This is a genomic window from Phormidesmis priestleyi ULC007, assembly GCF_003003695.1.
Lineage (GTDB): Bacteria > Cyanobacteriota > Cyanobacteriia > Leptolyngbyales > Leptolyngbyaceae > Phormidesmis_A > Phormidesmis_A priestleyi_A.
Window position 1 is genome coordinate 1 of the sequence record NZ_PVWG01000028.1, and the last position, 54,277, is coordinate 54,277.

The 54,277-nt window shown below is 48.3% G+C and carries 49 protein-coding genes; 27 read left to right on the forward strand and 22 right to left on the reverse strand.

The genetic code is table 11. The annotated features are described in order from the left end of the window. The first annotated feature begins 436 nt into the window (after positions 1-436). The 10 genes from C7B65_RS18550 to C7B65_RS18595 all read left to right on the forward strand — a co-directional run bounded on the left by C7B65_RS18550 (position 437) and on the right by C7B65_RS18595 (position 8,323). Positions 437-1,420, forward strand: a complete 984-nt coding sequence (locus tag C7B65_RS18550; protein ID WP_073074253.1) for an ABC transporter ATP-binding protein — start codon at positions 437-439, stop codon at positions 1,418-1,420. A 172-nt stretch (positions 1,421-1,592) separates the two neighbouring features. Beyond that, positions 1,593-4,418, forward strand: a complete 2,826-nt coding sequence (locus tag C7B65_RS18555) for a HEAT repeat domain-containing protein (RefSeq protein ID WP_223257447.1) — start codon at positions 1,593-1,595, stop codon at positions 4,416-4,418. Positions 4,419-4,443: 25 nt separating this feature from the next. Next, on the forward strand, positions 4,444-4,713 hold the full coding sequence (locus C7B65_RS18560) for a hypothetical protein (protein ID WP_073074251.1): 270 nt from the start codon (positions 4,444-4,446) through the stop codon (positions 4,711-4,713). Further along, entirely contained in the window at positions 4,706-4,969 is a 264-nt protein-coding gene (locus C7B65_RS18565) for a type II toxin-antitoxin system RelE family toxin (protein ID WP_073074250.1), read from the forward strand. Before C7B65_RS18560 ends, C7B65_RS18565 begins: the two co-directional genes overlap by 8 nt. Continuing rightward, positions 4,966-5,364, forward strand: coding sequence for a hypothetical protein (locus C7B65_RS18570; RefSeq protein WP_073074249.1), 399 nt, complete (start codon positions 4,966-4,968; stop codon positions 5,362-5,364). The genes C7B65_RS18565 and C7B65_RS18570 overlap by 4 nt, the downstream gene beginning before the upstream one ends. A gap of 40 nt (positions 5,365-5,404) precedes the next feature. Continuing rightward, positions 5,405-5,647 carry a hypothetical protein gene (locus C7B65_RS18575; RefSeq protein WP_073074248.1) on the forward strand — a complete coding sequence of 81 codons (243 nt, stop codon included), beginning with the start codon at positions 5,405-5,407 and terminating at the stop codon, positions 5,645-5,647. 159 nt (positions 5,648-5,806) lie between these two features. Beyond that, on the forward strand, positions 5,807-5,947 hold the full coding sequence (locus C7B65_RS28440; RefSeq protein ID WP_219898644.1) for a type II toxin-antitoxin system RelE family toxin: 141 nt from the start codon (positions 5,807-5,809) through the stop codon (positions 5,945-5,947). Positions 5,948-5,985: 38 nt separating this feature from the next. Beyond that, positions 5,986-6,774 carry an ABC transporter permease gene (locus tag C7B65_RS18585; RefSeq protein WP_073074247.1) on the forward strand — a complete coding sequence of 263 codons (789 nt, stop codon included), beginning with the start codon at positions 5,986-5,988 and terminating at the stop codon, positions 6,772-6,774. Between the two features lies 1 nt (position 6,775). Further along, a complete protein-coding gene (locus C7B65_RS18590; RefSeq protein ID WP_073074246.1) occupies positions 6,776-7,558 on the forward strand; it encodes an ABC transporter permease in 783 nt (260 codons plus the stop codon). A 57-nt stretch (positions 7,559-7,615) separates the two neighbouring features. Then, positions 7,616-8,323 carry a gamma-glutamyl-gamma-aminobutyrate hydrolase family protein gene (locus C7B65_RS18595; protein WP_073074245.1) on the forward strand — a complete coding sequence of 236 codons (708 nt, stop codon included), beginning with the start codon at positions 7,616-7,618 and terminating at the stop codon, positions 8,321-8,323. Positions 8,324-8,539: 216 nt separating this feature from the next. Here C7B65_RS18595 and C7B65_RS18600 read toward each other — a convergent pair whose 3' ends face one another. The 5 genes from C7B65_RS18600 to C7B65_RS18620 all read right to left on the reverse strand — a co-directional run bounded on the left by C7B65_RS18600 (position 8,540) and on the right by C7B65_RS18620 (position 12,055). Then, positions 8,540-9,349 (reverse strand): TPM domain-containing protein, encoded by an 810-nt coding sequence (locus C7B65_RS18600; RefSeq protein WP_073074244.1) that lies wholly within the window; start codon positions 9,347-9,349, stop codon positions 8,540-8,542. 207 nt (positions 9,350-9,556) lie between these two features. Continuing rightward, a complete protein-coding gene (locus tag C7B65_RS28445) occupies positions 9,557-10,195 on the reverse strand; it encodes a DUF948 domain-containing protein (RefSeq protein ID WP_219898645.1) in 639 nt (212 codons plus the stop codon). A 10-nt stretch (positions 10,196-10,205) separates the two neighbouring features. Next, entirely contained in the window at positions 10,206-10,556 is a 351-nt protein-coding gene (locus C7B65_RS18610) for a YtxH domain-containing protein (RefSeq protein WP_073074243.1), read from the reverse strand. A 217-nt stretch (positions 10,557-10,773) separates the two neighbouring features. Further along, positions 10,774-11,133, reverse strand: coding sequence for a hypothetical protein (locus C7B65_RS18615; RefSeq protein WP_073074261.1), 360 nt, complete (start codon positions 11,131-11,133; stop codon positions 10,774-10,776). 103 nt (positions 11,134-11,236) lie between these two features. After that, positions 11,237-12,055: a PEP-CTERM sorting domain-containing protein gene (locus tag C7B65_RS18620; RefSeq protein ID WP_106254093.1), complete on the reverse strand. Its 819-nt coding sequence runs from the start codon at positions 12,053-12,055 to the stop codon at positions 11,237-11,239. A 488-nt stretch (positions 12,056-12,543) separates the two neighbouring features. On the opposite strand from C7B65_RS18620, the gene C7B65_RS18625 reads away from it, so the two are divergent. Beyond that, positions 12,544-13,875: an ATP-binding protein gene (locus C7B65_RS18625; RefSeq protein ID WP_073074260.1), complete on the forward strand. Its 1,332-nt coding sequence runs from the start codon at positions 12,544-12,546 to the stop codon at positions 13,873-13,875. 335 nt (positions 13,876-14,210) lie between these two features. On the opposite strand, the gene C7B65_RS18630 is transcribed toward C7B65_RS18625, so the two are convergent. Next, positions 14,211-14,900: a hypothetical protein gene (locus C7B65_RS18630; RefSeq protein WP_143162089.1), complete on the reverse strand. Its 690-nt coding sequence runs from the start codon at positions 14,898-14,900 to the stop codon at positions 14,211-14,213. 328 nt (positions 14,901-15,228) lie between these two features. Between C7B65_RS18630 and C7B65_RS18635 the strand changes: the two genes are divergently transcribed. Next, complete coding sequence (locus C7B65_RS18635; protein ID WP_073074240.1) at positions 15,229-17,421, forward strand: DEAD/DEAH box helicase; 2,193 nt, start codon at positions 15,229-15,231, stop codon at positions 17,419-17,421. A 36-nt stretch (positions 17,422-17,457) separates the two neighbouring features. Here C7B65_RS18635 and C7B65_RS28450 read toward each other — a convergent pair whose 3' ends face one another. Continuing rightward, positions 17,458-17,697: an excalibur calcium-binding domain-containing protein gene (locus C7B65_RS28450; protein WP_073074239.1), complete on the reverse strand. Its 240-nt coding sequence runs from the start codon at positions 17,695-17,697 to the stop codon at positions 17,458-17,460. Positions 17,698-17,942: 245 nt separating this feature from the next. Between C7B65_RS28450 and C7B65_RS18645 the strand changes: the two genes are divergently transcribed. Then, positions 17,943-18,173: an AbrB/MazE/SpoVT family DNA-binding domain-containing protein gene (locus C7B65_RS18645; RefSeq protein WP_073074238.1), complete on the forward strand. Its 231-nt coding sequence runs from the start codon at positions 17,943-17,945 to the stop codon at positions 18,171-18,173. Further along, positions 18,170-18,574 carry a type II toxin-antitoxin system VapC family toxin gene (locus C7B65_RS18650; RefSeq protein WP_073074237.1) on the forward strand — a complete coding sequence of 135 codons (405 nt, stop codon included), beginning with the start codon at positions 18,170-18,172 and terminating at the stop codon, positions 18,572-18,574. The genes C7B65_RS18645 and C7B65_RS18650 overlap by 4 nt, the downstream gene beginning before the upstream one ends. 7 nt (positions 18,575-18,581) lie before the next feature. Here the strand turns inward: C7B65_RS18650 and larE are convergent, their stop codons facing one another. Continuing rightward, positions 18,582-19,412: an ATP-dependent sacrificial sulfur transferase LarE gene (larE, locus tag C7B65_RS18655; protein WP_280523190.1), complete on the reverse strand. Its 831-nt coding sequence runs from the start codon at positions 19,410-19,412 to the stop codon at positions 18,582-18,584. A 29-nt stretch (positions 19,413-19,441) separates the two neighbouring features. Next, on the reverse strand, positions 19,442-21,301 hold the full coding sequence (locus C7B65_RS18660) for an ATP-binding protein (RefSeq protein WP_083583107.1): 1,860 nt from the start codon (positions 21,299-21,301) through the stop codon (positions 19,442-19,444). A 527-nt stretch (positions 21,302-21,828) separates the two neighbouring features. Here C7B65_RS18660 and C7B65_RS18665 point away from each other — a divergent pair. Further along, positions 21,829-23,349 (forward strand): family 10 glycosylhydrolase, encoded by a 1,521-nt coding sequence (locus C7B65_RS18665; protein ID WP_073074258.1) that lies wholly within the window; start codon positions 21,829-21,831, stop codon positions 23,347-23,349. A 375-nt stretch (positions 23,350-23,724) separates the two neighbouring features. Then, entirely contained in the window at positions 23,725-25,272 is a 1,548-nt protein-coding gene (locus C7B65_RS18670) for a TAXI family TRAP transporter solute-binding subunit (protein WP_073074257.1), read from the forward strand. A gap of 258 nt (positions 25,273-25,530) precedes the next feature. Here the strand turns inward: C7B65_RS18670 and C7B65_RS18675 are convergent, their stop codons facing one another. From C7B65_RS18675 to C7B65_RS18685, 3 genes are all read right to left on the reverse strand, one after another. Continuing rightward, complete coding sequence (locus C7B65_RS18675) at positions 25,531-27,756, reverse strand: family 1 glycosylhydrolase (RefSeq protein ID WP_106254094.1); 2,226 nt, start codon at positions 27,754-27,756, stop codon at positions 25,531-25,533. Positions 27,757-27,847: 91 nt separating this feature from the next. After that, positions 27,848-28,993, reverse strand: coding sequence for a UDP-galactopyranose mutase (gene glf, locus C7B65_RS18680; RefSeq protein ID WP_073074235.1), 1,146 nt, complete (start codon positions 28,991-28,993; stop codon positions 27,848-27,850). 38 nt (positions 28,994-29,031) lie between these two features. Further along, positions 29,032-30,297: a glycosyltransferase family 1 protein gene (locus tag C7B65_RS18685; RefSeq protein WP_083583104.1), complete on the reverse strand. Its 1,266-nt coding sequence runs from the start codon at positions 30,295-30,297 to the stop codon at positions 29,032-29,034. A 601-nt stretch (positions 30,298-30,898) separates the two neighbouring features. Between C7B65_RS18685 and C7B65_RS18690 the strand changes: the two genes are divergently transcribed. The 3 genes from C7B65_RS18690 to C7B65_RS18700 all read left to right on the forward strand — a co-directional run bounded on the left by C7B65_RS18690 (position 30,899) and on the right by C7B65_RS18700 (position 34,225). Next, complete coding sequence (locus tag C7B65_RS18690) at positions 30,899-31,969, forward strand: ParA family protein (protein WP_073074234.1); 1,071 nt, start codon at positions 30,899-30,901, stop codon at positions 31,967-31,969. Beyond that, positions 31,953-32,684, forward strand: a complete 732-nt coding sequence (locus tag C7B65_RS18695; protein ID WP_073074233.1) for a HEPN domain-containing protein — start codon at positions 31,953-31,955, stop codon at positions 32,682-32,684. The genes C7B65_RS18690 and C7B65_RS18695 overlap by 17 nt, the downstream gene beginning before the upstream one ends. A gap of 116 nt (positions 32,685-32,800) precedes the next feature. Continuing rightward, the gene (locus C7B65_RS18700; RefSeq protein ID WP_073074232.1) at positions 32,801-34,225 is read left to right on the forward strand and encodes an aromatic ring-hydroxylating dioxygenase subunit alpha; all 1,425 of its coding nucleotides are present in this window, start codon (positions 32,801-32,803) and stop codon (positions 34,223-34,225) included. Positions 34,226-34,290: 65 nt separating this feature from the next. Here the strand turns inward: C7B65_RS18700 and C7B65_RS18705 are convergent, their stop codons facing one another. From C7B65_RS18705 to C7B65_RS18730, 6 genes are all read right to left on the reverse strand, one after another. Next, positions 34,291-35,025, reverse strand: coding sequence for a glutathione peroxidase (locus C7B65_RS18705; RefSeq protein ID WP_073074231.1), 735 nt, complete (start codon positions 35,023-35,025; stop codon positions 34,291-34,293). A 105-nt stretch (positions 35,026-35,130) separates the two neighbouring features. Continuing rightward, positions 35,131-35,574 (reverse strand): ferritin-like domain-containing protein, encoded by a 444-nt coding sequence (locus C7B65_RS18710; protein ID WP_073074230.1) that lies wholly within the window; start codon positions 35,572-35,574, stop codon positions 35,131-35,133. 29 nt (positions 35,575-35,603) lie between these two features. Next, positions 35,604-36,560 (reverse strand): FTR1 family iron permease, encoded by a 957-nt coding sequence (locus tag C7B65_RS18715; protein ID WP_073074229.1) that lies wholly within the window; start codon positions 36,558-36,560, stop codon positions 35,604-35,606. Positions 36,561-36,638: 78 nt separating this feature from the next. Continuing rightward, positions 36,639-37,649, reverse strand: a complete 1,011-nt coding sequence (locus tag C7B65_RS18720) for a ComEA family DNA-binding protein (RefSeq protein WP_073074228.1) — start codon at positions 37,647-37,649, stop codon at positions 36,639-36,641. Positions 37,650-37,816: 167 nt separating this feature from the next. Continuing rightward, positions 37,817-38,818, reverse strand: coding sequence for a multicopper oxidase domain-containing protein (locus C7B65_RS18725; protein WP_073074227.1), 1,002 nt, complete (start codon positions 38,816-38,818; stop codon positions 37,817-37,819). 114 nt (positions 38,819-38,932) lie between these two features. Beyond that, complete coding sequence (locus C7B65_RS18730; protein WP_073074226.1) at positions 38,933-41,608, reverse strand: PAS domain S-box protein; 2,676 nt, start codon at positions 41,606-41,608, stop codon at positions 38,933-38,935. Between the two features lie 302 nt (positions 41,609-41,910). On the opposite strand from C7B65_RS18730, the gene C7B65_RS27945 reads away from it, so the two are divergent. The 4 genes from C7B65_RS27945 (at position 41,911) to C7B65_RS27950 (ending at position 48,129) form a co-directional block, all read left to right on the forward strand. Next, complete coding sequence (locus tag C7B65_RS27945) at positions 41,911-42,063, forward strand: hypothetical protein (protein ID WP_181314439.1); 153 nt, start codon at positions 41,911-41,913, stop codon at positions 42,061-42,063. A 305-nt stretch (positions 42,064-42,368) separates the two neighbouring features. After that, a complete protein-coding gene (locus tag C7B65_RS18735; RefSeq protein ID WP_073074225.1) occupies positions 42,369-45,488 on the forward strand; it encodes an ABC transporter transmembrane domain-containing protein in 3,120 nt (1,039 codons plus the stop codon). Positions 45,489-45,865: 377 nt separating this feature from the next. Continuing rightward, a complete protein-coding gene (locus tag C7B65_RS18740) occupies positions 45,866-47,449 on the forward strand; it encodes a beta-barrel domain-containing protein (RefSeq protein ID WP_073074224.1) in 1,584 nt (527 codons plus the stop codon). A 251-nt stretch (positions 47,450-47,700) separates the two neighbouring features. Then, a complete protein-coding gene (locus tag C7B65_RS27950) occupies positions 47,701-48,129 on the forward strand; it encodes a HetP family heterocyst commitment protein (RefSeq protein WP_073074223.1) in 429 nt (142 codons plus the stop codon). A 2-nt stretch (positions 48,130-48,131) separates the two neighbouring features. Here the strand turns inward: C7B65_RS27950 and C7B65_RS18750 are convergent, their stop codons facing one another. Then, positions 48,132-49,529 (reverse strand): SGNH/GDSL hydrolase family protein, encoded by a 1,398-nt coding sequence (locus tag C7B65_RS18750; protein WP_073074222.1) that lies wholly within the window; start codon positions 49,527-49,529, stop codon positions 48,132-48,134. A 239-nt stretch (positions 49,530-49,768) separates the two neighbouring features. Beyond that, positions 49,769-50,581 carry a hypothetical protein gene (locus C7B65_RS18755; RefSeq protein WP_073074255.1) on the reverse strand — a complete coding sequence of 271 codons (813 nt, stop codon included), beginning with the start codon at positions 50,579-50,581 and terminating at the stop codon, positions 49,769-49,771. Between the two features lie 127 nt (positions 50,582-50,708). On the opposite strand from C7B65_RS18755, the gene C7B65_RS18760 reads away from it, so the two are divergent. Continuing rightward, the gene (locus C7B65_RS18760) at positions 50,709-50,915 is read left to right on the forward strand and encodes a DUF2949 domain-containing protein (protein WP_073074221.1); all 207 of its coding nucleotides are present in this window, start codon (positions 50,709-50,711) and stop codon (positions 50,913-50,915) included. A 62-nt stretch (positions 50,916-50,977) separates the two neighbouring features. Beyond that, a complete protein-coding gene (locus C7B65_RS18765) occupies positions 50,978-51,478 on the forward strand; it encodes a hypothetical protein (protein ID WP_073074254.1) in 501 nt (166 codons plus the stop codon). 60 nt (positions 51,479-51,538) lie between these two features. Here C7B65_RS18765 and C7B65_RS18770 read toward each other — a convergent pair whose 3' ends face one another. Then, on the reverse strand, positions 51,539-51,928 hold the full coding sequence (locus C7B65_RS18770; protein WP_073074220.1) for a VOC family protein: 390 nt from the start codon (positions 51,926-51,928) through the stop codon (positions 51,539-51,541). 184 nt (positions 51,929-52,112) lie between these two features. Between C7B65_RS18770 and C7B65_RS18780 the strand changes: the two genes are divergently transcribed. Both C7B65_RS18780 and C7B65_RS18785 read left to right on the forward strand, forming a co-directional pair. Further along, positions 52,113-52,367: a DUF4160 domain-containing protein gene (locus C7B65_RS18780; protein WP_073074219.1), complete on the forward strand. Its 255-nt coding sequence runs from the start codon at positions 52,113-52,115 to the stop codon at positions 52,365-52,367. Beyond that, positions 52,330-52,599: a DUF2442 domain-containing protein gene (locus C7B65_RS18785; protein WP_073074218.1), complete on the forward strand. Its 270-nt coding sequence runs from the start codon at positions 52,330-52,332 to the stop codon at positions 52,597-52,599. Before C7B65_RS18780 ends, C7B65_RS18785 begins: the two co-directional genes overlap by 38 nt. 160 nt (positions 52,600-52,759) lie before the next feature. Here C7B65_RS18785 and C7B65_RS18790 read toward each other — a convergent pair whose 3' ends face one another. Then, positions 52,760-54,115 carry an ABC-three component system protein gene (locus C7B65_RS18790; RefSeq protein ID WP_073074217.1) on the reverse strand — a complete coding sequence of 452 codons (1,356 nt, stop codon included), beginning with the start codon at positions 54,113-54,115 and terminating at the stop codon, positions 52,760-52,762. Positions 54,116-54,277 lie beyond the last annotated feature (162 nt).

The following is a 54,277-nucleotide window of genomic DNA, read 5'->3' on the forward strand; positions in this document are numbered from 1 at the left end:
ACTTCTATTAGATTGTCCAATTGAATGGCGAGGTTGGCACTGAGTATGAATACTCATCGCAAAGGTGGGATGCTCCCATCCTGTTTACGACTTGCATACTGAAGTTCTCGCTGCAACTTCTGATAGCTCAGCAGCCGTGCTGCATCGAGTCGCCCTTCTGCTACTGCCTGCTGAATCGCACAACCCGGGTCTTGCTCATGCTGACAATTGCGGAAATGACACTGTTGCGTCAGATCTTCAAGATAGAAAATTCCTTCAGGTAGATCTCTAAGAGCGGTCTTTTCAGTATACCTAAAGCAGGAACGCGCTGAGATCGTCGGAGGAGCAGGGAAAACAAGTTTTCTTTGCTCCTTCTAAATCATTTAGGCTTGAAACAGTCCTGCGAAAAATTTCAGGCGATCGCTCCTTACTCGCATCTACTAGAAATCAAGAACCTATGTCTACGATCGTGGTCGAACATCTCAGCAAGATGTACCCTGTTGCCGTTAAAGAATCTGGATTGAAAGGGACGTTGACCCATTTCTTTAAGCGCAACTACCGTCAGGTGAAAGCGGTTCAAGATGTCTCATTTAAGATTGAACCGGGAGAAGTGGTGGGCTTTTTGGGCGCAAATGGAGCCGGAAAAACTACGACGCTGAAAATGCTTACAGGCTTGATTCACCCGTCAGAAGGGCGCGTTACGGTTGCGGGCCATCTTCCGTTCGATCGTCGTGCGGCGTTTCTCAGACAAGTGACGCTGGTGATGGGGCAAAAGCAGCAATTGATCTGGGATTTGCCTGCGGTTGATTCTTTTCGGATTAATGCGGCAGTGTATGGAATTTCGGATAATGCGCTCGATCGACGGGTCGGCGAACTCAGCGAGATGCTATCTCTGGAAGGCAAACTGACGCAACCTGTTCGCAAACTCTCTTTAGGCGAACGGATGAAAGCCGAACTGCTCGCCGCCCTTTTGCACCAGCCACAAGTCTTATTTTTAGACGAGCCGACGCTGGGATTAGATGTCAACGCCCAAGTCGCCGTGCGAGAGTTTTTGCGCGAATATAATCAGCGCTATCAGGCGACGGTGTTGTTGACGAGCCACTATATGGCAGACATTACAGCGCTGTGTAAGCGAGTGTTGATGATCCACTTGGGGCAACTGATTTATGACGGCAGCTTAGAAGGGTTGGTCGATCGCTTCTCTCCGTGTCGCGAAATCAGCATCGAGTTTACTCAGACTTATTCTAAAGATCAACTCAGGCTCTATGGAGATTTGCAAGAATCAGACAAACACTCAGCGCGGTTTCTGGTGCCACAAGAAGCGCTGACTCGCACGGTTGCCAAGCTTTTAGGAGATTTAGAGATTTTAGATTTGACGGTGATTGACCCTCCGATCGAGGAAGTCATCGGGCGAGTCTTTCAAGCAGGAACCGTATCATAAGTAATAAAGCCTCTCATCTGCTACCCGTATGTCTGACTTGCCCGATGTCCAGCCATATCTAAAGTCAATTTGCGATCGCTATCAGCAGTGGTCGGAAAATTACACGCCGACGGATGCATCAGGAAAGCAGCAGCCAAAGAATAAGTTGCAGTCGCCGTTTAACTTTGGGCTAATGGTTCAGACTGTAAAAAAAGAGAGCCGAAAACCAGGGGAAGAAGAGAAAGTTGAACGATTTCCCGTTCTTGAAGGCGTTCGTAAATATGCAAAAAACCATGTTTTATTGGTTGGACGACCGGGATCGGGAAAATCAACAGCGTTGGCACGATTGTTACTCGACGAGGCAACTCAGCAAACGAGCATTCCGGTTCTGGTGGAATTGCGCTATTGGCAAGGCTCGATCGTTGACCTGATTTGCGAGGCGTTTGCCCGACATGAGCTTCCGTTAACGGCTCAAGAACTTGAACCTGTGTTGTCTCGATTAGCGCAGGGCGCAACTCCGAAGGAAATGCTCTTCTTATTCGATGGTGTGAATGAGTTGCCATCTGAAGAGGCTCGATCTCAGCTTTCTGCTTTTCGGCGCAATCATCCCAAGCTGCCGATGATCTTTACTACGCGAGATTTGAGCCTTGGGGGAGATCTAGGGATTGAAAAGAAATTAGAAATGCAGCCGCTCACAGAAGTGCAGATGCAAGCGTTTATTCGATCGTGTGTGCCAGAGCAAGCAGAGCAAATGCTGCGGCAGTTAAACGATCGATTGCGAGAGTTTGGGCAAACACCACTGCTGCTGTGGATGCTGTGTGAAGTGATCCAACAAACTCCTGATAATCGATTGCCTTCTAATTTGGCAGAAGTATTTCAGGCTTTTACAGCTATGTATGAAATCAGCAGTGTTCGTAAGCATGAAGTCGCCCTGTTAAAAGGAGATGTGAGACCGCTTAGCGATCGTAGATTGTGGAAAAAGGCGTTGAAAGCTCTGGCGTTTCTCATGATGCAGGGAGAGACACCTGTTGATTTTCGAGTGGTCATCGATCGAAATGAAGCAGAAAGCGAATTAAGCAGAGTTTTCCCGAAAGAGCAGTTTCCAGGTCGAGATATTTTGGATGACTTGCTCAAATACCATCTGCTGCAAAATCGAAGCGTAGACCAAATCGAGTTTCGCCATCAACTGATTCAGGAATATTATGCGGCAGAGGCGTTATTGGAGCAGTTGCCGCAGTTGGATGATGAGCAACTGAAACAGAAGTATCTCAATTATCTGAAGTGGACGGAGCCTGTCGCAACGGTATTAGCTCTAGTGGAGAGCGAAGATCAGGCGCTGAAATTGACGCAATTAGCGATTGAGGTTGATAAGATGCTGGGCGCACGTATGGCAGGGGAAGTCAAATGGGAATACCAAGTCAAAACACTGAACTTGGTAACTACCCTGAAAGTCTCCAAAGTCTTGAAAATTAAACTACTGGATGAAATGCACTCTGAAGCTGCTATTCCAGAGTTATGTCTAGCACTGGAGGACAAAGAAGATCTACGCATTACGCTTAAGGCATTAGGAAGAATTGGCAGTGATCAAGCTATCTGTAAGATTCCTCAAGCAATTAATAGCAATCCCTCTTCTGTTCAGTTTTTAGCAATCCGAATTCTAGAACAAATTGGAAGCAGAGTAGCGATCGCCGGATTACGCCAAATCGCCTTGAATACGGATTCTTCCGATATTAAACACAGAATAAATCAAGCTTTAAAGAAGCTAGAAGGCAGATCTACAGTTAAATCTCTTGCTCAAAATGCAACAGTTCATAAACTGCGTGTGGGCAATTCAGCCACAGTTGAGAAAGTATTACCTATACCAATTCAACAAGACATCTATCCTTCAATCCATAGACTAATTCAAAATCTTCTAGAACCTGAAGAGGCTTGCGTATGGGAGGAATTTGCAAAGATGTTAGAGAAACTGGAGGATAAAACAGCTATTCCTGTCTTACTTGCCACATTAGATGATGATACTCACATAACCTATATCCTTGCGCTTGGTCTCTTAGGATGTGAAAGAGTCATACCACGATTACTCAATGCTCTGAAAGATGAAGAAGAATTAGTACGTGGATTAGCTGTTTTAGCCTTGTCAAAAATAGGCACTCCTCCTGCGATCGCTGGTGTAATCCAAGCGTTAGAAGATAAAGAGCCAGAAGTTTGTGAAGTAGCAGCCGAGTCGCTCATACAACTTTCTCATGAAACAGCAGTACCTGGACTTTTACAGATTTTAGAGAATGAATGGTTAGACTCTGATTTGCGTATACGCGCTGCTAAAGCACTTATGACAATAGGAGTTGAAGATGCAATCGAAGGATTATTTCAGGCGCTTCAAGATACAAACTTTGAAATATCTTGGGCAGTGGCTGATATATTTAAAGCGGCGGGGAAAGACGAAATAGCTTTCCGTGAACTCTTTGAAAAAATTCAAGACGAAGACTATCATACTCGCTACCGATCAGCTATTTCACTAGGCTATCTCGGCGAGACTAGTGCTATTCCGATGCTAATCACAGCGATTGATCATGAAGATCAGGATATCTGCTGGAAGGCTATATATGTACTGGGAAGGTTTTCAGAGCATCCTATCCCAGCATCAACCCTACAAGCACTATATGAATTGGCTACACCGAGACTGATTCAACTTATTCTAAAAAGTAAGTTTAACGATGCCAAGGCAGAAGCAATAGAAGCACTTGGCAAGCTAGGAAATCCTCAACTACTATCTGAATTCTGGCATTACTCGTCTTCATCTCTAGAATTCTTGAAAGTGATCAAAGTAATCCAAAAGCGCTGGAATTTCTACAACTACGAAGTCTTTCAAGCCTATCTGGAAGCACAGAAGCCCGATCGACAAACCAGCCAAAACAGCGATCGCTCTCCCATCACTCAAAACTTCTACGCCCCAGTTAGTGCTGTTGCAGGTAACGTCGAAGGCAATCTAATCACGCCTCCACCCGATTCAGTAGAATAAACCCAGCCAACCCCAAAACCATTCTATGAACTTAGCCAACCACCCTGACACAACTGATCTCGCGATCGCACAATCTCAAGCCCTCCAAGCCCAACTCATTGAGATCTCACCCCAACTCTCGATCGAGCATCTCCAAACCCTCACCGACTTCGCCGCCTATCTCCTCGACAAAGCCTCCCACGAAGCCACACAAGAACTCAGCACCGACCCCAATCTCCTGACCAAACTCAAGCAAGCCCAATCCACCCCCACCAGTCAATTCAAAAACTGGAGAGAACTTCGTTCTGATGTATGAAGTCGTCTTACATCCAGATGCCGAAGCACTCTACATCAAGCTCGATCGCGCTACTGCCAAAAAAGTCGCTCGATGCTTCATCCATCTCGAACAAAATCCTCGCATACATCCCAACATCAAGCCACTTAAAGGCGACTTTGCAAGCATCTACCGTTTTCGCACAGGCGACTATCGCGTTCTTTATACGATCGACGATGACATCCAGATCGTTTCCATTCTCACTATCAAACATCGCAGCGAGGCATACGACTCATGAACAACACTCCTAAAGTACAGCAAAATTTTCACGGTTCTGTTTCAGGTGGAGTTGCAGGCAATGTAGAAGGAGACATGATCATTACGCAAGATCAGTCAACGACAGAGCAAAATTTTGAAATCTTACTAACAGACTACAAGCAGTTCGTTGATCAACTCCAGCAGAAATATCCCAATCTTGCAGACCCGATCGCTGTTCCTCAAATCATTGAAGTAGAAGCGAAACTGATCGAAGCGCAAGACCCGCAGCGCTGGCAAAACTTCCTCAGCCTCAAGCGGCTTTGGAAGGGCGGCAAAAAAGCAGGTGTCAAAGTCGGCGAACACTTTGCAGAAAATAATGTTTGGGCAAAAGGCGCGATCGCATTTCTTGAAGGCGTGAGCGAAGATGTGAAATAAACAATCCCTACAAACGCTCAAATTACCAAAGAGGTTCGCAATGGAATCCGCGCAAGAAACGATCAATCTTTTACAGGAAGCAGAGAAGCGTCTCAGACAGCTTTCTCCTGAACGGCTGCGAGTCGCCAGTGACTTTTTAGCCTACTTGGAAGATCGTGAGGTCAATGAAGCTACTCAGGAATTATTGAACATTTCGGGTCTCGAAGCCGCATTTCTTGAGGCAGTACAAGAGGCTGATGTGGGAGAAGTGGTGTCTTTCGACAGCATCCGCAGAGATGATTGAATTAAATTTCACACGCAAAGCACAGAAGTTTTATGAACAGGCAGACCCTTCTTTAGTTCGTCGGTTAAATCGCTGTTTTGAACAGTTACGTCAAGACCCATACAGCCGTGCAAACATCAAAAACTTAAAGGTGTATATGCTGGTTATTTTCGCTATCGAGTGGGTGACTGGCGGGTCATTTATACAGTTAAAGAAAGCAGCCAAACGAATGCAGAAAATACGAGTGAGTTTAGTCAAACCAGTTCGATCATTACCATTGTGATCATGGCTCATCGTCAAGATGTTTATCGAGACAATTAACTTCAATACATTTAATGCACATCAATTAATCAAAAGCGATGAAGCGACTTTTTAGAGTGATTAAAACAATGCTGCTCGTTTACTACGCCTATATGGTGGAGTATCGCGCAGAACTCATTTTGTGGGTGCTGTCTGGCTCGTTGCCGATCATTCTCATGGGCGTATGGACTCAGGCAGCCCAGCAAGGCAACTTTGGGTTGTCTCCAACCGACTTTGCCCGCTATTTTTTGGCGGTGTTTCTCGTCAGACAGTTAACCGTTGTTTGGGTGATTTGGGAGTTTGAGCGAGAGGTCGTTGAAGGCAAATTGTCATTTCGATTAATGCAGCCGATCGACCCTGTTTTCTATCACGTCATCTCTCACATTTCAGAAAAATTTGCGCGATTGCCGTTTGCGTTTTTATTAATTGGGCTATTCTTCTGGCTATATCCTGCCGCGTTCTGGCTACCGAGTTCTACTAACTTATTACTATTTCTAATTGCGACTGTGTTAGCGTTCGCACTGCAATTCATCATTCAATACACGTTTGCGATGCTGTCGTTTTGGACGGAGCGTGCAAGTTCGCTGCAAGAATTTTGGTTTTTGTTTTATTTATTTTTATCGGGCGTGATTGCACCGTTAGAAGTGTTTCCGCCAGTGGTGAGAACGATCGCACTGTTTACGCCGTTTCCCTATCTGGTTAATTTTCCGGCCAGCATCTTAGTAGGTTTGCCGACAAATATTGGGCAAGGGTTTCTCGTGATGCTGATTTGGGGCGTGGTGTTCTTTGTCTTAAATCGGTGGCTTTGGCGCAAAGGACTTAAGCAATATTCGGGAATGGGAGCTTAGTATGCAGCGATACTGGGATTTGTTGATGCTGTTTTGGAGTACGTCGATCGCGACAGAACTTGAGTATCGTACAAACTTTTTGGTAGCAGCATTCACCAGTCTGGGCGGACTTGCTGGGAGTCTATTCGGATTGTTTTTGTTCTACCGAACGGGCTACACCTTTGCGGGTTGGCGATGGGAAGAAGCCCTGATTGTGGTCGGAGTGTTCACGCTGCTAGAAGGCTTTTCGGCGACGTTTTTGGCTCCAAATCTCAATCGCATCGTGCGCCATGTGCAGCAAGGAACGCTGGATTTTGTCTTGCTCAAGCCGATTAGCTCACAGTTTTGGCTGTCAACTCATACGCTGTCTCCGTGGGGCTTACCTGATTTGATATTCGGGCTGATTGTTGTCATCTATGCGGGCAGTCGTCTGGGAGTTGGGCTGCAAAACTATCTGTCGAGTTTAATTCCGCTCACTTTTGGGTTGGCGATTCTCTATAGCCTCTGGTTTATGTTAGGGGCGACGAGCATCTGGTTTGTAAAAATCTATAACGTCACTGAGGTGCTGCGAGGATTGCTCGAAGCGGGTCGATTTCCGATGGCGGCATATCCGGCTACCTATCGATTCTTTTTCACGTTTGTGGTTCCCGTGGCCTTTCTGACAACCATTCCTTCAGAAGCGATGTTGGGTCGAACGAATTTAGGGTGGACGATCGCAGCGGCTTTGCTGGCGATCGCGCTTCTCTTTGCGTCTCGATTTTTCTGGCGCTTTGCGTTGCGTTTTTATACAAGCGCATCTAGCTAAGGGCAGAATAGTAAGTAGAGGAGGCACAATAGAAGTCGGACTCTTCACCTTGCAATCATGGCTTCGCCAATCATCGGAATCCCAAATCATAGCCGCAACGAAGCAGGTGAACTCTGCTTACCCGGAACTTATGTCGATGCGGTGCAAGCGGCTGGCGGAACTCCAATTTTGTTGCCGCCTAATCAACCCGATCTCAGACAGATTCTTGCCATATTAGATGGACTGATTTTGCCCGGAGGTGGTGATATCAGTCCGACGCTCTATAGCGGAATGGCTCACCCGACGATTTATTCGGTTGACCCCGATCGAGACGAATTTGAATTTTCCTTAGCGAAACTAGCGCTAACCGCCTCGATTCCCGTGCTAGGAATTTGTCGGGGAATGCAAATGCTTAATGTTGCGAGTGGTGGCGATTTGGTGACGCATGTGCCAGATATTTATGGAACCGCGATCGCGCATCGGCTCGATCATCCCCGTCGCCCGACTCAGCATGAGGTTGATATTCTGCCCGAAAGCCGACTAGCGACCATTTTGGGGACTACCCAAGCGACGATCGTCACCTGGCATCACCAAGCCGTACGGAATCTGCCCATTGAATGGAAAGTGGTAGCGAAAGCCTCTGATGGAGTGATAGAAGCGATCGAGCATCAACATCATCCGTGGATGTTTGCTCTTCAGTGGCACCCAGAAATGTCGGCTCAAGATCCTGCTCATCAGCGATTATTTCAGGCATTTGTTGAGGCGGCAAGGAGCAGAAAGCGCTAGAGCGTGGCAACAACCCGGTTTCGCTCAACGTCGTGATCAGGGTGTTAATTTTACGTGAATTCGATGAAGCTTTTCGCTGCGGTTGCCAGTCCGGGCTGCCCGCTAAATCCCCCCAAATTAGGGGACTTTGAACCGGGGGATTTAGGTAGCTCTCCCGAATTCATCACCGAAGCGAACGACTACTGTCGAACTGACGTTAACCTGAGAACCGAATTCTCACAGTTCAGGGGCAGACGATTTTCTAAGCATTGGAGCTAAAAATGCCACCAGTGCACCCAATGCAAACCCTGACACATTGCGAAACAGAGGCAGCCAGTCAGACGTGCGAGTCACCACCGGGCCGACCCCAAACGCGAGAAACAAAATGCCCCAAAGCGGCGAGAAGATCAGCGCCCACTGCCACGAAAAGCCCTGACCTTCTTGACCTTTGCGAGGCTGCCCGGCAAATCCAAAAATCACGCCTCCGATCGTCGAAGTTACGAGTGTCAGAATCCACTGTTCTCTCGGCAACCCCGGAACGACGCTACAGCCGTTTTGACGTAGGCACAGTTTGACAGCATCTAAGGCTTGAATGATTGACTGATCTTCCCCGTTTTCACGAACAAAAAATTGATTGCCAAATCGGGTTTGCAGCTCGATCCAAAAAGTCCGTGAGAGCAGGGGGAAGAAGTCATCTCCCACACTAAAGTTGAGAATGTTGCCCCCTCGCTGATCGGCGACCAGCATCACACTTTTACGATCGAGTCCCCAAAATTGTTTAACGGCAGTGCCAGGAGTGCGATCAAACTGAGTTAGCACCCGCAGTTTCCAACCCGTCTCGGCCTCAAATTCACCCAGATTCTTAGAGAGCGTCTCTTCCTGGACTGCGGTTAAGATCTTTGCCAAGTCAATCACATTTGTGGGCTGATCGGGCAATAAATCTGGGTTGTTATAAGCCTGGGCTGCGGGAGCGATCGTCCAGATCGAGAGCGTTAGACAAAAGACGGTGACTGCCTTCCAAAAAGGGCGACTCAAAAAATAGTGCATTGACGTTTGAGATAGGGGTCATTAAACGAGATGAACGGATGTCTGAGGGGATCACAGCGGCAAGCGTAGTCAGGCTTACCTTTCTTTACATTTGTTCACTCTAATCTAATATTAGGAGGCTAAGGGGAACCGAGTCAATTTGCTTGATAAATTTTGCCTAAAAAAGGCACCCATTGCAGGTGCCTGTGATCATCACGCCGAGAAAGACTAAAAATTGTTGTCACTCCGAGTCGGTTGTTGATCACTGCGATCGTGGGTGTCTCTCAGAGGATCGCGAAGTCCGTTTCTAGCCACCTCTGACGAATGGGAGTCTAACTCCAAGATTTCATTGCCTAAGTCATCGACTTCAGGATAAGCGAGATAGCCTGGAGAGGCATAGGGTCGATCGAGGGGTTCACTATTAGGCTCAGGGCGACGAGATTCGTTCAAATCGATCGAGTTACGTGTGGATGAAGAAAGGCGGTCACGTCTCGTTTTGGGAGCAGGCTGAGTTAGGGTTTTCCAAGCAGCTTTGGCTCCGGCAAACACGCTTCGACTTGTAGTTTGAGCCTTCTGGACTTGTTGTTTAACCCCGCTAATGCTCTGATCAACCTGCTTAACGACCTGACTCGAACTCTGAACGCCCTGACTAATATCGTCTGTCAGTTCAGTAATCTCTAGCCCCGTCAGCCGAATCGCCTCTAGCGTGGGAGGAAGCTCACGATTGAGCGTATCAAACAGCTTGTGGGCACTGCGAGCGGCTCTGCTCAACTCTTGAATGGCAGGCACCATGACAATCAAGACGGCAGCAATGCTCACCGCCACCAATAAGATCGAGAGTCCTAACCAGAAGATGGGATCAATCACCAGATTTCGCCTATAGCAAACGATCGCGTAAAGGAGGCTGAGAGTCAGTGGGTGGTTCCACCTCGGTGCGGTTGAGCAGTTGGTGTTCGCGCTGGGTCGCATCTAGCCCCGCAGAAACAGCTTCGCGTAGCCGCCCCAAAGTGCCATCCCAGTTTCGTAAAGCGGTTTCTGAGAGTCTATCTGCTTGAAGTTGCACAGTCGTTGATAAATCTTCTGCCAACTCTGGGAGAGCATCAGCAGATTTTTTGATTAGCTGCCGAGTTTCACGTCCGGTACGAGGTGCGACCAACAGACCTGCGATCGCTCCAAAGGTAGCTCCGATGATTATTCCTCCCAAAAATCCAGAACGATTGTTTGACATAATTCTCGCACTAATCCTTTGTTAACACCTACTCAGACCTTGCGTTTGGGTAAGTTAACCCTATTCTGCCAGAGTCTTGCTGAATCCTTCCAAGCCATAGGACAGATCTCAAAGATTTCAGTAGAGCCACTGACTCGTCTGTCTTCTATAAAGTATCTCAAGATTGGGAGCTAAGACCCTTGCAAAAGGAAATTTATGGGTAAAGGGGCACCGTTGATTATTTTCTCGGTTTGTTTTTCGACGTTCTAAAGGTTCGCTGAGACATTTTTGGAAGAGGCAAAAATTGGGCGCGCCGTCTCCAAACTGTTTGCCCTAAACTCAAGAGTGCCAGTGCTCGTCTGACTTGCTGATATTGAGGTTCTAATTTCTGATAGCTCTGTCGAAGCTGGTGAGTCCCAATCTGCCCTCTGAGAATCGCGTCGGGGGCACCGTGTAGCACAGCGTGGGTGTGTTGCTCGGCGATCAGCAGGGCATCGGCTGCGGTGGCGATCGCTCGTCTAAACTGCCACACTTTCCACGCTATATAAAAGCAGCCTAGCGCTAAGAGCAGATTGATCGTCACAACCGTTGTCACCATTGTCAGCATTTTTGTGTTTCTACGGAAGAGGTTCGCAGTTGCAACTAATGCTCAATATCATAGCGCCACCGCTTAAGAGAGCGAGTCCGCAATCAGGGAGATATCAAGATTTTGGTTTCCGTCTGAGCAGCGTTCCGGCGCTCAAAGTGGCGATCGCCACCAAACCAATCACTGACGTTGACTCTGGAACCGATTTTAAGGGGGCTGCACTGCCGTTGGCGCGCAATAGCCAATAACCCGCAGTGTAGACGTTATCATTGGTCAGCTTTAAAAGCGGATCGACGCTAGGAGCAAAATACGGGCTGGTAGAGGTGCCAGAAGAGGTGCTAAAAGCTAGCCAAGACTTCCCGGCTCTAGGAGGTGTGCCAGCGGGTGGAATATCGAGAGCCGCCGGAAATTGTCCTTCTAGCTGGTTAGGAAACAGAGCCGCTACATAGAAAGTTCCACTGACTTGCTGGCGTTGGTCAAGCACAATTCTAGAAAAAATGTCAGGACGCTTTGGATCAGGAGGGCGAACGATCGTATCTTTTTCAGCTAAAAGCTCTAGCTGTCCGTCTCCGTTAGCGTCGGTGTATAAAAAAACTTTTGCGGGTTCATTTGAGAGTCCGCTGTCAAGCAATTCGGTTTTGGTGCAGGGATCAGTGACCCGTGCGCCCCAAACGACATCGATCGAGTCAATAAATTCGCCCCCGGCTCTGGTGTTGAAAGAATTGAGCCATAGCAAATCGCCAAAAACGGGGGGCGGATTGGTTCTAGGGATCGGAGGGGAAGTCGCAGTACAAGAACTGGGAGTCAGCCCCACGGCAGCCTCACTCTTTCCATCGTCAATCTGGTAGACTGTGACGGCGTTCACCGCAGACGAAAAAGAGAGGGTTGCGATCGTGCTTAGGGTGACGAGTCTTGCTGTAAATTGCTGAAACATGAGACTACTCCGCCGGCGGGATAATGAGCGATACATTCAGGAACGAGTGAAATGACATGGGGGATGGTTCCAGACAACTCATCCGTATTTTGCTAGTAATTACTTAATCATTCCTACTGTGCTATTACTACTGAGCATTTAACGGATTTCCGGGAAAAATCGCTCTAACTTACGAGTTTTGGCGGAGGATCTTCGATAAATTTGCTGAAGTGAGTGATATATCGCACGTCGGTTGAAAGTCCTTTAGGAGTCCTGATTATTCAAAGAGTTAGCAGATAAAAGATCCCCGATTTTCAAGTTTTCATTTCATTAGATAAATCTAATCTAAGAATTAGTATAGGCACTGAGTTAAAAACTGCATAAAGTAAAGCGAGACTTCACAGATCTTTTTTAAATGTGTGCTTTCGGGCAAGCTCCCAACGTTGATAAAGCGATCGTTCGCTATCAGCAGTGATACGCTGGTTGCGATTCACTTCACGCGCAACTCTATGGCACCGTCTCAACTCTCTAAGCGAGTCTCCACTGCTTTACTCAACGCATTAGGGGCAGGAGTTGTTCCCCGCTTGGGGCTAGATCACATTGCTGTGGGGCGAGAAAAAGAAGTCGCGACGCTGCTGCAAGACTTAAGTAATATTGCGGCGGGCGGTGCGACGTTTCGCCTAGTGATCGGGCGTTATGGAGCCGGGAAAAGCTTTATGCTGCAATTGCTCCGCAGTCATGCCGTGGAGCAAGGGTTTGTGGTTGCAGATGCCGATATCACGCCCGATCGTCGCCTCGCCGGAACGAATGGTTCTAGCCTCGCGACCTATCGAGAACTGATGCATAATCTCACGACTAAGAGCCGACCTGATGGCGGTGCGTTGACCATGATTTTAGAGCGCTGGATTGCCGGAATTCAAACTCAAGTGGCACAGGAGACAGGTTTGAAGTCTAGTGATCGGGGGTTTGATGCTCACATAGAAGCCAAAATTCGAGCCGTCACTCAAGATGTTGCAGACTTGGTAAATGGATTTGAGTTTGCAAACGTAATCATTGCTTATTGGTCCGGCTACCGCAGTGATGATGATCTCAAGAAAGAGTCAGCATTGCGCTGGCTGCGAGGAGAATTTTCGACCAAAACAGAGGCAAAAGCTGCGTTAGGGGTGCGGGTAATTATTGACGATGATACCTGGTATGACTACATCAAGCTTTTGGCTCGATTTGTTGCAGACATTGGCTATAAAGGTCTGATCATTGTGTTAGATGAAGTGATTCACCTGCTAAAAATTTCAACTACGGTGTCTCGTCAAAATAACTACGACAAACTGCTGGCGATGTTTAACGATGTGATGCAAGGTAGAGTGTCACATTTGGGGATCGTGATTGGAGGCACTCCCCAATTTTTAGAAGATCCGCGACGGGGGCTTTATAGTGACCCGGCGTGGCAACGGCGCACGGCTCAAAGTGCGTTAGTTAGTCAGAGTGGCATGGTCGATACGATCGCGCCCGTGATTCGCTTAGAGCCGTTGAGCCAATCTGAAGTTTTGCAATTGCTGCAACGATTAGCAGAAATGCACAAGCACCACTACGACTACAGCAAGACGCTCTCGTCGCAGGAATTAAAGGAATTTTTGAGCGTGATTAGCGATCGAGTCGGGGCTGATAAATTGTTGACTCCCGGTGAGATTGTGCGCGATTTTATGAGCGTGTTAAATATCTTGCATCAAAACCCTCACCTATCTCTAAGTCAACTTTTGCAGCGTTCAGATTTTCAACCGAGTCGAGTCAGCAAAGTTGCCCAAGCAAAACCCAACGGCGAGTTTGCAGAATTCACTCTTTAACGTGAATTCGATGAGATTTATCGATTCGTCAAGAGCGGCTTCTGCCCCCTAAATCCCCCAGAATGGGGGACTTTGAACCGGAAATTTTGACTTGAAGTCCCCAAAGTTGGGGGATTTAGGGGGCGCGATGGACTGATAACGAAGTCGTCGAATTCACGTCTTTAGATCTTGATTAATTTGACATGGGTCATTTGGCACATGAGATATATGACAAATGACCCATTCACAAAAGCATTGCTAAAGCGATCGCACCCCAAAAAATCAGGGAGCCGATCGCGATCGACTCCCTGATCATTAGAAATTTCTAAGTAGCCAATGGAATGACTTAGAAAAAATTAACCACTACAAACGGGCTTGTCGTTTGCATTCAGTCTGACTTTCCCTTCGGTGCCATTGACCATGAAGGGCACTTGCTGATCACCGACCATGCGGACAAACGCAGGTCTATCCATCGCACAAGCTCTGATCGCACTTGACCAGGCTGAAAGGTCAGTAGCATTCTTATCGGTGATCGGCGTATTGCTGGTGATTGCCGGATCTTTCACAACCCGAAGCTCGATCGGCAATGTAAAAAAGGCAGGCGTGACGGGCGGGGTCGGAAATGAAACTTCTTTGATGCCCGTGATCGTTTCTTCTGAGAGCACCGTTGTTGTAGCCGTTGCGTCGCCGGGCTTTACCTCAGCAGACGGAGTAGTAGATGGGGTCGTGGTCGTGGGTTCTGGGGTGACTGGCTGAGTAGATGGCAAAGGAGTCGTCGGTTGCGTCTCGGTAGGAGTCATCGGTTGCGTCTCGGTAGGAGCCGTCGGCTGCGTCTCGGTAGAAGGGGTTTTAATCGGGTCTGTAGTTGTGGTTGAAGGCGTTATAGGAGTCGTCTCTGTAGAGGGTGTTGTTGGCTGAGTTTCTGTAGGTGTCGTTGGCTGAGTTTCTGTAGGTGTTGTTGGGGTTTGAGCGAGATTGGTATCGATCGATTGGGCCGCTCCCGGTAAGGCATAGCCTGTCAAAACTGCAATAACACTAGCAGCCACGATTTTTCTCAGCATAGTAAATTTTGTCTCCGTGAGTATCTGACTATATTTAGGACTCATCGCTTTAAAATTGTGAGCCTTGTGCAGGTTATCTAACAATGGAGCGGTCTCTCAATCCATCGGAAGATAGATTTTATTTATCATAAAAGGATTTTGACCAAAACGATATCTTGAGCGTAGAATGTGACGATCCTTGCCCTGCCTTAACTTGAGCCGCAAAAAAAGCTGAATGAAGTATTAGTGATTGAAAACTCTGAACTGATTTAGTTTTAGGTTTTTAATTTCTCAAGGTTTACCAGTGATTTTACTTTACTGAGAATTAGTGTTCATGCAGAATTCTTACCAGCGTCTTGCTCCTTTTATTCAAGATTATATTTATAGCAATGGCTGGACTGATCTGAGACAGGCTCAAATCGAAGCTTGTCGTGTTGTATTCGATACAGACAATCATTTGCTGATTGCAGCAGGAACGGCATCTGGAAAGACAGAGGCAGCATTCCTACCCGTGTTGACGTTGTTGTGTGAAAATCCTCCTCAGTCGGTGGGTGCGATGTATATCGGCCCGATTAAGGCACTGATTAATGATCAGTTCGATCGCTTAACTGATCTCTTAAAATACGCCGATATTCCCGTATGGGCGTGGCACGGAGACGTGACTCAAAGCCGCAAAAAAAAGCTGTTCACCGATCCGCGCGGCATTTTGCAAATCACCCCAGAGTCATTAGAAAGTCTGCTGATTAATAAAAGCGCTGATCTCGATCGCGTCTTTGGCGATTTGCGATTTATCGTGATTGATGAGATTCATGCTTTTATTGGCAGCGATCGTGGGGCACAGATTCTCTGTCAGCTTTCGCGTCTCGCCCAACTCACTCACAATCAACCGCGCCGAATCGGACTTTCTGCAACGCTGGGAGATTATCAACTGGCAGAAAACTGGCTGCGATCGGGCACCACTCGATCGGTGAGTACGCCACAAATCGAAGACGGGCAGCGCAACATTCAGCTTTCGCTAGAGCATTTCTATGATCCTGGAATGGTTGTGAGAGCGATCGGGGAAACCAAAGATTCAGCGTTTAACCCTTATCATTTGCATCTGTTTAATCAAAGTCAAGGGCGCAAATGTCTGATTTTTGCCAATGGGCGCACCGCAACTGAAGAGGCGATCGCAGCACTGCGAGAAATCGCCCACGCTAAAGGATTTCCCGATATTTATCACGTTCATCACGGCAGCATTTCAGCCGCTTTGAGAGAAACCGCAGAAACGGCGATGCGAAAACCTGATACGCCAGCCGTAACTGCCGCGACGGTGACGTTTGAAATGGGCATTGATTTGGGGCAACTCGATCGCGTCATTCAGCTTGAAGCGCCTGCTTCGGTTGCCAGCTTTTTGCAGCGATTAGGGCGATCGGGCAGACGAGGTGGCGCGGCTGAGATGCGGTTTGTCTGTGCAGAAGAGCGACCCACGGGTGAAGAATTATTGCCCGAACAGTTGCCCTGGCAGCTTTTGCAGTGCATTGCGGTCATTCAGCTTTATCTCGAAGAGCAGTGGATTGAGCCAGCTCGATCGATGCAATATCCGTTTAGTTTGCTCTATCACCAAACGATCAGCGTGTTGGCTTCGCGAGGAGAGCTTTCACCCTCGGCGCTGGCTGAACAGGTGCTAACACTGCCGCCGTTTCGTGCCATTTCACAAAATGATTTTCGGCAGTTATTGAGGCATTTAATCGACATTGATCACATCCAGAAAACGGCTGAAGGTGGGCTGATTATCGGATTGCGAGGCGAAAAGATCGCCCGAAATTTTAAGTTTTACGCCATTTTCCCTGATGTTGAAGATTACGTGGTTAAACGCGACGGAAAAGCCATCGGCAGCATTGTCGTGCCGCCCGGAGAGGGCGATCGCATCTCTCTAGCAGGACGAGTTTGGGAAGTGCTAGAAGTCGATGCCAAGAAAAAAGTGATTGCGGTGCAAGTGAGTCAAAAAACTGCAACCTCTAGTTCTTGGCGAGGCAGTGCAGGCGAGATTCACGATCGGGTGCTGCAACGCATGCGGCAAGTTCTGCAAGAGTCTACTGACTATTCATATTTGCAAGCAGGCGCAAAGCAGCGATTGCAGTTAGCTCGCGGGTTGGCACACAAAACGGGATTATTCAATCACTCGATCGTGCTTCTAGATGAAGCGCTTTGCTGCATTTTTCCCTGGGCAGGCACGATGGCTTTTCGCACACTGGAGCGCTTTTTGCGGGTCTACTGCAAAGAGACATTAGGGCTAAAAAGCATCAAGGCACGATCGCCCTATTTCCTAATCGTCAGACTCGGTAAGTGCAAGCTAGAAAGTCTGGACTATGAGATCCGATCGCTGACAGAAAGACGACTGAACGCGGATGAGTTGCTCAACTCAGACGAAGTTCCTCAACTGCAAAAATATGACGAATTCATTCCGCTTGAGCTACTTCAAAAAAGCTTTGTTGTGGACTACCTAAACCTGCAAGATTTAGCAAAAACAATTCAACGCTGGTAGAAATTGTTCGCACACTTGATTGTGTAAGCGCTTTGCTTATGATTTTTTCTCACAGCCGATGCCGTCTTTGTCGCGATCGAACCGATGCGGATCGGGAGACAACACTTTAAAGTTGCGATAAGAAATGTCTTTACAATCCAGGTCAGGCGGCGGGGAAGGAATGCAAACACTCGGATAGGCGGGATCGCAGTTTTTTGCCGTAGAAGATAGAGCAGCCAGCAGAAAAGGTGACGATACCAGTGCAGTTAAAGCACAGGTTAGAGCAAACGATTTCATTTAGCAACCAAAGCTATGATTTGATCATTAATATAACCTTTGAACTGAGTCGCGATACTATCATGGTCGATCAGTGGTGATGCAGCGATCGCGCCTCTCGGTTATTTCTGATTAACCGCAGCAAAGTTCTAGCACCTGATTGAGCTTGCCGCTGCGGTAGCTCTCTAGAGCTAATGTGAGATAGAGAAACCCGTAGGATTGAAGGGCTAAAATCAAATCACGCCCCATCTTGTAACCTGCTCACCATGCACCTCACTCCAGACGGACAGATCACGATTCCTCCCGAAATCCGCGATCAATTTGGAATTCTACCCGAAACCGAACTCGAACTTGAAATAGAAGGCAACCGCCTCTATATCAAGAAAAAACAACCCGCCGATCCGATCTCAACTTGGGTTGCCACCATGCGTGGAACGCTTCAGCACGTTACCACCGATCAAATCATTAGCCTCACACGCGATGGCGAAACCCCATGACCGTCCTCGTCGATAGCAACATCATTCTCGATATCCTCACCAACGATCCAAATTGGTTTAGCTGGTCAACCCATCAACTTACGACCTACGCTCGCCAAGATAAACTTGCTATCAACCCGATCATCTACGCCGAAATCGCCGTTGGATTTCCCCAAGAAGCCGCACTCCTAGCTGCACTCCCCGAAACTCTCTTTCAACGCTTCGCTTTACCCTGGGAAGCCGCCTTTCTTGCAGGGCAAAGCTTCCTCATCTATCGTCGTCGCGGTGGCACCAAAACTGCGCCAATGCCTGACTTTTACATTGGCGCTCATGCCACGGTTTCACAGTTGCCACTCATTACCCGTGATGCCAATCGCTACCGCACCTACTTTCCCAATCTCACTCTCATTTCTCCGTCCTAAAATACTATTATTTCTGATTGGCCGCAGCAAGTTCTAGTACCTGATTGAGCTTGCCGCTGCGGTAGCCTTCTAGATCCAACGTTACATAGAGAAACCCATAGGACTGAAGGGCTGAGACAAGTTGAGGCAAATCGGTTTGGATCACAAACTCTTTAACCTGATCGGGCAATACCTCAATGCGAGCGGTGTCACCCTCTGAACGAACGCGCAAATTTTGCCAACCCAACTTTCGTAAATAGACCTCCGATCGTCCGACTCGCTGAAGTTTAGCGATCGTAATCTCTTCGCCATAGGGAAACCGCGAACTCAGACACGGTTGAGACGGTTTATCCCACCAGGGCAGACCGAGATGTTTTGAGAGTTCGCGCACTTCGGCTTTGGTGACTCCGACTTCGGCAAGGGGCGATCGTGCCCCGCGTTCTTTTGCCGCCTGAATGCCAGGACGATAGTCGTGCAAATCATCCGCATTCACGCCATCTACCACATAGGGATAACCCCACTGCATTGCCATCGGTTTCAGCGTGTCGTGCAACTCACTTTTGCAAAAATAGCAGCGATTGACTGGGTTGCTGCTGTAATTGGGGTTGTCCATCTCGTGAGTTTGCACAACTTTATGAGCAATCCCCATCTCAGCCGCCTGAACTCGCGCATCTTCTAGATCTTCGGGCAATAGAGAAGGAGACTCGGCGGTAATGGCGATCGCACGATCGCCCAAAGCATCGACAGCAATCTTGGCAACCAATGTGCTATCAATGCCACCAGAGTAAGCAATCATTGCTGTCTCCATTTCGGCGAATAGAGTGGTCAGTTGCTCTAGTTTTTGTAGCAGCATAGTCATGAAAGAAAACCTCTCTTCTACCCTACACTCTAGATCTCATTTCCTGCGTCGCTATACTTCGCTACCATTTGCGCTAGAGTTGCCAGATCAATTGGCTTTGAGAGATAGTCGATCGCGCCTGCTTCTAAACAGCGTTCTCGATCGCCTTTCATGGCCATTGCCGTCTGCACAATAATCGGAATCCTCCGATAGGCATCGCTGGCTTGCAGTTGTTTGGTCAACGTTAGCCCGTCTGCACCCGGCAGGTGAATGTCCATCAAAATCAGTGCCGGAAACGGTGGCTTGAGGGATTGCCACATCTCGGTGCTGTCTTTTGCCCAGGTAACTTCATAGCCCAACTTGCACAGACAGGTGATCATCAGCCGAGCGTTGTGCAAGTTGTCTTCGACCAAAAGAATGTTGTAGGGACGACTCGCTTTAGGCAAATGTCTCTTTTCAACTGGCGGAGTGGGAAGAGAAAACGTCCGTTTTGCTGGGTCGGCGGCAGTCGCGATTTGAGCAGCGGGGGCGATCGTAGAACTCAGATCAGGGTTTGTCTGGGTTTCTGGGAGCTGAATCACAGAAGCCTCTTTAATGAGCGGCAGTCCGATCGTAAATCGTGACCCTTGATTCGACTCAGATTGCATAGTTACCCAACCGCCATGAAGTTCAGCGAGTTTTTGAGTCAGGGCAAGCCCCAACCCAGTGCCTTCTCCTGGCACGGCGTTTGCCAGTTGAGCATAAGGTTTGAACAGAAGATCTTGTTCTGCGGGCGAAATTCCTTTACCAGTATCCCAAACCACGAAGTGTAGCGTGTCATCCGCCACTCGCACGGTTAAGCCCACCGCTCCCCGTGAGGTAAACTTGAGGGCATTTGACAGCAGATTGAACAGCATCTGCTTGAGCCGAAGCGGGTCAGCGATCAGCGTCGGCAATTGAGGTTGAATCTCTAGCTGAAGCGACAACCCTTTATTGTTGGCTGCTTCTTTGACCAGCTTTAAGGCGGTTTGGCACAGGTGAGACACCTCGATCGGTTCGAGTTGCAGGTCTAGCTGATTCGCCTCGATTTTAGACAGATCCAAAATATCGTTGATCAGGGCTAATAAATGCTGACCGCTACTGAGAATAATCTTGAGATATTCGTGATGGCGCACATTGTCAAAGTCATATCCCTGCTCTCGCAGCAAGTGAGTAAAGCCCAAAATAGAGGTGAGCGGCGTGCGAATCTCGTGACTAGTGTTGGCTAAAAACTCACTTTTTAGCTGATTGGTATGAGCGAGTTCACGGTTGCGATCGCTCAATTGCTGACACTGATGCTGGAGCCGCTGCACCGATCGCGCCTGTTGCACTGCTTGAGTGGCTTGAAGGATGGCTCGTTGCACCAGAGTTGAGCGCATTTGCGCGAGCAGGACATCTGCAAATTGCCCCTCGATCGCCAGCGACAACGGAGCCACAATCAGCCAGCCGATCGGGTCTGATGGGTCGCCAATTTTCCAGGCACTTTGCCAGCTTTGACTCTGAAGGTGATCTAACTGAGCCTGGGTGATCAGGTTGCCAGACTTTAAATTCAACGATGTTCTAGCCCCACAGCTTGACGGAGTTGACTCAACAAAAGCAGTGTGTTGAATCTCAAACTGATCGCGATCTGAAGCGGGAAGGGCGATCGCGATCACTTCTCCTGCTAGTGCCTGGCTCAAGTCATCGGCTAACCTCTGCCAAAGTGACGCTTCAAGATTTGGGACGGTTTGACTTAAGCAGTGATTGAAACCCGTGGCGAGATGATTGAGGAAGCGTTCGACCCAGAGTTCTGCGGCTAGATTCGATGAATTAGCCCCTGCTTGGATCAAAACTTGGCGAAGAGACCGGCCTGCCTCGCGACAGTCTAAATCGTTTGCTTCACAAACATCCATAAAGTTGCCCCAAGCTTCTGGAGAGCGTTGTCAATGAGGTCGCGTGGTCACAAATGTTGGGTGATTTGAAGCACAAAGCGATCAACGTTTCGCATGACTGACTTCTCTTTATCCTACCTGGAAATTCAGCAGAAGTTTTCCGTCTGCCGACTTAACAGAAACCTGATGAAGCCATCGTTTTTTGAATGATCCGTAAATTGAGTGTGAAGATGGGAAAAATAGGAGAACTGACACTTACGTAACCCTTCTAGAATTGACAGGACTACTTTTCTCAAAGAAGCAGAAGCACTAAACACTCGATCGGAAATATAGCGAATGCCAGCGCACCTCAGACAATAGAACTTGAGAACCGAAGTTATATGGGTGCCTCATCCTGTACCCTATACACTTAGGACTCGATTTTATAGACGGCAGCGTCTGGCAAAATCACGATCGGGGTGCCTGACTTTAGGGGGCCTGTGCAGTCTAATCGAGCAAGATCACGAAGAGATTCTAAGCATTATATGGGATTTGGGCAATCGGTAAGCATGAAGAGACATCGGTATCTGCGCCAGCGAGTTATGAGTGCGATCGTCGCCACCACGTTGATAGGTCAAGGGTTTTGGAGCCATCCAGCCCAGGCAGAATTTCCCCCCTATTGTCAACAAACCACGGAGGGGATCGCCCGCAAAGAGACGGCTCGTAAAGCTGCACAAAAAGACGACAAAAATGCCCAAAAGCATTACAAAACTCTGGTTGCTGAACGGGCAGACCAACTTCGTAAATGTCGCAATCAGAATTGGCTCAAAACTCAAGCGATCTGGATTCGGCTCTACCCGTGCGATATTCAGCCAGGGGCGCTAGAAGAAGTGCTCGATCGCATTGTCGATCGAGGCTATAACCAGATCAATGTTGAGGTCTTTTATAATGGGCAAGTCTTGCTTCCGCAAGCCGATAACCCGACTGCCTGGAATTCGGTGGTGAAACTGCCAGGTTCAGAAAACGTCGATCTTCTAGCACAAGCCATTCAAAAAGGGCGAGAACGAGGATTATCGGTTTACGCGTGGATGTTTAGCATGAATTTTGGCTATACCTACGCGATTCGACCAGATCGAGAAGCGGCGCTGGCCAAAAATGGTCAGGGGCAAACTAGCTTAACGATGAATACGATCGCGGGGTTAAGCACTGAGCTAGGAGCGTTCAACCCCGATGAAGCGTTTATTGATCCTTATAATCCGCAGGCGCGGCAAGATTATGCCCAACTGGTGGCAGCGATCGCTAAACGCCGCCCCGATGGGATGCTGTTTGACTATATTCGCTATCCGCGCGGCACGGGTGGTGCCTCTATTGCCAACAAAGTCAAAGATCTGTGGATTTATGGAGACGCAGCCCAGCAAGCCATTCTGCAACGGGCCTTAAATGACAAAGGACGCGAGTTAATCAAGCGGTTTATTCAGCGCGGCTCGATCAGCGCGGCGGATGTGGTGGCGGTCGATAAGCTCTATGCCAATCAACCCGGCCCGCCGATGTGGCAAGGGCGCATTCCGGCTGTTAACGAAAGCAGAATTCCGATCGCGAACCGAGCCGCAATTTTGCGATTGGACTTGTGGCGATTTAGTGTGGCACATGCCATGCAGGGCGTTGTGGACTTTTTGGCGGCTGGGGCTGCCCCGGCTCAACGGTTAGGCATTCCTACCGGAGCGGTTTTCTTTCCTGAGGCCAATCAAAATGTGGGTCAAGGCTTCGACTCGCGCTTGCAGCCGTGGGATCGGTTTCCTGCGTCGCTAGAGTGGCATCCCATGTCTTATGGCGTGTGTGGCAACACGACCTGCATTGTCAATCAGGTGCGCCGGGTGTTAGGTCAAGCGTCATCCCAAAAGCAAGTGAAGCCAGTTTTGGCAGGAATTTGGCAGCAATCGATTAGCAATCGTCCGCCTTTAGAGATGCAGATGGAGGCGATTCGGCAGGCAGGCCCGCAGGTGAATTCAATCAGTCATTTTGCTTACTCGTGGCAAGAGCCGCTGTCCGATCGTCAGCGCAAATATTGCCAAGTTCGCGGACGATTGTGACGCATGCTGATTTAACGTCAGTTCGACGAGTTTTTTCGATTCGTTGTCAGCGGCTTCTGCCCCCTAAATCCCCCATTCTGGGGGACTTTAAGACCAAACCTCTGATTCAAAGTCCCCCAATTTTGGGGGATTTAGGGGGCTTCCCGAATTCACAACCAGAGCAAACCACTTCTGTCGAACTGACATTGATTTGGCGTTGCAGAATGAGAGGATGCAATAACGTAGGGGTAGCGCCCCCGTGCCTACTCCCAACCTAGGAAGGGCAACCACGGAGAGATTGTCCATACCCCAAATCATCCTGATGTATGGAGGGCAACCACGGGGGGATTGCCCCTACCCAAATCATCCTTCTATTCAGCAATGCCGCTAATTTTTATGCTGAAACGTTCATGGTTGCAGACACAGTTCTCGATCGGTGCTACCCATTGGCGACGCATTCCACTTCATTCGCTGGTTTGCACGATCGTCTTGATGGGGGTGAGTAGCTGTAGCCGCCAGCCCGATCGCATCACGATTTCTAGTGGCACCACGAGCGGTTACTATAACCGTCTAGCTCAACAGATTGGCGTGTCTACCCAAAACACCGTGGGCGTAGATGTGCAAAACCTTAGCTCTGAAGGATCGCGGCAAAACTTGCAGCGCCTGCTCGATCGTCAAGCCGATTTTGCCCTTGTGCAGCTTGATGTCGTCACTGACGTGATGCGCCAAGGTAAGGTGCAAGCGGTCGCAATTTTGGCAAACGAGCCGATTCATGTGATCGCTCGGTCTAATTCTAAGGTGCGATCGCTGACTGATTTAACGGGCAAACGGGTGGGTATGGGGTCTCAGGGCAGCGGTATTCGCTTTACGGCAGACCAGTTGATGGACTCGATCGGACTAAAGGTGCGCGCCGATAGCTCTAGTTTTGATCAGGTTTTTGAACGATTGGCAACCCGTCAAATCGATGCGGCAATCTACGTCGGCAGTGTCGGAGCCAGTGAAAAGCTTCGCCAACGGTTAGCCAGCAATCCGGCTTTGCGACTGTTGCCGATACCGCCAGAGGTGATTAATTATCTGGTGATTCGTGATCCGGGTGCCTATCAAACTGCCACGATTCCGACAGGAACTTACGCAGCGCGTCCTGCCATCCCGGCGCAAGATATTCCTACTTTGTCAACGGCAACGGTTTTAGTAACCCGTCCTGATGTGGACGAGAAAGCAGTCGGACTTCTGACCTGGGCAATTTTGTCTACGTCACGCAAATTTTCGCCCTTCTATCCAGATCTGCAAACTGGAGAGCCGCGATCGCTCTTGCAAAAAGGCTTATTTTACATTCACCCTGCGGCTCAGGCAGTTTATGAGCAGGGCGACCCCCGCGATGCTTGGATTCGCTATTGGGAAAACAACAGTGACTTGCAAGCTGGATTAGTCATTTTGTTGGGCACTAGCAGTATTGGCTTGCTCTTGCAAAAATGGCGGCGCGATCGGTCTAAAAAACTGATCACCGCAACTTCAAAGCGCATGGGTGAATTGAAACAACTGCTTCCCCAGGATGCTCAACTGGCGATCGATGGCATTGAAGAACTCAGTCAAGAGCATCGCTTAATGTTTATCGAAGGTTCAATTCCCTCTGAGGTGTATGAGGAAGTGCGACAAAAAACTCAGACGTTTGCTGACCAGTGCCGCAATCTGCTAGACCAGCGTCGCAAACGATTTGTTCTAGATACACTACTACTGCTTGACGACTGGCAAGCCTCACTGCAACTCGACTCACAGGCAGCACTGCAAAAATTAACCCAGATCAAGCAGCAATATCGAGAGATGCTGTTGGCTGATCAGATCGACATCAAGGCATATATCGAATTTATGGAGTTAATCTCGGTGATGACACTGGTTCCTCAAACGGGTGCAGTTGCGCCACAGTCTTCTGTTCCTCACGCTTGAGAAATTTTAGGACTTACGCAAACCTCGGAGGTTTTAACCAAGAATCAAGCATCATGACCGACAGAGTGGCTTAAACCTCCGAGGTTTTGGAAAATGAGGTTCAATATTCTCTCAAGTTCATGCACTAAAAACGCGTACCTTCCCTCTAAGCACGAAGATCACTGGAATGAGTGATAGCCAAGGTCGTTGAGATTTGCTTTTATAAAGACAGACTTGCTTCGGAGCGTTTTTTGACAGCCTTTTATAGGCTGTTTTTTTTTAGCCACACGCTTGTAGATATTGCTCGATCGCGCCTTCCAGGGAGGGTAACAAGATGCCCCGTTCACTAGTCAGCGCGGTATAAGTCGGGCGCGGCGCGGTTAACCCTAGCGACTCGGTAGAACAGGCTTCAACCTGAGACGGTTCAAACCCGGTGAGACGGGCGATCGCTCTAGCAAACTCTGCCCAGCTAATGGCTCCTAAATTCGCCAGGTGCCAGAGTCCACATTCTTGATCGATCAGCAGATCGAGCGTCGCATTCACCAGATCAGGCACATAGGTGGGAGAAATCACCGCGTCTTCGGCAGCAAAAAAAGGTTGCCCATCGGCAAGGGTGCGACGGGCGATCGTCAGAAAGTTATAGTCGTCCCACGGCCCAAAAAAGGCGCTGGTGCGTATCACAAGGGCACGAGCATTGAGGTTTAAAACCCATCGTTCAGCGATCGCTTTACTCTGTCCATAGACGTTTAGAGGGGCAACTCGATCGCTCTCAACATAGGGCGCAGTGTGGGTGCCATCAAAAACTAGATCGGATGAAAACGTCACAAATGCGATGTCTTGCTCGGCGCAGGCTTTTGCTAACAGTGCGGCTCCGTTGGTGTTGATTTGCCGACACAAATGAGAGTGATGTTCAGCATCGTCAACTCTGACATATCCAGCCGTGTTGATCACTGCCCAGGGTTTAAGGTCTGCTAAGACTTGAGTGACCGATTCTGATTGGGTGATATCCAGATCTTGCCGCGTCAGCAACCGATAGGGGATACCCCGCATCTCACAGAGCCGGGCAAAGGCACGACCCAAGGTGCCAGTGGCTCCAGTAATTGCGATCGGGTTCTCCGAAGCGTGCATTTTATCTACCCTCTGAGTGCGTGGGTAGGTCAGTCGTTGAGCGCGTCTCCACCAGCCCAATTCTTGCAAGACTGGGTGGGTATAGTCTTGGTAGTTGCCCAGGTGACGCAGCATCTCGGCAAGGGCAGTAGGGCGGGGCGTAGGCGATCGCAAATCAAAAACGCCCGGTTCATAAGAGCCTTCGCTTTGCGTTAAGAGCGTGTTCCAATCATAGGCACCGAGCAGCGACCAGGCAGTGACGGCTCGAATGTCGGCTCCTGCTTTGCGGAGTTGGTCTGCGGCATCCCACGCTTCTTTAAACCAGCGCAACTGTTCTTCACGAGTGCAGCCTAAATGCACTTCGGTGAGCGCGATCGATCGTCCATATCGCTCCCAAACTTCTTTGAGAAGATTGTGGTGTCCAAAAATGCCTTCAGGACAGACGCGCACGGCTTCAACATCGGCATAGTGATGTCTGCCGTTGCCGCCATGAAGTTGAGATGGATAGCGATCGAGCCGTTCGTCTAAAAAGCGATCGCTGGTCAAATAGTGGTTGATGCCAAATATGTCTGGCGGGCAAGAATTTTCTAGAAACCACTCTAAATCGGATTCTAAAATCCCCATTCCACACAGCTCATTCCAAAAAGAATGCGTGCGATCGACTCGCCCACACAGCAGGTCAAAGCTTAACCAGCGGCGCTCGTTTTCAAAGTCGGCTTGATAAGTGAGTAGGGGAGTGCTAAACACTTTTCCCAAGTCTTCGGTTTGAATCAGCCGCGCTTCAGGATTGATCTGCCGAATGGTCTGCATCGAAAGCACGATCGCTTGGCATTGATTGAGCAGTGCGCGAACAAACGTGAGTGGGTCTTGCCCGTGAGGATACCAATGACCATATAAGCCGCTAAACCGGGCAGTCGTCAACGGCTCGTTGATGGGCGTATAGTGACGCACCCAAGGATAACGAGTGGCAACCGCTTGGGCAAACTCAGCAAGTTTTTGAGCGAAGGCAGGGTCGATCAAGCTCGTGTGATCGGGCCCGCTGCCGTGGTGAACTAAGCCGACGATCGGTTCAATGTCCAATTCTCGCAATCGCTGCAATCGCTGATCTGCCCATGACCAATCGGCTTGATTGAGATCTCCTGGTGCGATGCGTTCCCATAACACCGGGTAGCGAATTGCTGTGACTCCTAGCGATGCAAATAGATCTAAATCTGTGATGCGATCGGCGTGTCCGTTGCGTTTTAGTTGATCAAAATATTGATCGCCGACGCGATTCACCGTGCATTCTACGCCTGCCCACAGTTCGACTTCAGATTTTTGTACCAGAGCATTGGCAATTTGTGTGCGGCCGTGGGGGTGCCAGCGTTCTAATGGCTGACTAATTATCGATGTTCTCATCCCTGTGTTTCAATCCAAATTTGCCGGGGTAGGGCACGATATATTGTGCCCCTACATGCGGATCTGTCGTGTAGATAAACTTCGTGTGAAACTATCGAACTGTTCCTGCGAGGGCGTGACCGTTTTTTTCTTCGGGTTGCCAGCGAGAGCGATCGCTCAATTTTGCATAGACTGCAAGGGCTTGGGCGACGACTTGATCCATGTTGTAATATTTGTAGGTGGCGAGTCGTCCTACAAATTCTACATTGGGTGTTGCGTCAGCTAAGGCTTTATATTTTTTGTAGAGTTCGGCATTCTCAGGGCGCGGCACCGGATAGTAAGGATCGCCTTCTGCTTTCGGAAATTCGTAGACGATGCTGGTTTTAGAATGCTCTTGACCCGTGAGGTATTTAAACTCGGTGATGCGCGTATAGAGATGCTCGTTGGGGTAGTTGACGACAGGGGCAGTTTGATGAACGGACTCGTTTAAGGTTTCGTGCTTAAAGTCGAGCGATCGATAGGGCAATTTGCCAAACCGACAGTCAAAAAATTCGTCTACCGGCCCGGTATAAATCATCTCTTTATAGGGAATCATCCCTCGAATTTCTCGATAATCAGTGTTGAGCATCACCTTGATATTGGGGTGATTCAACAGATTTTCAAACATGCGCGTAAAGCCATAGAGCGGCATCGCTTGATAGGTATCAGTAAAGTAGCGATCGTCGCGATTAGTACGAGTAGGCACACGCGCCGTTACCGATTTGTCCAGTTCAGAGGGATCAATGCCCCACTGTTTGCGGGTATAGTTGCGAAAGAATTTTTCGTAGAGTTCTCGCCCAACTTTGTTCACCACCACATCTTCAGAGGTGCGAATTGAATCTTTAGGTTCTGCAACTGACTCAAAAAATTTCTCAAGCTCAAAGGAATTAAGTTTTAGCCCATAAAGTTTGTTGATCGTATTCAGGTTAATCGGAATCGGCACTAACTGACCGTCAACACTTGCTAAAACTCGATGCTCATAGCGTCGCCATTCGGTGAAGTGAGACAGATATTCAAACACGTCGCGAGAATTGGTGTGAAAGATGTGCGGGCCGTATTTGTGTACCAAAATCCCGGCTTCGTTGTAGTGATCATAAGCGTTGCCACCAATGTGATTTCGACGATCGACGATCAGCACTTTTTTGCCTGATTGATTGGCAAGTCGCTCTGCCAAAATGCTGCCAGCAAACCCAGCCCCGACAATGAGATAATCAAACATGACAAGACCCTTTTGTATAGATGAATGAGACGGAGCGATTAGGGGTCTGAGGGCGACCTAGTTGGCGTTTTGACTGTTGAAACTGCCGACTCAATCAGGTGGCTCATGCTTGCCCAAGTTTTATCCCACGAGTTTTGGGCGAGAAAAGCATCGACGCGATCGAGCCACTCAGAATCTTGCCGAGCGGTTTGCAAAGCAGTTTCAACGGCTGCCACAAACTCAGACGGGGCATCGGCAATCTGCACTAGACCCAGTTCTCTATAGGGGCACACCACATCGCGAATTGAGGTCGAAACCACGGGTTTGCCAGCAGCGAGATATTCGGGCGTTTTGGTGGGGCTGATAAATCGCGTAGACTCGTTGCGGGCAAACGGCAACAGTGCCACATCCCACCCGGCTAAATAATCAGGCAGTTCTAGATAAGATTTGCCGCCGAGATAATGAATGTTAGAACGCTGCGGTAGCGTGGCTGGATCGATTTTGACAACGGGCCCGATCAACACTAAATGCCAGTCAGGACGGGCATCCGCGACTCCCGCCAAAAGGTCGATATCCATGCGCTCGTCGATTACACCATAAAAGCCAAGGCGCGGATGAGGAATGTTGACCTGATCTGGGGGTTCGGCGATCGGTTGACGGGCTTGAGCAAAGTGAGGCGCATCAATGCTGCTAGGAAAGGCGTAAACGTTAGGATGCTGATGCCGCTTGACCTCGTAAAGGCTCTGTCCGCCCGTAAACACCAAGTCCGCTTTCTGAAATAGCTCAATTTCTCGCTGTTTCAAAGCAGGCGGGGCACCCTGAAATGCAGAAAGTTCGTCCATGCAGTCATAGACGATCGCCAAGGGTTGAAGGTGATCAGTAAATGCTAACGCCATCGGGGTGTAATACCAGAAGGCATAATCGCGAATGCTACAGGTTATAAATAAGTCATCTAATAACTGTTTTTGCAGTGCGATCGCAGCTTCTTGACTCAACCCTTCAGGCAAATGAGGTACGGCGACCCAAAGTCCAGAGTCTCGCCGACTCATGGCTAACCAGGCTTGTTCGTCTGGGCCAAAAAATGGCTCTTCGATAAAGAAAACTCGACGGTCTTGAGCGCACCGAGTTAGCAAATGTTGAGGGCGTTGATAGACAAAATCCCAGCGCAAGTGAGACAAACAAATCAGATCAGGTGCATCTGAAAAAGTATCTTCTAAGGTAGAAATATCTTGATTTAACCAGCGCAGCTTTGTAGATTTTGTGTCCTCTTTTGTAAATGAACTCTGTGCAAGATTATAGACGGGCAGATTTTTAGATTGGGACATAAGTTGTCTCAATAAGTTAGATATTGAATGGTTTATAAGGAGCTTAAGTCGTAAAAATTTAGATGAGCTAGAGAGGCAGACTAACGAGTTGTGAATTTATAAAAGCGCTTTTTGCTGATAACTAAGTTATCGAATTCCTCACAAGGTTAAAATGCTCGATCGTAGACTTTATCCTCACTTTTAGACTTACTTAACGGACTATATGGGCTAGTGTTCTCTTTCGGCTTCTATCTAAAGGACAAAACTACTTCTATCTTGAGGTAGAAGTTTTGTCTGATGAAATGATATTTTCAATTGATTTTTAATTTAATGCAGTGCTGTCATATACGAAATTCGTTTACGAAATGTGTTGAATAACTTCTTGCTCCTATGCTGGCAGGGTTAGAGGTGCGATCGCTTCGCTATTGCTTAGAAAGTCAAGCAGATTGGGTTGGGGCAAATGATAGCAATTAGAATTGTCGGTCAAACACCAAGCTCTTTTGGGCGTAAACTTCCGGTCAGAAGGCCTCAAGCTACACTCAAGGATAGAGGCTAGGAATTACCTCGTCTTTTGAGGTTTGGGCAGGCAGCGATCGCGACATTTACAAGAAGGCTTGATGTAATGGTTCAAAAAATTGCTTTATTCAACCACAAAGGCGGAGTCAGCAAGACTACAACCACATTCAATTTGGGCTGGATGCTTGCCTCAAAAGGGAAAAGAGTGATCCTTGTAGACAGTGATCCCCAATGTAATCTCACAGGCATGGCTTTGGGAGAAGAAACTGAGGATGACGAGGCGAGAATTCAAGAAATCTACAACACAACTTCAAACATCAAGACAGGATTGGCTCCCGCATTTGAGTCACAGCCGAGAGCGATTGAAGCTGTTGATTGTGTTCCCATACAAGGTCGGAATGACTTATTTCTGTTGCCTGGTCATGTTGGTTTTGCCGAGTATGAAGTAACACTAGGCATTGCTCAAGAATTAAGTGGCTCAATTCAAGCTCTCAAGAATCTACCCGGTGCCATCAATGATCTGCTTGAAAAAACGGCAACTAAGTTCAATGCAGATTATATGCTGATTGATATGAGTCCAAGCTTAGGCTCGATTAACCAAAATCTGCTCATGATCAGTGACTTCTTCTTAGTGCCGACTACTGCTGACTTCTTCTCTGTAATGGCGATCGACTCTTTGGCGAAAGTCTTGCCAAGATGGTATGCCTGGGCAAAGTCAGCAAGCTCACTTCAAACTTTAAAGGAAGCTAATTATCCGTTCCCTGATGTAACTCTGCGATTTTTAGGGACGATCGTTCAAAACTATCGAATTATCCGAGGTAAAGAGACGGCTGCGTTTCAAACCTGGATCAAGAAGATTGAGCAAGCTGTCTCTGACAAATTGGTTCCAATCATGAGTCAGAACCATATGATGCTGCCGAGTCAGATTTACAGAGATCAGGGAATTCAAGGCAGCTTCTCTCTGGCAAAAATTTCAAACTTCAATAGTCTGATTGCTCTATCTCAAGAACATAGAACTCCAGTTTATGCGTTAACCCCTAAACAGTTGGGTCAAACAGGAATTGTTTTGGACAACAACCAAAAGAAACAGGAGGAGTTCAGACAAACTTTTTCAGATTTGGCAGACAAAATCATTGCACTAAGTTCCGAAAGCTCGCCGTATGCAGTCAGCGCTTGACCAATTTCGCATCAGTATTGGTCGCGTCCGAGACCTGATTGCACTTCATAACTCTGTCAAAGCTCAAGCTACTGGCGCACTTGATATGTCAGATATGTTACGTGCTGCGCTGGTTCTTGCTGTGAGCGCGTTGGATTATTATGTGCATGAAGTTGTGACGCTGGGAATGTTGCAAATTCATCGAGGACAGCGTTCTGAACCAACAACTTCAGCGTTCTCACGCTTTCAAGTGTCGTTGGGTGGCGCACGTCAGGACCGACTAACCGCGATCGATATTGCCTCTTGGCTTGAAAATGAAATTCAACAAGCTCAAGGTTATACATTTCTCCAGCAATCCTACCCAGTTTCAGCTTTGATCCCCACACTTTCTAATAGCCTCATAAATAGGCTAAATAATACCTCTTGGTTAGAGGATGAGATCCGGGAACGTCTGGGATATCAGAGCTTTCAGCAAGCAGACAAAATCGCTGAGGCGATCAGATACATCTCAGATAAAAAGCTGTGGGATGAGATGGCTATTCAGATGACTAAACCCGCAAAAGATATTAAGCAACAACTAACTTCGATCGTCGATCGGAGAAACAAAATTGCTCATGAAGCCGACATAGACCCAACTTTTAATATTGGAAGTCGATGGAACATTGATGAGGGGCTTGTTGGCGATGCCGTTGACTTTATTGAAATGCTTGTTGAGAGCATCCATCAAGCGCTGTAGAAATAGCACTTGGTAGAAGCAAGCGTAAATCGATCAGAGAAATGAACAAATCTTTACATTAGATGCAGACGCGATAAAATCGAACAGTCAGCTTCGTCGCGCTTGTCGTTGTCCCAATGAATTTAGAAGACAGAATTTCAGAGATTGCACCGCCTCAATCCGCTCAGTCAGATAGTGTGGCGGCAGGCGGCAGTGACCCGACTCGCTTTGATTGGCGAGAAGCTTGGCATCTGATCGCTTATCTCGCCGATCTCGATCAGACAACGCCGACCCCATTTACGTTACTAGAACGCGATCTTGTGATCTGGTGGGATCGCCACACTCAAGCTTGGCGAGTGTTTGATGACCAATGCCCTCACCGTCTCGCATCCCTTTCTCAAGGCAGAATAGCTGAAGACGGCTTGCTAGAGTGCCCCTATCACGGCTGGGCATTTTCAGGAGACGGACAGTGCGATCGCATTCCTCAACAAGCGACAGACGGAATGGCTCATCTTTCTAAAAGAGCCTGTGTTGCCTCGCTGCCCACGGCTGTGCGTCAAGGTCTGCTGTTTGTCTACGCGGGTCAGCCAAAAAATGCTGAAAAAGTCACCGTTCCGATCGTCGAGGCGCTCGAAGATTCCACTGAATGGGTCTGTCTCAACACCTTTCGCGATTTGCCCTATGACGCTCTGACGTTATTAGAAAATGTCCTCGACTCTAGTCATCTGCCCTTCACACATCACAAATCAGTCGGCAATCGCGCTAACGCTGCCCCTGTTGAATTAGAAGTCGTCAAGTCCGATCGCCAGGGCTTTCAGGGCGTGTGGGCAGAAGGTCCGCGTCGAGGCACATTGGGGCGGCAAGACACCACCTTCGTTGCTCCGGGCTTAATGTGGCACGACCTCACCTCAGAGCAGTTTGGCAGAACCCTTACAGTTGTTTACGCCACACCGACCCGCAAGGGAGAATGCCGCCTATTTGCGATTTTTCCGTTTAAGTTTTCTTCAAAAATTCCAGCGTTCTTCATCAAACTTACGCCGCGCTGGTATTCTCACCTCAATCAAAACGCCATTCTTGAAGACGATCAAATCTTCCTGCACCTGCAAGAGCGCTATTTAGAACGTCAGGGCGGCAGTTCTAATTTTGCTAAGGCGTTTTATCTGCCCACGAGCGCCGATCGCTTTGTGACAGAGTTTCGGCAGTGGGTCAACCAATATCAGGCAGATCCGTTTCTGGGTGAAGCGTTGACTCCGGCTTTATCGCCCGCACAACTGCTCGATCGCTACCAGTCTCACACCCAAAACTGCGCCAGTTGTCGAGCTGCCCTAAACACAATTCAGCAAATTCGCAGCACTTGTGTAGGCGTTGGAGTGATCGCGATCGCCACGATTCCGCTCTCGACCCTTTGGCTAGACCAACCCTCTGCCATGATTGAGACAGTGACGATAGCGCTAGCCGACATCATCTGGCTGGTGCTGGGTCGGTTTGAAAGGCGATTTTCTCAAGGTCAGACCGTGCCACCACGCAACCTGGCAGAAAAGCGGCGATCGTCTGGCTCATAAGCACTACTAAACTTATGGACCCTCTCCTGCGGGAGAGGGGTTTGGGGTGAGGGTTCTTCTCGCGATTACGCTACGCTCAAGTAGTCAGCTAAGGCTTCAGACCCGCCGATCAGTTTGCCATCGATAAACACTTGCGGCGCAGTGACGGCTCCGGTGATGGCGCGTAACGCTCTTAAGTTGGCATCGCGACCTAAGACAATTTCTTCATAGTCCATGCCGTGATCGGTCAGCATTGACTTAGCACGGGCGCAAAACGGACATCCCTCTTTCACAAATAGAGAAACAACTTTCGGCTTCTCAGCTTGCGCGTTGATGTAGGCAAGCATCGTGTCAGCATCCGAGACTTTGAATGGGTCGCCCGGTTCTTCTGGCTCGATAAACATTTTCTCGATTACGCCATTTTTCACCAGCATCGAATAGCGCCACGATCGCTTGCCAAATCCTAGATCTGACTTTTCGACCAGCATGCCCATGCCTTCGCTAAACTCACCGTTGCCATCAGGAATCAGCGTGAGGTTATTAGCTTCTTGGCTCTTTGCCCACTCGTTCATCACAAAGGTGTCGTTGACTGACACGCAAAGAATTTCATCAACACCATTGGCTTTAAACACTTTTGCCAACTCGTTATAGCCGGGTAAGTGAGTCGATGAGCAAGTAGGTGTAAAGGCACCGGGCAACGAAAAAACAACGACCGTCTTATCAGCAAACAGATCGTGGGTGGTCAGATCGACCCAATGGTTATTTTGCCGGGTGTGAAAAGTCACGTTAGGAACGTGCTGTCCTTCTCGGTTAGGCAACATAAAAATTAGCTCCTCGACGGTTACTAATAGAGCGTACTCGTAATGAGTATGAGTTGTCAAGCAAGTGATGGGCAACTTTTCCGACAATGTTTTGTCAATAACAAGTTATGTGACCGGACTGAAGTCGCGCAGCATTTTTTTAAGTTCCATGCCGTGTAGCTCTTCTTGCCCAATCATGGTGCGCGCAAATTCTTCTAGATAAATGCTGGCATCTGACACCACTTCTAGCAGATCTTTATATAAACCTAAAGCCGCCGTTTCGTGATTGAGGCTCTCTAGCAAAATGTCGTAGATCGAGTGTTCATAAGTTTCTTCGATCGGAGCAATTCGCAAACTTGGATGCCCCTCTAGCCCGGTGAGAATTTCTCCTGCTTGCTGAGCGTGCAGCAGCGATTCGGTGGCTTGGGCTTTTAGATATTGCACGATCGGAATCCGGTTAGGGCCCGTCACCATCAGCGAATAGTGAGTATATCGAACCACACCTGATAGCTCCGCCTCCATGATCGCATTGAGCAGGCTTGTTGCCGATTGAATATCGAGTTCTCTCATCGTAGTAAAACGCCCTCAGAAATAGATAATTAGTCAGAAATGGCCGATCGAGCTTTGCGAATCGGGAAAATAGCCCGACCTGCAAGGCTTTGAAAGTAAATGCTGCCGATCGTGATTAAGAACACGCCATAGCCGATCGCCTGCACCAGATATAGGCGTTGCGTGTAGCCAAATAAAGCATTGAGAATGACTCCAGGAAAGCGATCGTCGGGTAACACTTTGCTGGTATTCCACACCATCGGCCCTAAAATGCAATCGCGGTCTTGAGGCTTGGCAAATCGCTCTTGAAAGAAACACAGCCCCGCCGATTTGCGATCTAACTGCGCCAGTGTTTGCATCGCGGTGTCAAAGTGCCCTAATGAGGTGACAACTAAGCCCGACACGATCAGCAGCAACAAGGCTCCCATCACCATAAAAAATAGCCGCAGATTGAGCCTAACGCCCCACTTAAACAGCAAGGCTCCGATGCCTGCTGCGACTGCGATGCCGCTCAGTGCGCCCAGCGCAGGAACTAAACCCTGCTGAAATTTTGCAGCGATAAACAGCACCGTTTCAAACCCTTCGCGCAAGACTGCAAAAAAAACCAGGGCAAAAACGCCCCAACCTGCCCCGGCGCGATGGCTGAGGGCAGACCCGATCGCGCCCTCGACGTTTTGCTTCATCATCCGGGCGTTTTGCGTCATCCAGATCAGCATCCAGCTTAAAAACCCGATCGCCATCAGGCTAAAAACGGCTTCTAGCAGTGGCTCGATCACCGGAGAATATTTTTGGTTGACCGTTCCTAAGTTGGCAATTAGCCAACCAAACAACTGACCAATCACTCCGCTCACTAATAGACCAACTAAAACCCCGCCATAAACCCACGAGTTTAAATCGCTCTGCTTGGCTTTTTTGAGATAAGCCAGCACAATGCCGACCACGAGAGCCGCCTCAACGCCTTCTCGGAGGGTAATCACAAATGTCGGTAATGCAGAACTAAAGTCCATGAGTCGCAGTTAAAAAGTAGTAGGGTGATCGAAAAATGGAGTGACAGTGGTTTAAGCCGTCACTCCATTGTTGATAGATCAAGAGGATGCAGTCTTTTGAGCAGATTGCTCGATCGTCTTAATCAACTTAGAGACTTCGACTGGTGTTTTGACTGGGGTAGCCGGGGGCAAGACGGAGGGCCAAGCCTTCATCAGCTCTGCCATTGTGGTTTGAATGGTGGTGTTTGCCCTGGCTCTGTCTTTTGCCATTTGGGGTGCGATCGCTTTATAAAGCTCATTGGCATAAATTACAAAACCACGAGAGTCTTGATACTCGATCGCTTGAGAAATCTTACCATCGGCAATGGCGGCTGTATATTCTGAATTGGCGGTGTCTAACAACCCATTGATCGTTTGCAGCACAAAATCAGGCGAGGTGCGCTGAGTCTCTGGGAGGGCAGCGATCGCGCCGTCTACAGCTTGCATAGAAGTCTTAAACTCGGTGTCAACTTTATTCGCATCTTTTGCGCCCGCTTTGACGGTATCTTGCAGTGCAATTAACCCCGTCTTAAATTCTTTGATGTTGCGATCGTTGAGCTGGTCTTCGACATCGGCGTAGATCTCTTCGACTGGGTGCCCAATATGGGGTTCAGCTTGATCGGGCTTTTGCAGATCTAACAGTTCTTTGGCGACCAACATGTGTCCTTTCATCAGCCCCAACTTGGTCATAAAGTCTACGTCTTTGGCTTCGCCTGTGAGTTGGATGTCTTCGATCGTCACCATATCTTTGACTTGATCAAATTGCGCTTGGGTGATCACATTTTTAGACACCAATTCGTCTACTTTTGCATAGGGGCGGCTGGCCTGAATGCGGTTAGATAGTGCCGGAACGCCTAACATGGCCTCAATTTTATCTAGCTCAGACAAAATTGCGTTGTTGATATTAATCTTGGGCTTGCCGCTGTGCATCGAGTGGGGCGACATCTCTGATTGAGCTACGGGACTCGCAGGCGCAGACGCAGTTGGGGTTGAAGTTTGATTGCTACACGAAATCAAAACTGACAAGCTAAACGCTGAGAAGAACAGGGCGAAGAAACGTAAGACAGACATAGATGTATCCAAGTGAGGTGAAAATGACCAGAGCAACGAGATTCGGTTAGAAAAATTACTTAATGAAAATGATTTCTATTAATCAAACGTGAGAGTTATTGTCACCCTTTATAGGAATACTTGTCAATAAATCTCGATCGCTTTCCCTCAATTTCCTAAAAACGGGATCATGCTTTGCTGCCGATTACGTCAAAGAACCCCATGCAGCCTGCTTCTGCAATGTTGTCTTGATGGGGATGGAACATAAATTTTCCGGTGTTGTGATAGCTAAATTCGAGAATATGTCGCTCTGCCGTCCCCATCGTGATCACGTCTGTTTCATAGCTGGGTGTGAGCGATCGCCCGGTTTGATTGACCCGAAACATATTGGCGTGTAAGTGAAACGTCGCCACCGGGTCAAATTCGATCATGTTCAGCACATAGAGCCGCACTAGCTGATCTTGCTGAATCGGAATCGGATTCTTCATGTAATAGTGAGGCAGTCCGTTAAAGGCATATAGCTCGTTTTTTTGGTCGTCATTTACGTCATAGCCCGCCATAATCAGCACCATCTCATCCGCAGGGGGGCGGGGTTGCGGCGGATCGATGATGAACATGCCATACAAGCCTTTGCCGATGTGACGAGTTACCGGGGCAACATGGCAATGATAAAGATGCACTCCAAACGGTTTTGCGTCAAACTCGTAGATCATGACGCTGCCATTTTTGACTGGCTTGATGCCATCCATATCGGCGGGATGTTCGCCATGAAAGTGCAGCGAGTGAGAGTGCCCAGCGCGATTATAAAAAACGACTCGAATCCGATCGCCCTCGGTGGCGCGAAATGTGGGGCCGGGCACTCGTCCGTTGAGATTCCAGGTGATGAATGAGTGAGCGTTGTCAAGCTTGATCGTGGAAGTCTGCGCTTCGACTCGAAACTCGCGCACCGTACGACCATTTTCTTGGGTGACGGTGCCATAGTCAAAGTCACGCAAAATCGACATCGGATTCATTCCCGATCGGTCAGTCGAAGCAGATGGCACTGGCGGAATGATCACCGACGATCGCTTACCTAAGAGACGGGTTGCCGCGATCGAGGAGGCTGCGACTCCAGCCCCGGCAATCAGCCCCCACTGTAACAATTGACGACGATTCAGGATGGATTTTTCCAGCCTTTTTTGATTTGACATTGTGACTGACTAGAACAACGTAAGGGCTGCTCGATCGACGCTGATATTTACCTTTAGAAGCATAGAACTTCTAGCAGTTTTTAGCAAATATTCTCATTAAGAAGCCACACTTGCTTAAGATTTGAGAACGCTTTGAATGCAGGTTAGCAACTCTTTTGCGGTGTAAGGTTTGGGCAAAAACGCCTGGATTTCTGACCCGATCGCAGGCATTTGAGCGCTAGGCACCAATCCGCTCACAGCAACGATTTTGACCTGTGGGTTGAGTTTTCTCAAGGCTCGAATAGTCGTGGCTCCATCCATCACGGGCATCATCAAATCGATTAGCACCAGGTCAATCTCGCGCTTGTGATCGGCATAGTGAGCGATCGCATCAATGCCGTCAATCGCGGTCAGCACCCGATATTGGTAAGTTTCTAAAACGGCTTGGCTGATTTCGCGAATGTTGGCTTCATCATCGACCACGAGAATTAACTCTCCCTGTCCGATCGCAAACTCTTCGACTTGGGTTGAAGGCGGTTCCTCAGATTTCACCGCAGGTAAGTAGACCTTAAATTGGGTGCCTTCTCCGATCGTGCTGCTCACCGTGATGAAGCCACCGTGACTTTTGATAATGCCGAGAACTGTTGATAGCCCCAACCCTGTGCCTTTACCCAAGTCTTTCGTCGTAAAAAACGGCTCAAAAATTCGGTCTAAAACCTCTGGTGCGATCCCGGTTCCGGTATCTGCAACAGTGACCACGATATAAGAACCCACCTGAGCATCTAGATTCATCCGGGCGTAGGGTTCGTCAATCCACAAATTTTCAGCGATCAGGCTGAGGGTTCCGCCTTTTGGCATGGCATCACGAGCATTGACGCAAAGATTCATCAACACCTGATGTAGATGGGTGGCATCCCCGACCACTAGCCAGAGATCGCTAGCGAGATCGAGATGAACGTCGATCGCTTTGGGAAAGGTTTCTTGAATAATCTGCCGAATTTCGGCGATCAGGTGGCGCACCTGAAGCAGCGATCGCTTGCCCTCAAGCCCTCGCGCAAACGAAAGGACTTGCTTAATCAGCGTCGCCCCTCGATTAGCACTGGTTTGAATCATGTCGAGCAACTGCCGCTGTTTGGCATCATCGCGGCTAGTTTTGAGCAGCAGCAGTTGGGATGCTGCCAAAATTGGGGTCAGAATGTTGTTCAAGTCGTGAGTAATGCCACTCGCCAGGGTGCCGATGCTTTCCATGCGTTGAGCGTGAAGAAATTGAGCTTCGAGCTGTTTTTTCTCGGTGATATCAGTGCTGACGACCAGGATGAATTTTGGATTGTGATGCTCGTCTTTTACAAAAGTCCAGCGACTTTCGACCACTAGTTTTTTGCCCGATCGGTGAATCAAATTTAGCTCACTGTGCCATTTTCCCTGCTCAAGCACCGTTTTTTGAGCCTGTTCGAGTTGGATGGCTTTTTCTGGGTGCAGAAGGACAGTGGCATCTTGACCTAATGCTTCTTCGGACTGATATCCATATAAGCGTTCGGCTCCTGGGTTCCAGAACAAGATTTTGCGAGATAGATCTTGCACAAAAATGGCATCGGTGGTGACATCCAACAGCGCGGCTTGCTCTCGAATTTTTTGTTCTGCTTGTTTGCGTTCGTCTTCGACGCGGACTCGATCGGTGATGTCTTCAGCGATGCCCACAAAATAGAGTAGTTCTCTAGCTTCAGACAAAACGGGGGCGATTTTTAGTTCGTTCCAAAACGGCTGACCGTCTTTGCGATAGTTGAGAATTGTGATTTTAATTTCGCGCTGCTCGGCGATCGCGGCTCGAATCTGAGCCACTGCTTGTTGATCGGTGTCTGCACCCTGCAAAAAGCGACAGTTGCGCCCGATCGCCTCTTGAGCATCATATCCAGTAATGCGCGTGAAGGCAGGATTGACGTAAATAATCGGATTATCGAGCTGATTGGGATCAGTGATCACAATGCTCTCGGTGGTCGAAGCGACTGCACGGGCAAGATAAAGCCTCTCTTCTGCAACTTGTCTCAAAACCAACTCGTTTTGTCTGCGTTCGGCGATCAGCGCTTGCTGGGCTGACCAAGTTTCTTGCTCACGCTTGATCTGCTTCCAATAGGTGTCAAAAAAGCCCAGTAACGCTGGCTCATCAACCACTAAATTCTCGAAGTGGGCTTGAAAGCGGCGATCGTTAACATAGCTTACGTCTGGATGCGCCTCCATCCAAATATGGCAGGTTTTGATGTAGGCAATGAATGCGATCAAGAAGTGATAGTTGGTTTCTCCTAACACGCGCTCTAGCTCAGTTCGGCAAGGTTTTGTGTTCTCCGACTCTAGGGCAATAAAGCTTGCACAAGCGAGCAAACTGGCTTCTAGAGCAGGTGTTAACTCTGACCACGTTTTGAGTTCATCGGGTTGAGCCGAGAGCATGAGTAAATGGTCAATAATATTTAACTCGGTCGGCGGTGGCGATTCGAGCAGCGCTAAGATTTCTCGTGCTTCAACCCCTAACCCATAGAGCGAACAACTGTGGCAAATCATGGAATAGGGAACGGCGCAAAAACGCGAGAGATAGACAGCTAATTTTTCTTTAAATGTGTCAGGCAAAGGATTGTGAATATGGGCAGAAAGCGTTTGCTGCCACAGGTTCTTAAAGACTTGAGGCGTATGAGTGGCAGGGACAAAAAACGGCGGCAGAAAGCCATATGTGTCTTGAATTTCAGCTTGCAGTTGCTCGATCGTGCGTGAAGAGACGGTATCAAGTTCCGCTAATTTACGAGCGGATAAAGTTTTATTCATGGGGTTTGTTTGACAAGCAACGGGTAATTGAATTCTTTCGTGTAAAAAACTGATGTAGCGATGAACACAATCCCGATTCCTCTATTAGTAATCTAACGCATTATAAATATATCAAAGTAAACACCTCTAAAAATTAATTAGTCAGACTTTTTGTGTCATTAAATACATAGTATTGTGAGCGATCGCTATAACAGCCCTGTAGAGATTTGTAATTCAGGAGTTCTTCAAGTTCTTCACAAGTTCCTCAACTTCTTCTTCTATGCTGTTTACACAACTGATTAACGGCAAAAGGAGAAATTGATATGGCAAATCCTAACAAGCTTGACAATCTGAAACAACAGATTAGTTCTAATTCGGCAAGCTGGGGATCTCTAGCAATTCTCGCGATCGGAATCACAATCTTGCTGATGATGATGCTGTCTTATTCACACACGGGTATAGCTTCTTATACGTAGATAAATATTACACAGATCACGTTTGAGCGATCGCTCCAAGTAATGTTGAAAAAACTGACTCGATCGTCAAACTAAATCACTAAATTCCTGGTCTCTTAGGCAGACAGGATGCATATCTCACAAGGGATTAAGGACTTTGTGAGATAGGTGTCTTGTCTGCCTAATTTCATGCAAAAATTGTTTGAAGACTTCTGCAAAATTAGGTTTATAAAGATTCGTAACTTCTTCAGGGATCTCGATCGAGTCGCATCGTTATAGAAACTACAGAAGATCACAACGGTTTCTATTCATTTTCGACATGCCCCATGAAACCATTACCAGATATTAGAGGATCTGATCTTTCGGCAACTCCTAATCACGCAGATGCAATATTGGCTGACATTTTGCTCAATCTATTTCCTACGGCGCGATCGTGGATTTTAGACTTTAGCCGATCGTTCAAGCTGCGCGACATTCAGCTAGGCGATGAATTGGCTAAAAGCGACTCTTCGTCAAACGATCAGCACTTATCGATCGTGTGTCTGGGTTGTGTCCGTCTAGTCAGTTTTGATCAGACTCAGCAGCGAGATGTTCCGGTGGCACTGCTCGAAGCCGGAGACGCTTACGGCGCAGATCGGCAATTTAGCCGTGATCCGTTGCCCTATCGAGCGATCGCCGCCAGTGCAGGCGTAGTTGCTGAGATCGCGATCGCAACGCTAGAACCCTGGCTGCAACAGCATCCCCCACTGCAAACTTATCTACGCGATCGCGCCTTGAGTCAACAGCGACTGATCTTTTTTAAAGTTTCAACCACATTACGATCGCAGTCTAGCCACACGCTAAAACGACTAATGCCTTATGTGACCGAAGTTGGGGTTCCAGCCGGGTCACCGTTAGCGCAAGCAACGCCCACCACCGAGGGTCGCTTTTGGCTTCGTAGCGGTAAGATTCACAGTCAAGCCAGTCCGCCAAATGCACCACCGACGATCGGAGACTATTGGGGCTATCCCGATGTCATGCCTGACGACTGGATAGCCACGACCAATCTGGAGGGTTATCAACTCGCGGTGAGCCACTGGGAGAGCGCTCAAGCCATTCTGCCAACGCTGAAAGTTGAATCGTCTGAAGACGAGACCGAGCCGCCGATCGCTCCCCAACGCAGTCATCGCAGTGCGTCTCTCTCGATGACTCCTCCTCGCACTGCGCCTCCTCCCCAGTCAACCTCGTCTCAGCCCTCGTTACCGATTCAAACCAAGCCTTCAGCGATCGAGTTTGCCAAACCCAGCCGACGACGCGGATTTGGGCAGTCTTACCCATATATTGCCCAGCAGAGCAGTTCAGATTGTGGCGCAGCTTGTCTCGCGATGATCGCGCAATATTGGGGAAAGCGATTTAGCTTAAACATGCTCAGAAATCTAGCAGGAGTCGGACGATCGGGCGCATCGCTCAAAAGCCTCGCCCTCGCCGCTGAGAACTTAGGATTTCAGTCTCGCCCGGTGCGATCAAGCTTTAGCCGTCTGGCAGAACAATCGACTCCCTGGATTGCCCACTGGCAGGGCGATCACTACATTGTCGTCTATCGGGTTAAACGAAATCGCGTGTTAGTGTCTGACCCCGCATTAGGGCGACGATCGCTAACCATTCCCGACTTTCAGGCGAGTTGGACGGGCTATGCGCTGCTGCTTAACCCCACTGAGCTACTGCAAGCGATGCCGTCGTCTAAGCCTTCATTGGGGCGATTTTTGGGCGCATTTGTGCCTTATCAGTCGATGCTGTGGTCGATCATTCTCGCCTCGGTATTGCTGCAAGTTTTTGGCTTAGTTACGCCGCTCTTTACGCAGATCATTTTAGATCAGGTTGTGGTTCACAAAAGCTTGCCCATGTTGCAGGTGTTTATTATCGGGCTACTGCTGTTTGGGTCGTGGCGAATTGGCTTAACGTGCATCCGTCAATATCTGCTAGATTTCTTTTCTAACCAGGTTGATCTGACGATGATCAGTGGCTTTATTAGTCACGCACTCAACTTGCCGCTTCAGTTTTTTGCAACGCGCCATGTCGGAGATATCATCACACGAGTTCAAGAGAATCACAAGATTCAGTTGTTTCTGACTCGGCAAGCGGTGACTGCGTGGTTAGACGCGATTATGGCGATCTTTTATGTCGGCTTAATGCTGCACTATAACTGGCAGTTAGCCTTGATGGTACTGGCTTTGCTGCCGCCGATCGTGATTCTAACGGTGGTTGCGAGTCCATTTTTGAGGCAAACGTCGCGCCAGGTTTTTCATGAATCTGCCAAGCAAAACTCAACGCTCGTAGAAATGCTAACTGGAATCGCAACGGTCAAAGCGACGGCATCAGAACGAGAACTCCGCTGGCAATGGGAAGATGATCTAACAGGACTATTTAACGCCCAATTTCGAGGACAGAAACTCGCGAACGGGCTGCAAAGCATCGGGGGATTGATCAATATGCTAGGCAGCACCGCACTACTTTGGTATGGTGCAACACTAGTGATTCAAGATCAACTCAGTATTGGTCAATTTGTTGCATTCAATATGATGATTGGCAGTGTGATCAATCCGGTGTTGTCTTTAGTTGGGCTTTGGGATGAATTTCAAGAAGTGCTGGTATCGGTTGAGCGATTGGATGATATCTTTAGCGCCCAACCCGAAGAAAGTCCCGATCGCCCTTTGCTAGTTCTCCCTCGCATCAAAGGCGAAGTGCGCCTTGAAAATCTGACGTTTCGCTACAACGCAGACGACGATCGCAATATTTTACAAAACGTTTCCTTCACCGCCAATGCTGGCAACACGATCGCGCTGGTCGGTCGCAGTGGTTCTGGCAAAAGCACCCTGGCAAATTTGCTGCAAGGCTTGTATCAGCCTACTAGCGGACGGATCACGATCGACGGCAACGATCTGCGCCATGTGTCGCCCCAATCGCTGCGCCAGCAGTTAGGCATTGTGCCCCAAGAATGCTTTCTGTTTTCGGGCACGATTTTAGACAACATCACCCTTTATCGACCGCAATATAGTCTCGAAGAAGTGCTGGAGGTGGCGAAACTTGCCGAAGCTCACTCGTTTATTCAGACTTTGCCCTTGGGATATCACACCAAAGTTGGAGAGCGCGGCACCATGCTTTCTGGCGGGCAGCGCCAACGCATCGCGATCGCCCGTGCGCTTTTAAGCAATCCTCGCATTCTAATTTTAGATGAAGCCACCAGTTCTCTCGATACCGAGTCAGAACGCCGATTTCAGAAGAATTTGCAGCACATTAGCCATAACCGCACCACGTTTATTATTGCCCACAGACTTTCGACTGTTCGCAGTGCTGACTGCATTTTGGTGCTCGATCGCGGCATTATCGTCGAGCAAGGCACCCATGAACAACTGATCGCTAAAGGAGGACTCTATGCTCAACTTGCCCAACAACAACTGGATCTTTAATATCAGGATCTCTAATACTAAATTTGATCAAAAAGATCTGCAAAGATACTTGAATCAATTTTTCAAGAAACACTATCATAGATGTGAGAAGTAACGCTCCTAAATACTTCTGACACAGAAATAAAGCAAGTTTAATACACAGGGGTTGCGCTACCAGATCCGTTAAGTCTCTGCACAATACATCGCTTGTCAAGAACCGTTAAAACACTTCGGTTACAGCAACGCGTTGATCTTTTAATTTGTCTTCACACTCATGAGTGATTTCTCAATGCTTTTACCAGAGTGTGTTTCAACACTCCTTCGCTCCGTTGCAATCTGTGCTCAAGTCTATAACGGTTCTCTAACGAATGTCTGATTCTATACCCTGTTGAACTACCATGACTATTCGTATTGAATCCCTGTCTTACGATCGCTCTAATCTGCTGATTGCCCCCCCCGAAGTGGATATGTTCGCTCATAGCTTTCGCGATCTGCCGCCCCCGATCGAGCTAGAAATCGAGTCTGAAATCGCCCAGCTTTATGGCGGTACGGTGGCATCCAGTCCGGTAATGTCTCAACCGATGTCTCAATCGGCGATCGAGCCACAAACCCGCCCTGAAGCAAATCCCTCACTCACGAGCCGCTGGTCTACATCGCTGCAAACCGTTTTAGATCGTCCGTCTCCTACCTTGCCCGATCGTTTAGTGATGGGCGGTGTGATCTTCTGTGCGGCGTTTGCAACCTGGGCAATGACCAGCCAAATGGAAGAAGTCGGACGAGCGCAAGGGCGTTTAATGCCGCAAGGAGAATCTTTTAAAGTTCACCCTGCCATTTCGGGCAAGATTGCTCGTGTCTATGTCCATGAAGGTCAGTTGGTAAAGGCAGGTCAGACGATCGCAGAATTAGACAACGAAATTGCCCTGAATCGTCTGGAAGGATTGCGGCAAGAACGCGCCAGCTATGAAAAAGAACTGCTGCAAACCGATGCTCTGATTGACAAAACGCAATTAGAAGCTCATACGCGGCTTGCGATCGCCCACGCAGAAATTCGCGCTCAAGAGGCCGCGATCGCCCAGGCTCAAGCCAAAATCGCAGGTCAAGACACTACCATCAACCAGGCTGAAGAACGGGCAGTCACTAGTCAAGCGGTGTTGAGCCAATTGCAAACCGATGCCGATTCTCAAAAAGAGCGGCTAGCGCGACTGAAATATCTCGTAGACGAAGGGGCACTGGCGAGAGAACAACTCTTTCAGGCGCAGCAAAACTTTGGCGATCGTCAGCGCGGCATCACCCAACAAATGGGCGAAATTCAGCAAACGCTGGCTGACTCTCAGCGCTCACGATCGAACTTGCAGCAAGCGATCGCTGAGTCTCAAGGCTTACGGGCGCAGCTCACCCAACGCTATGCCGAAGGGCAAAATGCTCAAGTGCAAGCCCAGCAGACCATTCAACAATTGTTGGTGCAGCAGACGCAGATTCAAGCCAAACTTCAGCAGAGTCAGAAACGGCTCCAGCAAGCCCAAGCTGAGATCAAACAACTGACGCTCAAGGCTCCGGTCGATGGGGTGGTGCTGTCGCTCAACGTCCGTAATCGAGGCGAAATGGTGCAATCAGGTCAAACGATCGCCGAAGTGGCATCTCAAGCAGCACCCCTGATTCTTGCCGCAGCATTGCCCACAAGGGAAGCAGGCTTCGTCAAAGTGGGCGACCCGGTGCAGATCAAGTTTGATGCCTACCCTTATCAAGACTATGGAATTGTGGCGGGTAAAGTCACCACGATTTCCCCGGATGTTAAAGTCGATCAGCGATTAGGTGCCGTTTATCGCGTTGAAATTGCGATCGATCGACGGTCTTCTTCTCAAGTCACTCGGCTCAAAATCGGTCAAACTGCCACTGCCGAAATCGTGATTCGTCGCCGTGCGGTTGCAGATATGCTGCTCGACCCGATTCGACAAATGCAAAAAAGTGGTCTTAATTTATAGCCCGTGCATTGCTGAATGTAGAAATTGAATCGTTGAGTTATTGTCATCCGGGCAGCCCCCTAAATCCCAAAATTGGGGGACTTTAAGTCAAAAACTCCAATTCAAAGTCCCCCAGAATGGGGGATTTAGGGGGCAGAAGCCGCTGACACCGAAGCGAGAAAACTCGTCGAACTGACGTGGGGTTAGGAGCGCATTCAACTCTTGATTCTGCAACACCATCAACAGTTAGCCAACTTAAAGGAGATATCTTCATGCACTTTCAAAGTGGTAGCACTGCTCAAAAGCGGAACAAAGTCATGAGTCCTGAGCAGTTTAAGCAAGTGGTTGAGGCAATCACTGAAGGTCGATATTCGTGGGCGTGTGTGCTGATTTTGCGATTTGCCGATTATAATCCCATTCACTTTATTCCTCACCGCACTTATAGTCGGCTGATGAAAGAAAACCGTCTGTTTAGCCAAATGCAGGATCGGCAACTTCAACCAGACCGCAGACCACTGGTCACAAAAGGAGCCACGCAAATTAACGAACTGGCTTATTTAGAAACGATCGAACCCCCAGAAAACGCACCTCACGGCGGCAGTCTTCCAGCCTGGTTTGAAGACATGGTGAAAGAACCTGATAGCCTCAAGCAAGGGTTTCTAGCGCGTCAGCAGGTGACTGATTCGAGTTGGTGCTGGTGATTCTATCGTCCGGGTGGGGTCTGGTTGCCGTAGGGTTTAGGTTGCAGCGTCAGAGAGTTTGCGATCGTGTCATAAAGCCGAGCGGCGATCGCAGTATTTCCGGCATCGGTTAAATGGATGGTGTCATAAAACGTTTCGCCCTGAAAGTTGGTGCCTTCATTCAGGTTGAGCGTCGTCACCCCTTGCGGAAACTGCTGTTTGACTTGGGCGATCGCCTGCTGAAGTCGAGCATAACCTGCCTTAACTCGCGGCGGATAAGCTTGTCCCACCTGGTCAAGAACCTTCTTTTCGCGGGGTGTGAGTGTGTTAGCGCTGCGGCTGGTGATTTCGGGCTGCAATGCGAGCACGATCGGAATTTTTGCCCCTGATGTCAATCGCGCAATTTGTTCTAAATTATTGCGATAGCGAGTCACTCGGCGATCGAGTTCATCGGCGTTGGCTGGAAGCTTTTGTGAAAGCGAACCGTCTGCCTCAATGGCTGGAGGAATCACTAGCTTGAGAGAATCTTGCGGACGCAACACCCAATACTGAACGCTTTTAATTAAGAATGATTGACTAATCCAATTCTTAAACCGCTCTGATAACGCAGTGGTGAAATGCCCAAACGAGTTATCTAACAGAGACTCAATGCCCGGAATATCGGCTCCTTCTTGAGTGCTGGGCAACAGCAAATCGGCATAGCCATCTAACACGACAATAAAGTCAGGCTTATAGGACAAGATCTGAAGTGCAAGTTGTGATAACTCATTGCTAGAGGCATAGCCCGGAACGGCAGCATTAATCACCCGATAGCGACTATCTCGAATGCGGGGCGGCAGTGCCATCGCTTTGGCTAGCTCATCGGCAAAGTAAGGCAACACATCAGGACGAAACTTGGTAGAGTTTGTCTTCTGAGTCGCGACCTGCTGGTTAAGGCGCGTTTCTAACTGAGTAGCAAAAGTGCTTTGATTGTTAGAACTCATTTGCCCAAATGCCATCGAGCCACCCAAGACAAAAATTCTAGTTTCGTCTTTTGCTTTGACTGCGGTGACTGGCTGATTGGCGCGAAACCCCTGTTCGTTGATTTGCCAAGACGAACTTTTTTGATTGCCGACGAGCTTGTAGCCCATTAAAGGACTGCGCTTGGCGGTTAATCGCCCGCGATCGGGCAACCCATCATAAGGTGAGCCAGATTGATCAAGATAGTTTAATCGGTAAGCGGTGACGTTTAACGGTTCGCCATCAAAAGCGGTCAATTCGGGTGCTTTGCCGATCATACCTGTGATCAGCCGCGCCAATAATTCTAAAGTGATTAGCGCGATCGGAATGGCGCTAAAAATCACCCAGCGAGGCAAAGATTTTTTCTTTCTCTGATAAGATGACAGGCTCGATCGGTACGATTTACGGCTCGTTCTAAACATTCAGCAGTTTCCTCAAACGATCGATAGACCCGCTAAGGGCTGTGAACGAACATGCCCAATGGCGCTGACAAAAGTTAAAACTCAATTTTTCTAGAGAGCATAATCTAATGGACTCTAAGGCACAAAAACTACCCCAATAGGTTCAGTATCTTACTACCAAACGTGTCCTGTATCACAACTTCAAAATCTTTAGAACTCTGCCGATCTTGATTGGCACTATAAAAGTCAAAATTTTCTCTTTAAGGAATGCCTGTCACCGCCGCCCAAAAATATTTCTTGAACGATGACAAGTCTAGATCAAGGTGCAGTTTTTTTGACCAGGTATAAACATCAAAACTCACCTGATTATTCGTCACTGCGATATTGCCTAGCAGCGCCACCCAATGACTCGGAAATGGAATCGGCGGCGGATTGGTTTGCAGCATTCCTTCAGCCGTGATCAGCGCAAATGCCACCCCTCCCGATTGAATTGCAGCCGCTGCCTGGTTAAGAGCGCTCACGTCATTCATCAAATAAGCGTGATAATATTCACTTTTGCGGTAGCCTAAGATCTCTTTGATCCAGCCGCGCATCTCCCACGATTTTGTCATTCCTGCCAGGTTACGAATCATTTCGGGCGCATTTGGCTCAACTGGAAACAGCAAATTTTCTGACTGCCGCAACGTGGCCAAGACCATCCAGTCAACCTGACTCATATGCAGGTCACCTCGGCTGGCTTGTCGCAATTCATTCGAGGCCGAGATCCAATGACTGGCGGCTTGAAAATAGCCCGTTTCAAACAGACTCTGACAAATTCGCACATAGCGGAGCGGCTGTTTTCGTACCAACTCAAACAACACCGCCGCCGGGCCGCAAAACGGTTGTCCGCCCTGATTAATCTGAACCGGATCATTCACCCGCGATCGCAGGTCTGCCACGATCGTCGCTTTGTCTAAAAATGCCCAAACACCCGGTAAGCTCGATTTGGCAAACTCGTCGATCGCGCTCACTGCGGGTTGAGTCAGTTTGGCATCTGGAAGATATAAATTAGTTGCGGCATTAGTTACAGTCACGGCGGTGCCTCGCACTGAAGGTTGCTAAGTGATCAAGGTAACATTATTGCTTTTCAATCGTATAATGTCACATTACTTTCGGGTCTGTCCTGAAACCTGTTTAATAGTTTAGAGACGAGTGTTAAAGATGGATGTTTCGACCAATCATCCTCTAATTAAATTTTTGACTGAGGAACTTTTAATTTCTCAAGCGGCGATCGTGTTTGCGCTGCAACACTCTGAGCAGACCCCTACCCTGTTGCCGATGATTCTCTGGAAATATGGATTTGTCACCCTATCCCAGCTTGACGAAATCTTTGATTGGTTAGAACACTATGGCTCCTCTGAAAATTGATTCCGAAGTTCGGCGTTTGGCTAGTGAAGCTTCAACTATTACCCGTTTTCGATGCACCGTTTATGAAACTTTTCTCTTCCATCTTAGGAATTAGCATTGCCGCGTCTTTGCTATCAAGCCTTCCTGCCCAAGCTACCAATCTTGAGCTTCAGGTCTTTAAAGCGATCGATACTCAAGATCCCAGGGTTCGCTGTCCTACAAACGTAGTCGTGACCGAAACCCCACAGCCTTATCGTGAAGGTAGCTATGCGATCGACGGTAAGGCGAATTTGAGCACGATCGCCAATGGATTTACGATCGCAAATAGCGATGACTTTAGTGTCACCTGGGTCGCTAAACTCAAACCACAATATAGACAGTGCAAAGCCACCGCTCGAATTGTTAAATCAGGCAACGAACCCTTCTCAGCGCACTCCTATTTAAGAATGCGATTTGTTGGAGGAAATGCTTATCTGATTCTCGACATGACGGGAATGAGCGATGCAAATGGACTGACCAGCGCGATTCTAAAAAAATCGGTGCAGCGCGGCAACCCGGTCTGGAGTTGGGGCGGAACTGATTAAGTCGCGAGGTCTACTACGATTCGCTGAATGTAAACCCTTATGTGAGTCGATCGACAAGACTCACATTGGGCTATTGATTGAAACCAGAATGCCATCCAAATCGCGAACATAGACAACGGTTTGTCCCCAAGGTTTAACTTTGGGTTCTACCACAATGTCAGCACCCGTCTCGATCGCAATCTTAAAGACGGCTGCTACATCGTCTGTGACAAAACCTACTTCCATCCCAGTGGGTAGACTCGATCGACTGTTTTCTTGAAACCCCTGCGGAAGGTTTGATTTTGCAAGGTCATTTGCGGCAAAAGCAAGCGTCGTTGTCTCGGTTTCCATCTCGGCATATTGCCCACTTTCATCTATGAATTTTTGCTTCAATCCAAATGCCTGCTCGTAGAAAGCAACCGATTGAGCAACATTTCTGACATAGAGAATTGTGTAGGAAAATTTCGCCATTTTTGCTTCTCACGAGAAAACGATTGAAGTAAAGATAGTACATTTGCTCTAATTAGTCAAGTATGATTGTCGCGTTGAGATGAACTAAGGCTTTTTGCAACATACTCGGCTTCACACTCAACCAGACTTGATTGCGATCGTCCTCATGCTCTTAGATTGAAGGACTTGAGTATAATTCTAGGATATGCCCACAGTTTTGCGAGTCGGTTCCTACCGTTTCTACTTCTACAGCCATGAACCAAATGAACCACCACACGCACACATTGACCGCGATAACTTAACAGCTAAGTTTTGGTTAGAACCCGTCAGCTTGGCAAACAATATTGGATTCAGTGCAAAAGAACTACGGAAAGTGCAGGCTGTAGTGCAAGAGAATCAGAAAATTTTATTGGAGGCTTGGAATGGGTATTTTGGCGATTCGATCGGACGAGAGAGTTAAGAATGTCTACTTCACTGAAGACACAATTAGCGTTGATTTGATAGATGGGCGTACGATTACTGTGCCTTTAGTGTGGTATCCAAGACTGCTGAATGCTACGCCTGAACAACGAGCAAAATGGGAAATATGCGGGGGTGGCTATGGACTTCATTGGGAAGCGATCGATGAGGATCTCAGCACAGAAGGAATGTTAAGGGGCGCACCCGCTCCAAAAGCGGCGGCTTTAAGTTGAACGAGGTAGGGTTGCGCGATCGTAACTGGGATTGCTGCATAGTGGCAAAGTTGTGCGGCAGCGGGTAGCTTGTGCATTCCACTGATAACTTCTGCACCGACGAAGTTTTAGTCCTCATACCATCTCCAAGTGCATTAAAAGATATAAACGATGTTGACTGTTAGAAACTCACTCCAAGCAGATTTCCACCCTCATCATCAGTAAGCTTCAGCCTCACAAAAGAGTCGAAGTTAAATTCAGGTGAAAATTCTGTCGAAGGAATCATATCTGAATTAAGAGTGCAAATGTACTGAAAACCAAGACGTTCTGACTCTCTAGTAGCTAGTTCAAGAGCTAGAGCTAGTTGCCGTTCATCGACCCCATCAAAGATCGTACTGTCGTGAATAAGAATATTTGGTGATGGATTACGCTGTGACCAGAGTTGTGCAAGCATCAGGTCATAACAGAAGATTTTCATCTTTCCAATACCTTCACTGCGATCACGTTCGATCTCCACATTGAATTGAAAGCCATTTGGGCCTACATTAATGGCGAGAGTGCCTGGGGCATCGTAAAGAGCTTGCGAGTTTGAATTAAATAATGAGATCGCTCGTTCAGCCTGAGTATGACGTTCTTCATAGTCTCGCCGTGCTCTCTGCTTTAGTAGCTCCTTTTCTATTCTTAATGAACTTTTCCCCTCTTCAACCTTTCGCAGTTCATCAATACGCTGGTTGATATCATTAAGACTAGATCGGGTCTCTAAATATAACTCTTGGAGTCTCGTATATTCCTCTAAAGCACCATGAGTTTGCAACACTTCAAGTCTAGAAGCGCGTTGCTCAGTTTTTCCTCTAGTAATATTATCTAGCTCAGTAATAGCCCGTCTAAGACGCTGAACTTCTGTTGCTAGAAACTCACGTCGATTCTCAATAATTTGGTGATGAAAAGTTTCTACTTCTTCAAGGCGACGACTTACTAAGCCAGGAAGCTCAACGCCAGCACTTTCATATAGCCGAACTACGTCATTTTGAGATGGCTCACCTTCTTGTTCAAGGCTGGATTGATAGAAGGTTAATAATTGACGATTGAACAAGTTTTCATTTGTAACATCGTGAATTTCAGCAGTCAGGAGATCTGCTTCTTGCTGTAGTTCGTTGTACTGAGGGTATACATGGAAGTTACCGAGTGCATCTCGTTTCCTCTGAAGCTGCTGTTCAACTCTAACTCTGGCAGCTTCTAGCTCACCAAGAGAACCAAGAACCCTTGTTGCAACACCAGTTTGGTTGGTTTTCTTCAATTTCTTAAGGCTATCAAGGAGCTTTTCTTGTTCTTTGATCCCTTGCCAATCACTTGCGTCTTCCCAAGAGAGACCCAACAAAAAGGTGTTAAAAACCTGCTTCTCCCACTCCGGTTGCTTTCTAAAATATTCAAAAGGAGTGGAAAATGCATCTTTCCCTGGTCGAATAGAGTAAGAAATTAAACTACGAAAAGTAGGTGAAAACTGCCTCTCTTCATTGATTGGCAAACCAAATGCCAAGGAGCCAAGGACTTTTTTCCAATCTTCTATTCTGAAAAATCTTTCACCCTCTTCAGTTCTTGGCTGAATAGCCCAGCCATTAGTATACTCGCCACGATTGAGAAATGGACTTTTGGATTGTTCTCCCGCATCAACGATAAGATGAGGTTTGTTCTAGAGCAG

Excerpts from the sequence above, each read along its gene's own strand:
- C7B65_RS18550 (WP_073074253.1), top strand. The coding sequence starts at position 437 with ATGTCTACGATCGTGGTCGAACATCTCAGCAAGATGTACCCTGTTGCC.
- C7B65_RS18555 (WP_223257447.1), top strand. The coding sequence starts at position 1,593 with ATGGTTCAGACTGTAAAAAAAGAGAGCCGAAAACCAGGGGAAGAAGAG.
- C7B65_RS18560 (WP_073074251.1), top strand. The coding sequence starts at position 4,444 with ATGAACTTAGCCAACCACCCTGACACAACTGATCTCGCGATCGCACAA.
- C7B65_RS18565 (WP_073074250.1), top strand. The coding sequence starts at position 4,706 with ATGTATGAAGTCGTCTTACATCCAGATGCCGAAGCACTCTACATCAAG.
- C7B65_RS18570 (WP_073074249.1), top strand. The coding sequence starts at position 4,966 with ATGAACAACACTCCTAAAGTACAGCAAAATTTTCACGGTTCTGTTTCA.
- C7B65_RS18575 (WP_073074248.1), top strand. The coding sequence starts at position 5,405 with ATGGAATCCGCGCAAGAAACGATCAATCTTTTACAGGAAGCAGAGAAG.
- C7B65_RS18585 (WP_073074247.1), top strand. The coding sequence starts at position 5,986 with ATGAAGCGACTTTTTAGAGTGATTAAAACAATGCTGCTCGTTTACTAC.
- C7B65_RS18590 (WP_073074246.1), top strand. The coding sequence starts at position 6,776 with ATGCAGCGATACTGGGATTTGTTGATGCTGTTTTGGAGTACGTCGATC.
- C7B65_RS18595 (WP_073074245.1), top strand. The coding sequence starts at position 7,616 with ATGGCTTCGCCAATCATCGGAATCCCAAATCATAGCCGCAACGAAGCA.
- C7B65_RS18600 (WP_073074244.1), bottom strand. The coding sequence starts at position 9,349 with ATGCACTATTTTTTGAGTCGCCCTTTTTGGAAGGCAGTCACCGTCTTT.
- C7B65_RS18610 (WP_073074243.1), bottom strand. The coding sequence starts at position 10,556 with ATGTCAAACAATCGTTCTGGATTTTTGGGAGGAATAATCATCGGAGCT.
- C7B65_RS18615 (WP_073074261.1), bottom strand. The coding sequence starts at position 11,133 with ATGGTGACAACGGTTGTGACGATCAATCTGCTCTTAGCGCTAGGCTGC.
- C7B65_RS18620 (WP_106254093.1), bottom strand. The coding sequence starts at position 12,055 with ATGTTTCAGCAATTTACAGCAAGACTCGTCACCCTAAGCACGATCGCA.
- C7B65_RS18625 (WP_073074260.1), top strand. The coding sequence starts at position 12,544 with ATGGCACCGTCTCAACTCTCTAAGCGAGTCTCCACTGCTTTACTCAAC.
- C7B65_RS18635 (WP_073074240.1), top strand. The coding sequence starts at position 15,229 with ATGCAGAATTCTTACCAGCGTCTTGCTCCTTTTATTCAAGATTATATT.
- C7B65_RS28450 (WP_073074239.1), bottom strand. The coding sequence starts at position 17,697 with ATGAAATCGTTTGCTCTAACCTGTGCTTTAACTGCACTGGTATCGTCA.
- C7B65_RS18645 (WP_073074238.1), top strand. The coding sequence starts at position 17,943 with ATGCACCTCACTCCAGACGGACAGATCACGATTCCTCCCGAAATCCGC.
- C7B65_RS18650 (WP_073074237.1), top strand. The coding sequence starts at position 18,170 with ATGACCGTCCTCGTCGATAGCAACATCATTCTCGATATCCTCACCAAC.
- larE (WP_280523190.1), bottom strand. The coding sequence starts at position 19,412 with ATGACTATGCTGCTACAAAAACTAGAGCAACTGACCACTCTATTCGCC.
- C7B65_RS18660 (WP_083583107.1), bottom strand. The coding sequence starts at position 21,301 with ATGGATGTTTGTGAAGCAAACGATTTAGACTGTCGCGAGGCAGGCCGG.
- C7B65_RS18665 (WP_073074258.1), top strand. The coding sequence starts at position 21,829 with ATGAAGAGACATCGGTATCTGCGCCAGCGAGTTATGAGTGCGATCGTC.
- C7B65_RS18670 (WP_073074257.1), top strand. The coding sequence starts at position 23,725 with ATGCTGAAACGTTCATGGTTGCAGACACAGTTCTCGATCGGTGCTACC.
- C7B65_RS18675 (WP_106254094.1), bottom strand. The coding sequence starts at position 27,756 with ATGAGAACATCGATAATTAGTCAGCCATTAGAACGCTGGCACCCCCAC.
- glf (WP_073074235.1), bottom strand. The coding sequence starts at position 28,993 with ATGTTTGATTATCTCATTGTCGGGGCTGGGTTTGCTGGCAGCATTTTG.
- C7B65_RS18685 (WP_083583104.1), bottom strand. The coding sequence starts at position 30,297 with ATGTCCCAATCTAAAAATCTGCCCGTCTATAATCTTGCACAGAGTTCA.
- C7B65_RS18690 (WP_073074234.1), top strand. The coding sequence starts at position 30,899 with ATGGTTCAAAAAATTGCTTTATTCAACCACAAAGGCGGAGTCAGCAAG.
- C7B65_RS18695 (WP_073074233.1), top strand. The coding sequence starts at position 31,953 with ATGCAGTCAGCGCTTGACCAATTTCGCATCAGTATTGGTCGCGTCCGA.
- C7B65_RS18700 (WP_073074232.1), top strand. The coding sequence starts at position 32,801 with ATGAATTTAGAAGACAGAATTTCAGAGATTGCACCGCCTCAATCCGCT.
- C7B65_RS18705 (WP_073074231.1), bottom strand. The coding sequence starts at position 35,025 with ATGTTGCCTAACCGAGAAGGACAGCACGTTCCTAACGTGACTTTTCAC.
- C7B65_RS18710 (WP_073074230.1), bottom strand. The coding sequence starts at position 35,574 with ATGAGAGAACTCGATATTCAATCGGCAACAAGCCTGCTCAATGCGATC.
- C7B65_RS18715 (WP_073074229.1), bottom strand. The coding sequence starts at position 36,560 with ATGGACTTTAGTTCTGCATTACCGACATTTGTGATTACCCTCCGAGAA.
- C7B65_RS18720 (WP_073074228.1), bottom strand. The coding sequence starts at position 37,649 with ATGTCTGTCTTACGTTTCTTCGCCCTGTTCTTCTCAGCGTTTAGCTTG.
- C7B65_RS18725 (WP_073074227.1), bottom strand. The coding sequence starts at position 38,818 with ATGTCAAATCAAAAAAGGCTGGAAAAATCCATCCTGAATCGTCGTCAA.
- C7B65_RS18730 (WP_073074226.1), bottom strand. The coding sequence starts at position 41,608 with ATGAATAAAACTTTATCCGCTCGTAAATTAGCGGAACTTGATACCGTC.
- C7B65_RS27945 (WP_181314439.1), top strand. The coding sequence starts at position 41,911 with ATGGCAAATCCTAACAAGCTTGACAATCTGAAACAACAGATTAGTTCT.
- C7B65_RS18735 (WP_073074225.1), top strand. The coding sequence starts at position 42,369 with ATGAAACCATTACCAGATATTAGAGGATCTGATCTTTCGGCAACTCCT.
- C7B65_RS18740 (WP_073074224.1), top strand. The coding sequence starts at position 45,866 with ATGACTATTCGTATTGAATCCCTGTCTTACGATCGCTCTAATCTGCTG.
- C7B65_RS27950 (WP_073074223.1), top strand. The coding sequence starts at position 47,701 with ATGCACTTTCAAAGTGGTAGCACTGCTCAAAAGCGGAACAAAGTCATG.
- C7B65_RS18750 (WP_073074222.1), bottom strand. The coding sequence starts at position 49,529 with ATGTTTAGAACGAGCCGTAAATCGTACCGATCGAGCCTGTCATCTTAT.
- C7B65_RS18760 (WP_073074221.1), top strand. The coding sequence starts at position 50,709 with ATGGATGTTTCGACCAATCATCCTCTAATTAAATTTTTGACTGAGGAA.
- C7B65_RS18765 (WP_073074254.1), top strand. The coding sequence starts at position 50,978 with ATGAAACTTTTCTCTTCCATCTTAGGAATTAGCATTGCCGCGTCTTTG.
- C7B65_RS18770 (WP_073074220.1), bottom strand. The coding sequence starts at position 51,928 with ATGGCGAAATTTTCCTACACAATTCTCTATGTCAGAAATGTTGCTCAA.
- C7B65_RS18780 (WP_073074219.1), top strand. The coding sequence starts at position 52,113 with ATGCCCACAGTTTTGCGAGTCGGTTCCTACCGTTTCTACTTCTACAGC.
- C7B65_RS18785 (WP_073074218.1), top strand. The coding sequence starts at position 52,330 with ATGGGTATTTTGGCGATTCGATCGGACGAGAGAGTTAAGAATGTCTAC.